We start from the raw sequence: 57,671 nt of genomic DNA on the forward strand, positions 1-57,671 counted from the left end.
GGGCACCTAACATTGCCGAACTGTACAACCCATCCAGCCAAACCTTCCGCACCATCAACGATTATTGTGCTACCAGCTTCAGGAACAGGATCAACCCGGACTATCTGGACAATGTATTGGCCAACTGTGCAGCTCAAGGGATCCCGACCGACTTTGAACCTTCCCAGGACTGGTACGGTTCAACTCGTCCAGGCTTTATTGTAGGTAACCCGGACCTGCAGAACGAAGTTGCAGATGACATCACTCTGGGCTTTGTGTACACCCCATCTTATCTGGAAAACTTCAGCTTGACAGTGGATTACTGGAAGTTTGACATGGAGAACGTGATCAACAGCTTCAGCGGTGCTGAAGTCGTTAAGTACTGCTATCAGTCAAGCAGCACAGATAACGACTTCTGTCCTTTGCTGGAACGTGATCCCGATACCCATGAGATAGTGAACTACTACGAGAAGCCGGTTAACTCAGCATCCAGTATCACTTCAGGTTTTGATATTGAAGCCAATTACCGCCTTGAAACCAGTTTCGGTGATTGGGGCTTCCGCCTATTCAGCACTTATCTGGAAGAGCGTTCATTCAACCCGACCGGATTCGCCGATGATGAAGTTAAATCGGCAGGTGAGCAGGCTCGCCCACGCTGGCGTCATCGATTGACCACAGACTACACCTACAATGACTTCTCGGCCGTATTGACTGCCAACTATCGCAGCGACACTGTGCGGGATAACGAATGGTCACCCAATCAAAACAACTATAACGATATCCCGTCTTATACTACTTTTGATTTGACCAGCCGTTACAACATCACAGATGCCTTGCAGGTTCGCGCCGGGATACTCAACATGTTTGATCGCACCCCACCTCGCCAGCCAGGCGTGTATAACCAAGGTGCTTACTACGACATGCTGGGTCAACGACTCACTGTGGGGGTAAACTATAAGTTCTAATTCTATTGTTACTGAAAAGCCACTTGCATAACAGCAAGTGGCTTTAAGTAATCGGCACCTTCCCTAATTAACTAAAACCCTGTTAGATAGATGTGGATTGGATATCAGGGTTCCCTCTTAAGCCACTTCGCTTATATCCACACGCAAAGTTTGGTTAATGCCGGTTATTCCTGTTTACTCAAGAGCGCTTTCTTTTAAATTGGATCAAAGTCGGTACCTCGAAGTTAACAATAATACATCCGGTATATCCTCTCCAAAGTCCCCCCGATTAAAGATACCTATCCTACCGAAAAATCCCCTCATGGCTTTTCAAACAATAAAGACAGTGCTAACCCGCAAAAAATAACGCATAACACACTGTAAAACAAATAAAAATAATTGCTTACAATTTAAAATGTCAACAAAAAATCGCCAAACAGAAACATAGATATAACGTATGAAAATCCATTTAACAAAAAATACAGACAGATTTTAACCGGTTGCAAAATTTTTAATCAAAAAATTTATGTAGCAAAATTGTGAACGATAAACTCTCTTAAAATCACCCAAAGTCAATCTATTGCTAACACATGTAATAAATTGAATCATTAATTGGTCATTTCCGTATCTGACAAACAAGAAGAAATATGAAAACTATAATTTCTCAAGGAGATAGTCATGACCTCTGTATCTACAACCGCAAAAGCAATTCGCTTCTGTCTTTTAGTTACTGCCGGCTGTGCTGTTTATTCTGGAACCAGCTACGCTAAAGATAAAGATGAACCCATAGAACGTATCGAAGTCACAGGTTCAAAAATTAAACGTATAGGAGAGTTGGCCCCGACCCCTGTTACCGTAATCACTGGTGACGGTCTTATTGATGCCGGTGTTACCAACGTCGCAGATCTTCTGCATAAGATGCCTAATACCCTGGTTGGTCTGTCACCGGAAACCACCAACAACTCTGTTTTTGCCAGCGGTTTAAATAACACTGACCTGAGAGGATTGGGCTCCAATCGAACTCTGATATTAGTGAATGGCCGGCGCTTTGTGGCCGGCTCACCGGGCTCAGGTGCTGTAGATTTGAATAATATTCCAACAGCCATAGTTGAGCGTATCGAAATCACCACAGGCGGGGCATCGGCAGTATATGGTTCTGATGCCATTGCCGGTGTAGTTAACATAGTGACCAAGACCAGTTTTGATGGGCTGGCGCTGGATGCCTCTACCACCAGACCAACACAATCTGGAGGTGAAGAGGAATACGCCTCACTGACCTTCGGCTCTGATATTGGCAAAGCCAATTTCGTAACCAACATAAGTTGGTCGCGACAGGGGCAGATTGCACATATGGACAGGGACTTTTTGCGCGAAGCGCCGATTGTAGTGCGAAATCCCAATGCCAGCGGCCCGAATGATCCCCAAGCAATAATGTGGGGTTATGGTCAACAGGTCCTGGCCGCCTACACCAAGAGCGGAGCGTTCACCACCCGAGCCGGAGAAAAATACACTTTCAGTGATGACGGTAAAATTCGCCCAATGAAGCTGGGGCAACCTCTGCCCAAACTCACTAATGGCCGGATAGATTACCTTGGAGGCGAAGGCTATAGCTTTGCCGAAAACTCCTTTATTAAGACGCCGTTGGACAGGATTAACTTCTTTACTTTCATGAACTATGACATTAATGATGATCATAAATTTACCATGGAAGCCAGCTATGCCAAGTCAGAAGCCTATGGTGAAAGCTCTCCGGCATTCCTCACTATTCCGCTTCATGTAGATAATGCTTTTCTTTCGTCCGAAGCTGCAAGTTTGGTCAAAGCGGCCGAAAGGCGGCCAGGTGACGGTGCCAGAGTTGGTTACTTGGCGTCCGACTTTGGTAACCGAAAATACAGTCAAGAGCGAACCACAGCCCGCTTAGCTTTGGGGCTTGAAGGCGCAATCTCCGATACCTGGTCATACAATGTTTATGCCACTGTTGGCCATGTTCAAGCCGATACCGAGTGGTACGGTGAGATGTTCGAGCAGCGCTTTAAGGATGCTGTCGATGTTATCCGCGATAAAAATGGTGCCTTGGTATGTCGTAGTGAACATGCCAGAGCCAATGGCTGTAAGCCGTTGAATGTGTTTGGTCGCGACCTTTATGATAAAGCCGCTTACAATTGGGTCAGCACAGATGCCATTCGCCGTTCATCAATCGATCAATACGTTGCCGGCGCCTCTGTCAGCGGTGATCTGTTTGAGCTGCCTGCGGGTTTTATCGCTGCCGCATTCAGTTTGGAGTATCGAAAAGAGACTGCCGATACACTGCCAGACCCGGCAATGCGAGAAGGTCTTATATTTAACAACAGCTCTCAACCTCTGTCAGGCGAATTTGATGTGACTGAAGCATCGGCTGAATTGTCCGTTCCATTGCTAAAAGACATTATGTTAGTGCAGGATCTAACTCTTGAAACTGCATTTCGTTATATGGACTACTCTACCTCCGGCTCAGATAACGCCTGGAAAGTGGGATTCAACTGGGCGCTCAATGACGACTTTCGAATTAGAGCCAACCGTTCCAAGTCAGTGCGAGCTCCCAACATAGCCGAATTATTTAACCCTTCCAGCCAAACATTCAGAGGAATAAATGACTATTGCGCGGCCAGTTATCGCAATAGAATTAACCCCACATATTTAAGTAATGTGCTGGCTAACTGTGCAGCCCAAGGGATCCCAACTACCTTTGAACCTTCCCAAGAATGGTATGGTTCAACCCGACCAGGCTTTATCGTTGGTAACCCTGAGTTAAAAAACGAAGTCGCGAATGATTTCACTCTGGGCTTTATATATACGCCATCTTATCTGGAAAACTTCAGCTTGACCGTGGACTACTGGAAGTTTGATATGGAGAATGTGATCAATAATTTCAGCGGTGCCGCAGTCGTTAAGTATTGTTACCAATCCAGTTCAACCAATAATCAATTCTGTCCTTTACTCAGGCGAGATCCCACCACTCATGAAATCGTCAATTATTTCGAGAAACCCTTTAACTCGGCATCCAGTATCACTTCTGGCGTTGATTTTGAGGTCAACTATCGTCTTGAAACCGGTTTTGGTGACTGGGGCTTCCGCCTATTCAGTACTTATCTGGAAGAGCGTTCATTCAACCCGACCGGATTCGCCGATGATGAAGTTAAATCGGCAGGTGAGCAGGCCCGTCCACGCTGGCGTCACCGACTGACCACAGATTACACCTACAATGACTTTTCTGCCGTGCTGACCGCCAATCATCGCAGTAGCACAGTGTTGGATAACGAATGGTCACCCAATCAAAACAACTATAACGACATCCCGTCTTATACCACTTTTGATTTGACCAGCCGTTACAACATCACAGATGCCTTGCAGGTTCGCGCCGGGATACTCAACATGTTTGATCGCACCCCACCTCGCCAGCCAGGCGTGTATAACCAAGGTGCTTACTACGACATGCTGGGTCAACGATTCACCGTGGGGGTAAACTACAAGTTCTAATTCTATTGCTACTGAAAAAGCCACCTGTATCACAACAGGTGGCTTTCAGGTGTGACATACCACTGACGCTTGACTATTTAAGCGAGTATATGGCCCAAGCAGTTCTTCTCTTGCACTGCCGCTCCGTGGTTTAATAACTGCCGCCATCTCGAATCCAGGCCCAAGCATGTGGCCCCGCCACACAGATGGCAAACTCAACATACTTTTTGAATTAACAAGGAATTCCCGTGTCCGTACGTTTTCGGGTCGAACCCCGCCATTGGTTAATCCTCGCCGCTTTGGCCATTGCGGCTTATGCCTGTTATCTATTGGTCGCTCCCTATCTGGGCGCGATTCTACTGGGATTTATCGTTTCCTTACTGTTTTTACCCGTGCACAAGCGCATCGAAGCGAAACTCCCCAATCACCCCAATCTAAGCGCGCTGCTTTCCTGTGTTTTGCTGACGGTAATCATACTTATCCCGCTGCTGTTTATGCTGATTTCCGTGATTGAGCAAGGGGTCAGCTCTGCCACTCAGGCTTATCAATGGCTGACTCATGGTGGCGCCAAAGAGTTGCTGGAGCATCCCTGGGTACAATCGTCGCTGGCGCTAACCAATAAATGGTTGCCGTTCGATAGCATAGATCCGCAGGAAATATTGCAAAAAGCTACCGCAGCGCTTACGGAGCTCAGCACTCGCCTGGTCGGCCTGAGTACAGCATTGCTCGGCAATATCACTGGTTTCTTTGTCAACTTCTCCCTGATGCTGTTCGTACTGTTTTTCTTCCTCAGGGATAACGAACAAATAATTACCAGCCTCAGACACGTTATCCCCCTGTCCCGCAGCCAGGAGGATAAAATTCTCGATGAGGTGGAAAAAGTGGCTAAGTCGGCAGTACTCGGCTCCTTCCTCACCGCCCTGGCCCAAGGTTTTGCCGGAGGTATCGCCATGGCCATAGTCGGCCTGCCCGGATTATTCCTCGGCTGCATGATGGCGTTCGCCTCTTTTATCCCTGTGGTGGGTACCGCACTTATCTGGGTGCCAGCCGCGCTTTATCTGGCCTTGACCGGCGATTGGGGCTGGGGCCTGTTCCTCTGTGCCTGGGGGATATTGGTGGTTGGTTCTATCGATAACTTCCTAAGGCCGATTCTGATGCAAGGCTCTGCCGGCATGAGTACCTTACTGATCTTCTTCTCTTTGCTGGGAGGACTGCAGCTCTTCGGGCTTATCGGCCTGATCTACGGCCCTATCATCTTTGCCGTTACCCTAGTGCTGTTTCATCTCTATGAAGAAGAGTTTCACGACTTTCTGCAGCAGCAGGACAAGGCCTGAGCTCTTCACATAAGTTTTGGCCTAACCCCTCGGCGTCAATTTGCTATAGCGCCATTGACAACGCCCCGCATTGCGGGGCGTTCTTCACTCGATTCTTTAACATCCAAACTTCAAGTCAATCAACTGAATGCCAGGAAGGGTGAGATACACAGTAGGATCCCTGTAGCGATAATCACGTACAGGCCAACGCCCTTGTATTTGTGTAGCGCCGGCACCCGATAAACCAGATAGGCCGGGATCAAACAGCCAACCAAGCCGAATATTGGACTACAGATAGAGGTGAAGCTCAGCACTGGGGCGTTCAACACAATGGCACTCCAGGATAGCAATATGGTAAATACCATGATGCCGTAGCCCACCAGCTTGGTGTTGATCTTCTCCTTGGGCATAACCCGCTGCAATAGGTTCATGGTGATCCCCTGACACGCTTCGCGAAAACCCAAATAGACCCCGAAATAGGCCGTCATCACCGCAAAGATATTCAGTGTCAGACTCAAGAGCTTCAGCGTTTGGCCGGGCATCCCCTGCGCCACTATCGCCAAGGCGGAAATATTTTCCTGCTCGGCTTTTACCGCCTGATCATGCCCCAGCGCCAGCGTAAAGGACACAGCATAAAAGAACACAGTAACAAACAGGATCCCGAAAGCTATGTTCATCGCCCGCATCGCTTTGAAGCGCGCCACCTCGATAGATTTCTCCCTGGCACGGTAAGAGATCACCATGGGACTGAGGCTTTGAATAAACAGGATCGAAGTCAAGGTAAATGGCAGCATTACTACCGCATCGCGGATCCAATCTGTGCTAGTGGGCACAGCGCCGATATTATTGATATCCCACTTGTCGACCATCATCAGCCCAAGCAGTGCGACCACCCCAAGCTTGGTGAGCACCATAAGGGTCGAAATCTTGAACAGCAGGCTTTCGCCGCGGGAAGCCAGTGCAACCAGAAGACAAATAAGCCCCAGACCATAGAAGGGGTTTTCAGACAACAGACTCTTGGTGGCTCCAAAGCTTTGCAGGAAAGATGCACTGTCATTGGTGATCGCCGTCGAGTAGACAAACACCCAGATCACCAACATGACAAAATAGAGGGCACCGAGAAATATGCCCCAGTTTTTCCCCAGATAATCACCAATCACGCTGGGGTAATCCCGACACTCACGGGACTCGGCCAAGGTATTGATAAACAGTCTTTGAAACATATACATGGCCGGATAACCGACAAGGGCAGACAAGAGAAACACCCACAGTCCCATTAAACCCACCTGCACAGGTAAAAAGACGATACCTGCACCTATGGCCATGCCGATCGACATGATGATCCAACCCCAATCAGTACTGTCAAACCGGGTCGCCTCCTTCCATGCCTGCGTATCATTCCGAGTAATGACCGCGCCCCACTCTGGTGCCAAAGTGTCAGTTTTCATATAACGACCCTAAATATTATTGGATACTGCTTGTTATTTTTTGCAAAAAAAGTTGCACCTCTTTATCTGGGCAGCCATTCTTTTTTGCAATTTTGTTGATATCAAAGGATTAAATGAAAAACGCCATCAATTACAAGATGTGGGTCACACTAGCAACAATTGCCGCCTCATTAACGGCAAAATAAATTTGCACAACAGCCTTGGTATGCAAATAATTGCATCGTTAAGCCGAAACGCATTCAAAAATAGTTGCAAGTTGTCTCAAGGGATTATGGGCAATATTGATACAATGACCGCAAGCCAAGCCCTTGCCTATCCCCAACTCAGACTCGCCGGAATCCAGTCATGAAACCACAGTGGCAACAATATATAGCTATCCTCAATCAAGTTGTACGCCCTGCGCTGGGCTGCACTGAGCCTGTTGCCGCAGCCTATGCCGCCGCTGTCGCCACTGAAACGCTGGGTACCAAGCCTTTGAGCCTGGAAGTTCAGGTTTCGGATAACCTCTACAAAAACGCCATGGGCGTATTTGTCCCCGGAACCGGCAAGATAGGCCTGGCCATTGCCGCAGCTGCTGGAGCCCTTGGGGGCGATGCCAATGCCGGTCTTGAAGTGCTGGCAAATATCAACCCGGCGCAAGTAGCCGAAGCCCAGGCGCTTATTGATGCCGGCATGGTCAAGATATCCCGTATTCAAGCAGACGAGTTTATTTATTGCGCGGTAACCGCTGCCAACGACAAACACCAGGTTAAAATCGTTATCAGTGGCAGCCATACCCGAATTACCGAGAAATGGTTCGAAGGCCAGTTGCTGTATCGGACCGAAGCGTCAGCCCAAGGCAGTACTGCTTCGGTATGCAACGGCGTCGATATCAGCATTGCCGCAATCTATGAGTTTGCCACCGGGGTAGATGTTAACCGAATAAGATTTATTCTGGCGGCGTCCGATCTTAACTCCCGCTTGTCCGACGAAGGCATGAATTCGGCCTATGGTCTGGAAGTGGGCCGAACGCTGAAGAAAAATATCGATATCGGCTTGCTGAGTGACGACCTGCTCAATTCGATAGTCATGTACACGGCGGCGGCCTCGGATGCGCGCATGGGGGGCGCTACCCTACCGGCCATGAGCAATTTTGGCAGTGGCAATCAGGGCATAGCCGCCACTGTACCGGTAGTGGTCACCGCCAAGAAGTTCAGCTGCAGTGAAGAGCAGCTGGCCCGGGCACTTATCATGAGCCACCTCGGCGCCATTTACATTAAGTGCCACTACCCGCCACTGTCGGCTTTTTGCGGCAATACGGTGACCAGTGCCGCAGCGGCCATGGCCATGGTGTATCTTGCCGGGGGCAGTTTTGAACAAAGCTGTTACGCCATTCAGAATGTTATCAGCGACAGCACTGGCATGGTCTGTGACGGCGCCAAAGCTTCCTGTGCCATGAAGGTCAGTACCTCGTCCAGCGCGGCTGTACGGGCATTTTTGATGGCGCTCAACCAACATGCCGTATCGACGCAAGGCATAGTCGCCGCCGATGTCGAACAAACAATCAAGAATCTGGGGCAGATGATCTGTGATGGCATGGTGTCGACCGACAATACCATTATCAGTATCATGTCTGCCTAAGCTCCAGTGCCCGGCAATAACCGGGCTTTCACACAAGGATAGCGGTGAAACTTCACAAGTTAACTCCCAAAGACATGGAGATACTCAACGCCATCAAAAATGTGGTCGACGGTATCGCCACCATGTATGGGCAACACACAGAAGTGGTTTTACACAGCCTGGACCGAGACCACCCTTCAATCATCAAAATAGCCAACGGCCATATTACCGGCCGCAGTGTCGGTGCACCTATTACCAATCTGGCATTGGAAAAACTCAAGCGCGGCCAGGATATCTCCGAGACTTATCTGAGCCAAAGCGGTAATGGCAAAACTCTGAAATCCATCACCACGGTTATCCGCAACGAAAAACAGATGGCCATAGGCCTTTTATGTATCAACACAGATATGGATGCACCTTTGATGTCTGTGTTGCGCTCCATGCTGCCGCAACAATCCCCGCTTACAGAGCACAGCGGTACGTCAGAAGTATTCGCCGTCAATATTGAGGAAACGCTGCACAGCACCATAGACAAGGTCAACCAGGAAGTACGCCACTGTGAACAGATCCCGCCATCGAAAAAAAACCGTGAAATCGTGACCCGCCTGTTCGATGCCGGCATTTTTGAACTCAAGGATAGCGCCCAGGTGGCCGCCAAGCGGCTGGATATTTCGGTGCACACCATTTACCGCTACCTGAGGGAGTTAAAAGCCCCTTAGACTACGTCTAGGGAAGCAGAACTTTACTGCTAATGCGGCCAACCTGAAATGGGGTGGTCGATGGCAAGCAGAGTGACATCAGCACATACTTGTGACGCATTGAAGATGGCGTTATTCCGCTGAGGTTTCCCTACTGACGTGATTGTCCATAGCGACCACCGAGGAAGCCAATACTGCGCAAACGATAACCGTGCTTTGCTTCAGAAACATCAGTTAGTACAAAGCATGAGCCGTAAAGGGAATTGCCGGGATAACGCTTGCGTGGAAAACTTCTTCCACGCATTAAAAGTTGACGCGTTGCAAGACGAGCCGCTCATGGCACGTGAGCAAATGAGACAAGCGGTATTTGAGTATATTGAGGTTGATTACAATCGGACCAGACGGCATAGTGCTCTTGGGTATTTGAGCCCAGAAAAATTTGAATTAAAAAATAGTGCTTAGCTAAGTGTCCATTATTACCGGATCAGATCAATCCTGGAATACCCGGTGGCGCGAAAGTAACAATGTGAATTATGGTAATTCCCAAATGGTCTTGGTGGTTCTTACTACCTGAACAAAAACTGTACACACAAAATAATTCCATATTAATACACCTAGGTAACTTACAATGAAATTAAATAAAGCTTTCGTTTTACCAATACTCTCTACTTTAGTGGCTTGCAGCCCTAACTACAATGAAGATGTAATTACTAAAGCCGACATGATAATTAATGCAGAGGCATTAATTATCAAAATCAACCAATATAATATAAAAGAAATCTCTTACCTTTCTGAAGAAACAATTGTTTTAAATGGAGTTGTCATTAATCCTATTACCAAAACTTTTGGGAAAAGTCCGGACGGTGGTTTTATGATGACATATACCCAAAAAGCTGCCGAGAATAAAATTGAAAAATGGAGCCAAGTATTATCCATGACTCAGCCAAATATAACGTTATCACAAGAAAATCTAAATGAGATACTTGTAGACATGGCTGAAATTGGCGTTACTGATGTGTTTAACGACACCAAATATAATACAGTCCGCATTCAATGGGGGAACTCTGTGATGTTAGGAATAAACGGTTTGGTTTTTGGTGAGAGTATGAATATAGAAGCATTCCAAGAACACGCACAATTTGATATTTTCAAAAAAGTATCAGATGGAGTCTACTTCTTTCAGTTATTATAAGAATGATACGAATAGATTTCTGTAGCGGCATAGTGAATTTGGTTACCTAAGGAAGGTGCGAACAAGTCCCATGTGTGCTCTGCGTCGGCTTACGGGCCTGGATGCAAGGCGTGCTTCGCCGCAAATAGGTGGCAGACATAAAAAACACAAGACCGACGTTCAGCGCTGAGTTTAAACAAGAGGCTGCAACCGCAATGGGAGTCAGCAATTCAGTCATGCGAAAGTGAGTAAAACAACTCCAACAGAAACAGCAAGGCGGCTCCCCAAATGGGCGTTGTTGCCTAAATCAGCGGAATCTTTTTGGCACTTCATGATCAGATCTTGCATCACAGGTTTAAGGTCATGGGCAAGTTAAAGTGCAATATCACCAACTGGAAGCAATACAATCAGGCATTAGTCAACCGTGGTTCGGTTACCTTCTGGCTGGACGATGCTGCGATTAACGCTTGGCATTGCACGCAGCATCACGGCGGTCGTGGTCAATACAGAAGGCTGTTACGAAGTAAATTCACAAATCCATAGGCTTTAAATCTAATGCTATAGATCTGCTATAAAAAGGCAAAAGCCCGCATTAGCTGTGCTAAATAACGGGCTTTTGGCTTAGCTAAATTACATTAGTAATCAAGCATTTAATTTGGTCGGTATGAGAGGATTCGAACCTCCGACCCCTGACACCCCATGACAGTGCGCTACCAGGCTGCGCTACATACCGATATTTGTCTTGAGCGGCTGGCGCAGTATGCCGTCTCAACGAGGCAGAACTTTATCAACAGTCGCGAAGCTGTGCAAGCTCCATCTGAGAATTTTTAGTTTAACTGCCTAGTTTGTGGCCTGTTTTTTCTCTATCGTACAGTCTTTAATCCGCAGCGCTTAATGGTTGTACAAACGCCGCCCTTCACGCATCACTTCGATGAGCTCCGGAGCACTCATCTTCTTGTCCAGGCGGTTCTGATAAGCCTTGTCATAGATACGATATTGGCCGTGACGGTCAATCACAGTAATCTCCGATTGCTGATAGATAGCAAACACCCGAGCGTCACCGACATAGACCCATGTGAGGCTGTCGGGCTGCAGCAGGTGGCGGCCGGCACTGTAATCAGTGGCCGGATTGCTACAACCCAGTACTTGGCTCATCAAGGTCGGCACCAAGCCATAGTGGCTGGTGCGGTACTTGGCCTGGGCGTGGCCACCGACGGGCCAATGGATCACCAAAGGCACGCTGACATTGGCCGGTGACAAATCCCGTCTGGCCTCATCGGCGTTACTGGTGAACACCTTGCCATTGACGCCGGTAATGATCACCAGGGTGTTTTCCGGCATAGCAGACAAGAGTTGCTCCAGCTGTTTGTCAATAAAGTTCAGCGATTGCCGATATTGATTGAACAGCACCTTCTGCGCCGGTTTGAGAGCGCTGTCGGGTTTAACCGTCTGCACCCCGAGGAAACCTACCGGCGTGTCATAATCTTCCGGCGATTTGAGATTAAGCAGCGCAAACCAGGGCGCTTGTTGCTGGGCTCGCCACTGCTGGAAACTATCGATATTCTGGATATCAGCCATGGCACTGCCGCCATCGTCTTCGGCAATATGAGCGTCAAAATCGCGGAATATCGCCTGGGGACGAGCCTCGGCATAATTACTTCTGCTGATAAACAGACCAAGATTGTAGCCCTGCTGCTTGAGGCTCTGACTCAGCAAGGGACTGGTGTAATTGAGTTCCACCGCATCCGTATAGCTGCCCTGCAGACCATAAAGCAGGGAAAACATGCCACTGCGGTAGGTATTGCCACCGCTGAGGTGATTCATAAACGCATGGTTTTGTTTGCCGTAGCGGCTGAAAAACGGCATGGTCTGCTCGTCGGCCATATCAGCCCTAAGGCTGTCGATGGCAATAAACAGTACATTGGGATGTTCTTCGGCGCTGCAGGTCAGTGGCGTTCTTGGGTATTTAAAGCTGGTTTCGGTATCCACCTGCAAGCTGCTGGAGCCGTCGATACCGTGATTTTCCATAAAGGTGCGCGCCGTCGCCGGATAAGATAGCGGGTAGGCATCATCAAAACGGGTAATTTCAGTGACATCAGCAGCATCAGCCCAAATATGAATAAGATGGCTGCTGACAAAACAAACCCCGATAAAGGCCACCACCTTGTTGCCATAATTGCGCTTTTGAATTTTCTCAATCCGCTTCCAGATAAAGTTGGCGGCGGTCAACTCCAGTGCCAAGATCCCAAGGGGAGTGACGATATAAGAAGTGCCATGCAGCAGACTGTTGAGGTCGGCCCAAGCCAAATCGACTGCGAAGGGACTCAAATGCATGCCATAGTCGTCATAGACTATGGTGTCATACAGCATGATACACAGACCGAGGGTGGCCACCACAGCCGCGTATCCCCGAAGGATACGCGAGTAAGGCAACAGCAGAGTAACGGGAAACAGCAACACCAGATAGACAATAAACGCCAGGAAGCTTAAATGGCCTATGGTACTGACGCCAAGGTAGCCCCAACCAATCCAGGTTTCAGGGTAGCCGACACTTTCCAGATATCGACTGCCGACTATCATGGCCAAAAAGCCATTGAAGAAGGCAAACCAGTGCCCCCAATTGATAAGGCGTGAAACCCTGTCCTTGCCCAACTGCTTTGTTCGCTCGACCATATGGATCCGCTTTTGTAAGTTGCCTGTGTATCTTACATTGTTTGCTATTATGTGCTTTTTGACTTACAACGCCACTATTTAGCGCATTTCAGTTGTTACAAGTCAACGCAAGGATTGTGTCAATGCCTTGGCAAATTGCTCTGCCACCTGCTGACGGGCTTCCTTGGGCACCTTGGTCGACAACAGATGCGAAGCCGCATTTCCCAATGCCATCAGGCCAAGATCGGTCGGAGCCTGGTGTTTTTCCAGCACGGCCAATAATTCGGCGATCAGGGATTCAACTTGCACATTGGTATATTTTGATTGGATAGCCATAAATAAAAAATGATTCACTCAGATAAGGATTAGCGGCATATAATAGCGGATTTACAACAGAGTATCACTATCGGGGCTTATGAGTATTCACGTCGAACAAGCGATTATTCACGCAATCACCCAAAATGGCGAAGGCCAGCTCAGCTGCCGTCTGCGCCCTCAACCACTGCTGAACAGCCAGGCCGTTGAGACCATGCTTGATGAGCTGCATCAGAGCTATTCCAGTAAAGCGGGAAAAGGCTTTGGCTATTTTGGCGTCCCCGGGGATGATGGCGAGGCCAACCCCGCCTTCAAGGAAGCACTCAAGTCTTATCGCGATGGGCAGCAAGGCTTTGTAGAGTTCTCAGCCACTGCTGGCAAACTGCTGCAGGAAGAACTCTCCAAGTATGACTTCAGCCAGGGGGGCTTTTTGTTACTGGCCTGCTACACCTTTATGGCCAGCGACTACCTGTTTGTAGCACTGCTGAACGCCAAGTCATCAATGACTGTGCTGGATGATATGGAGTTATCACAAAACGACCATCTGGATCTGAATAATATCCAGTTGGCGGCGCGAATCGATCTCACCGAGTGGCAAGCCGACAGTGAGTCGCGCAAATATATCTCCTTTATCCGCGGCAGAGCCGGACGCAAGGTGGCTGACTTCTTCCTCGACTTTATGGGCTGCGTCGAAGGGGTTAATCCCAAGCAGCAGAGCAAGACCCTGATGCAGGCGGTGGAAGACTTTGTCGGTGGCGGTGAACTAACCAAAGAAGAGCGTCAAACCTGCCGCGACCGGGTGTTTGAATACTGTACTTCCCAGGTCGACAGCGGCAGTGAAGTCATGCTTAAGGACTTGGCCGATGAACTGGCTGAATCCGGCATGGATTCCTTCTATGACTTTGCCGTTGGCGGTGATTACGGTTTGGAAGAAGAGTTTCCGGCTGATAAATCCACCTTGAGGCAGTTGAAGAAATTCTCCGGCACCGGCGGCGGCCTGACCCTGAGCTTTGACAGCTCACATCTGGGTGAGCGGGTCATTTACGATCCTGTATCGGATACCATTTTGATCAAAGGCGTGCCCGCCAATCTGAAAGATCAACTGGACCGACGGCTCAAGGGCGAATAAGGCTGTCAAACACATCAAGGCGCTTTCATTGATATCGAAGGCGCCTTGATGCTTTTTCCGGCCGCTATCTTCAACTATTCATCTTTATCGGCTTGCCCTTTTTAGCCACCCGACCATCCCTTTTTATGCAAAACCACCACCACAACTAAGCTTGGCGAGTACCGATTCGAAACAGGTATTGGGTAGCGCTGAAGACAAATATTCAAAAAATATTGTTAAATAAACCATTTAGCTCTAGCATTTGTCATTAACCATTTGTTAACTCCAGACAGGAGTTGGAACTGATTTGACCCACTTACCCTGGTATCGACAACCGCTGTTGCTCAGTCTGATGGCTGGCCTGATAGGCTTTGCCTGTAACAGCTTCCCCATCCCCTTGTTTGCCAATGTGCAGCTGGTATTGGGTAATACCTTCTATGTACTAATCGCCATTTTACTGGGGCCTTGGTATGCCTTGCTCGCCGCCACCATCAGTGTAACTTCCTTGATGTTGCAATGGGACAGTCCGCACGTTTATCTACTCTTCTGTCTCGAGGCATTGGCCCTGGGATTTGCCAGAAAAAAACGCTGGCCGGTATTTTACGCCGGTGTCTGCTTCTGGCTGTTGCTGGGCATGCCACTTATTTATGGTTATCTACACCTTTTCAGCGATTTACCTTCTGAATACATTCCCTTCGTCGTCATCAAGCAGTCGGTCAATGCCATGGTCTATATCACCCTGGGCTGCTTGATTGTGTTGGTAACCCCTGCGCTCAAACGCCTGACCGGCCGTCAGCTACCAGCCAAGCGCAGCGGCTTTGGCGAGCAGCTCTTTTACAGTTTTTTGCTGCTGCTAAACTTGAGCCTGATATTCTCTACCCTGGTATTTAATTATTACTGGGTCAACAAGCAGCAACAGATCCTGGGTAAACACTTACATGAAACCGCCAAAAATATCGGCCTGGTGGTAGAGCATTATCTCGAGCGGCATCAGTCGGTCATTGCTACCGCCGCCGAACTTATTAAACATAGTTCTCCCAGCCCGGATGAGTTGCAGCGGATGCTGTCACGGCTGCACAAACTCAACCCCGGCTTTTTAACCATGCTGATTGCCAACTCTGAAGGCAGCATAGTGCAAGCAAGCCCTGTCAGTGGGCTAAAGGAGCTTAAGGGGGGCGATAAGAAGATCAATGACAGAGACTATTTTCAGCAGGCATTTTTCAATGAGCGCCTGTTCACTTCCGCCGTATTTCTCGGCCGGGGCTTTGGCTCAGATGCCATAGTCGCCATCAGCAGCCCACTGTACCTGGCCACAGGCCCACAAGTTATCGGTATAGTAGAAGGTTCGCTAAATCTCAATCGTTTCAGCGAATTGGATAATGACTTTCTGGAACAGACCAATCAGTCGATGTTCATTGTCGATGAAAATATGCGTCTTATTTACGCCTCCAAGGCGTTGGCCTTACCCAAACTCGAGCAACTCAACTACCGCCAGAGTGGTAAACATTATCGCTCTTTATTGCCCATGCTTAACCTAAAAGCACTGGATAACGACAGTCCGGAATATGTTTACAGCCAGTATCGCCTGCAAAACAACTGGCAAATTTTTATACTCGATCCCTACGCCCCACTGCTGCACGAAGTGGAGCGCCAGTTTATTTTCACCTTCGCATTGTTGTTGCTGTTCCTATTACTGTCGCTATTGGTTGCCAGAGTGGTTGGGCAACGGCTGACCAAACCGCTGGAATTGATTTCAGAGCAACTCAACAAGGGCAAGCGCCTTACTGAGGATAAGTTACTCAATGACCAAAACGTGCCCGTGGAAGTAACTCACCTCTACACTGAACTCAAGGAGAACCAACGCCAACTGATGGCCCACCAGCTGGATCTGGAAGAAAAAGTCATTATTCGAACTCTGGAGCTGGAGCAAGCCAACCGCAAACTCAAACAGTTGGCTCAAACCGATCCGCTCACAGGGCTTGCCAACAGGCGCCACGCCGAAGCGAGTTTCGCCACTTTACAGGGTCTATGCCAACGCAATAACGAAGCCATGGCCGTGGTGTTGATGGATCTGGACTTCTTCAAGCGGATCAATGATGAATTTGGTCATTTGGGCGGTGATGAAACCTTGAAACGAGTCGCCGATTTGCTTAAGACAAAGTTCAAGCGCGACTCGGATCTTATCAGCCGCTACGGCGGTGAAGAACTATTGCTACTGCTACCCATGTGCAACCCTTTCAAGATAGAGCCGTATCTGAATGAAATACGTCAGGCCATTACCGATCTTGAAATCATCAACCCCGAAGATCAACGCCGGATCAGCGTCACTGCGAGTATCGGTGCCCTGATTGCCAATGCCTCCTACAGTCCGTCTCTGGAGGTTTGGTTAAAAAAAGCCGATGCTAACCTATACCAAGCCAAAAGCGAGGGACGTAACCGGGTCATCTGTACTTTGTCGGCTCAGGATCTTGATTGAAAAAGGTTTCAATCCGCTGCATCTGATAATCAAAGAAAGGGTTCCAGCGCTGGCGCAGCATATCGGCGGCGGGAATGCTGATGACACCGCGCTCGCCACGGGATGCGGCGGCGCCAATTTGAATGCGGTCCATGCTTGTGGCCATTTGATTACCATATAGACTGTCATTGGCAGAAAACGGCAAGGCTACATGAGACAAGGAATAAACTGACACGGGCCATTTAAAGTTGAGTTTTTCCACTCCGGAATGAGTACCAAACTCCCGAGCCTGCACCAGATGACTGAAGCCCACCTGATTCTCAATCAATGTTCCCCGGAAAGTCAGATTGGTTCGCGCCAGTATGCCGCTGATCTCCGCCAGAGGATCCACAGGTGTCATACTGAGGTTCACCTGATTACGATTGATATCATAGATCACCAGTTCATTGGCTCCCTTGGGCAGTTGCAGGAACAGGTTCTCCAGCACAGCTCTCGTCGATACCGAATCATCCACCAGCGACTGGAACGCCAAAATCGGCGGCAACTGGCGTTTTTTCTCTTCAGGTAAAGCCAGTAAACGCTGGCTATTGTGCTGCGCCAGACGATAAACCACATCACCGGCATTTACGGCGAAAGAGCTGTATTTAAAGGGATCATATTCGGGTGAAATAGTATTCCAGCTGAGTTTCTCCAGCCCCAAAATATAACCCAGCTGCGACTGCCACTGCGCGCCGACCGCCATAGGAGCCAAACCTATGGCCGGCGACAGCATGACCACCTTTTCATAATCAGTAGGCCTGCCTTTATGAAGGTTTTCCAACTCATGGTTGAGCGCCAGACTGGCGCCGGTGGAATAACCTATCACATAGAGAGGTTTGCCATTGAGCACCTGGCTCATATGGCGACTGGCCAACTTAACGGCCGCGGCCAGATCCTGCCATTCCAAGCGCACCAGGCCGGATGGCAGAGTGCCGTGTCCCGGTAACCTCAGCGCCAACACATGAGCGCGCCCCTTGAACTGCTGGGCAAACTGATGCATGGCGTAGGGTGAATCTGACATACCATGAAACAGCAAGAGCCCGAACTGCGCATCGGCATTGGCCCATTCGAAACTTTGATTCCAGGGAAAAACCCAGCGCTTGGGATCTGCTATGCTGCCGCTGTGATAGCGATTTATCGGTGAGTTTATGCCACCGGAAAGTTTACCAAGCTCCTGATCAAGCTCGGCAAACAGTTGCTGCTCCAACTTGAGATAATCGTTAAAGTCTTCGACGCCCTTGTGACGATCAAACTCATGACTCAGAAAGTGAGTATGCCAGGGACTCAAATCAACACGATCATTGAGTAACCAGATCCCGGTCACAGTCAGCGCCAGCCCTATACCGAAACAAGCATAAAAAAGCGCAATAGTAAGCTGTTTCCCCGAGCTGATAAGCAGAGTTTTCATTGACCTTTACCTCGAACTGCCCCAAAGTGGCGGCGCTGAAACGGCATTTCACTGAGATCTATTGGCATAAAAGTCTAACAGAGAGCAAACGTGCACGCACACTCAACGCCTTCATTTCCTTCGCGTATTGGTAACGACCTGGCCAAAGCGCGGGTTTACTTACCCAACTCGCCAACACTGCCGCTTGACTGGCACTGGCAGCAGAACGATGCCGCCGCGGCCTTGATAGCCGCCAACTCCAACCACTGGCGCAAAATCCTGGTGATCTGCGCCAAGATATTTGCCCCGGATGACGACTGGCGTAGTTTTCTGCAGCAGAGGCTCTTTTGCCAGGTCGCACTGGAGATAGGCGCGACAGAGTTGGTAACCGATAGCGGCATAGCACTTATCGCCGGCAATCAAGCCGCCCGCCAACTCAATATCGCCGGCGATGCCGGGCAGAGTCTTAACGGTGCGCCCGGAATACAAAGGCTGGATCAGTGGCGCTGGAAAGTCCCCTATCTGGATTACCGCCAGTTTCCCAACGCCAGTATTCTGCTGCTGCGTCAGGCGCTACGCCAGCCATAAAAAACGCCGCGATCAACGCGGCGTTTTACGATTCAAGTTGAGCAGTTAATCGTAAATGGTCGGGATAGGCCTGCGCTTATGCTGCGTCGCCTTGTAAATGGCTATAATCCTGCTTTCCACCTCGGCGGAAACCGGCTTCCCCTCAAGGAAGTCGTCTATCTGATCGTAACTCAACCCCAGGGCAGCCTCGTCTTCAAGACCCGGGTTGTCACACTCAAGATCCGCCGTTGGCGCTTTGTATACCAAGGTTTCCGAGGCGCCGAGGAAGGCGGCCAATTGCCGTACCTGACGCTTATTCAGGCCAAAAAGCGGCGCCAAATCGCAGGCTCCATCGCCCCACTTGGTATAGAAACCGGTAACATTTTCGGCGCTGTGATCTGTTCCAACCACCAGGCCACCCAGCAGCCCCGCCACTTCGTATTGGGCCGCCATCCGCATTCTGGCCTTGACATTACCCTTCACAAAATCAACCTTTTTGGCATCCGGTAGCGCCAGCTCGGCGCGGTCAAAGCCACTGAGTACATGCTGATGAATGCCGCTCACCCCCTCATGAATATTCACAGTCACCAGTTTGCTGGGGCGGATAAATGCCAGCGCCTGCTGCGCCTCATGTTCATCACGCTGCTCAAGATAAGGTAAACGCATGGCCACAAAACGGTATTCAGCCTCGGCTTTGCCTTGATTGAGCGAATCTACCGCCAACTGACATAAGCGCCCGGCCAGGGAAGAATCGACCCCGCCACTGATCCCCAGTACCAGCGTCTGGCTGCGAGCCTCCTGCAGTTTGGCCTTAAGAAATGCTACCCGTCTTTCCACCTCATATTCAGGTTCAATAGCACTCAGTACTTTCATTTCTCTTAAGATCTGTCCTTTCACTGTGGGCTCCAATCTGTTATCGGTGTTTATAGGTCTGACTTTGATACCGGCCGTGCAATAATTTACTAGGCGGCCTGGATAACCGACCGCTAAGATAACATAAATTCTTACCCAGGATAGCAAGATGCACGAGGAGAAAATCCATTACTGGCGCGCCCCATCCCATCCCGAACTGGAGATCAGTCGGGCCAGTTTTCAACATTTTCACTTCGAGCCCCATGTTCATCTGGACTTTCATATCGGCGTGGTCAGTCACGGCGGCCAGAACTTTCATTATCGTGGCCAAACCTGGCACCTGAGACCCCATTGGCTGTCGACCCTGGATCCCGACAGCAGCCATGATGGCCAGAGCAGCGAACAGCAGGGCTATTGTGCTCTGGTAATGTCCCTGCCCCATGACTGGCTGCAGCAACTGGCGCGGGATCTCGGCCTGGGATATTTCAGTTTTGCCGCGCCTTTGTTGTATCATCCGGCGCTGTATCGGGAATTTTGCCAGCTGCACCATTTGCTGACCCAACCCATAGCCGCCAATGATCTCCTGGTTTCCGAAACCGCGGTTATCGCCTTTTTGGAAAAGCTGCTGCGCCAGCACGGTCGCCAGCTCAATACCGAGAGACAGCCTCACGCCTTGAGTCAGAGTCAACTCGATAGGTTAAGAGAAGCCTTTCATGCCGATCCCGCTGCGCCATTTCGGTTGCCGCAGCTTGCCAAGGAGCTGGATCTCAGCCAATACCAACTGCTTAGGCAGTTTCGACAGAGAACCGGCATGACGCCACATGCCTACCTAAAGCGGATCCGCCTGGAATATGCCAAGAAAGCTCTGCTCAGGGGAGATAGTGTGATTTCGGTGGCGCAGCAAGTCGGCTTCTTCGATCAGAGCCATCTGAACAAGGCCTTCAAACGTGCCTTCCTGCTTTCTCCGCAGGCATTTCAGCGGCGCATGCTGTGAACGCCATACGCCTCTCTGATGGCTGAGCATTTTCCCCCTATACCCAAATACTTTCAGCCTCGGCTGGCACTATCAGGATAACCTTGACTATGACAGATCTGCATCTTTTGCTGACCCTGGGCACCATTCACCTACTGGCATTGGCGAGCCCGGGACCCGACTTTGCATTGATCCTGAAAATCGCCAGCCGCGAGCAGCGCAACACCGCACTGGCGGCCGCTGTCGGCATCTCTCTGGCGATATTGATGCACACTGTCCTGAGCCTCACGGGGGTCAGCCTGGCCATTCAAAGCTCGCATACCCTGTTTGTGCTGGTGCAACTCTTTGGCGCCCTTTATCTGGGTTGGATGGGATTGGGAGCTTTTGGTGCCCAGGCCTGGCTTAAACGCGCCTTGAAGGCAAGGCCACTCGCTGAAGCGCAAACCAATGAATTACCAACCAGCCGGGAAGCAATCAATGATGCACAAGTCATGCAGTCCGAGGAGTTAAACAACAGGGTAGACAATAACCTTGGCAAAAGCACCCGCGATAACACTATGTCGGCTACTGCCGGGCTGCTGCTTGGGTTATCGACCAACCTGTTCAACCCCAAGGCGTTGGTGTTTTTTCTAACGCTGTTTTCCACCCTTATCACCCCAGAAGTCAGCAATCAGACCAAGCTGTTGGCCGCTATATTACTGCCGCTGCTCTCGGTTATCTGGTTTGCCATGCTGGCCATGCTGCTGTCTTACGCCCGGGTACAGCAACGCCTGCTACGCTTTGGTCACTATATAGATTACCTTTGCGGCGCTATCTTCCTAGCTGTCTCGGTTGCCATACTGCTGCGGCTATTAACGGCTTAACCCCATAAAATTAAACAATAAGCTGCATATGAAACCCTAAGCCAGACGGGCTATAACCTTTAACTACAGGGATAAACTGTGAAGCAGCAAATAGAATACACCTTAAATTCAGACTAGAATGACCTCAATTCAATTGATTCAAGGTATCTCTATGTGGTGGCGTGTTGTTTTACTCTGTCTTGCTTATTGGCTACTGGGCGCTCATTTCCTCAGATACTCGCACACCATCGCCGCCGCAATCTGCCTGCTGGCACCGGCATTGCTGTTTGTGAAAAGCGCTGTTGGTATTCGCGTTCTGCAAATCGGTCTCTTGATCGGCGCCGTGCTGGTATGGGCCAAGAGTGGCTTTGAATATGTCGCCATGCGCCAGGCCATGGATGCCCCTTGGCTCAGGCTGGCATTTATTATGGGCGGGGTCACCCTGTTTACTCTGCTGAGCGCCTGGAGCGGTAATAAACTGGCCAGAAATCGTAACCGGGGCTCCTAGTCGTCACACCCGCCAACATTTCCATCTTGGGCCAATGACTCGACAATCCACATCAGAGGTCAGCGTAGGTTAAGTAATAGGGCTATACACTCGAGCCAGTGTATAGCCCTATTTTTTAGCGAGTTAGCTCTTAGGTTTAGCTCTTGTATGACTGATACCTTTGCTTTAGCCTCGGCTTGAGCTGCTCCTGGGAACTGCGTACACTGTTCTGATTTCAGTTAAAGGCGTAAAGAATATGAGAATTTTGGTTGTTGAAGACGATCCCTTACTCTCCCACCACCTCAAGGTACAACTGGGAGAATTGGGGAATCAGGTTCAGGTGGCGGGAACCGCCAAAGAGGGATTTTTCCAGGCAACCAACTACCCCATTGACGTCGCCATTGTGGACTTGGGCTTGCCGGATCAAGACGGCATTGCACTTATCCAACGCCTGCGGGATGAAGATGTCAAAGCCCCTATTCTGATCCTGACCGCCCGGGTCAACTGGCAAGACAAAGTTGAAGGACTCAACGCCGGTGCCGACGACTACTTGGTCAAACCCTTTCAAAAAGAGGAACTGGTGGCCCGCCTCGATGCCTTGGTCCGCCGCAGTGCCGGCTTCGTCAAGCCGGTGATCAACAGCGGCGACCTGTCGTTGGATCTCGCCGCCAAGCAGGTCACCATGAATGGTGAGCCGATGGAGATCACCGCCTTCGAATATCAAATTCTCGAATATCTGATGCGCCACAACCATGAAGTGGTCGCCAAGCAACGTTTACTGGACGTTATTTATGGCGACAAAGAAGGCGATCCCAACACCATTGAGGTGATGGTGAGCCGACTGCGCAAGAAGTTGACCCGTGACGGCATCGAAAATCCAATAGTGACTATCAGAGGCCAGGGGTACAAATTCAACCTGCCATGCAATTGAGAATAAAACCCAAGAAACGCCTGCTGACGCGGATGTTTCTCACTTCGTTGTCTATCATAGCCGTGGTCGGTTTTGGCTTGGCCTGGATGGTCAACATATTGCATGCGCAAAACAGCTACAACGAAGAGACGGCGCAGCTAATCGCCGAAATCCCTCAGGTGGCTGCCGAGCTCAGGGAGCATGACCTGATCCCGGATACCAGCTCCTGGCTTGAGGAGAACAACAAACAGGAGCGCTATGTTATCGCCTCCTGTGACGAGAAGTTCAAACAGGTATGGACCTCTTCGCTGGCAGTGGACAGAGGTCTGTTTGATACCTGTGAACGTTTCAATGAAATCCGCAACGAAGCGCCCCCCTACTACCTGAACATGGCCGACAATCGTGCCTATTTTGCCTATCTGCTGTCGGTCGATATCGCCGGTATTCACTACAACCTGTTGGTGCTCAAGGATGCGGCCAAGCTGGAACAGGAATACAGCCAATTTGCCAAACGCACCTATATTCGTCTGGCGCTGGTGTTGGCACTGGCACTGGTACTGCTGATCAGCGCCGCTTATTGGGGCATGCGGCCACTGGTACAGATGCGAAATGAGTTGAGATCCATCATCAACGGCAAGTCCAAGTCACTCTCCGGCGGTTATCCGGTGGAGCTGGAAGGCGTCACCCAGGCGCTCAACCAACTGCTGCAGCAATCCAGTGCTCAGCAACAGCGCTATCAAAATGCCATGAATGACTTGGCCCACAGTCTCAAAACCCGTCTCGCCGCTGTACATGCCATCACGGATGATGCCAGCCTGGATAAACAGGCCAGCAGCGAAAAAATCATGGAACAGGTGAGCCAGATGGATCAGCTGGTGAAATATCAACTCAAGCGAGCCATGCTGGGACGCAAGGGCCTCAAGCAGGAACAGACTCCGATTGCCCCTCTGGTGGATCAATTGGCACAGATGTTGTTCAAGGTATACCGAGACAAACAGGTGAAGTTCAGCGCCAAAATAGAGGACGAACTGCAGTTTCCCGGTAATCAAGGCGACTTGATGGAGCTGTTCGGCAACCTGATGGAAAATGCGTTCCGCCTATGTATTTCAACCGTTCGGGTCAGTGCCGGTTATCAAGGCAACATACTACAGATACAGGTGGAAGATGACGGCCCTGGTGTTGATGAGAGCCTTAAACAGAAGATCATCCAGCGCGGTGTGCGCGCCGATACCCAGTCACCGGGACAGGGAATTGGCCTTGCAGTGTGTAATGAAATCGTCAGCAGTTACGGCGGCACCCTCAGCATTGAGGATTCAGCACTGGAAGGCGCCTGCTTCCGTATTCAGATTCCCATGCAATAAGCCTCAGCGCCGGGTTGGTCCATAAAGCTGCTCGGCGCGATTAAACATGATCCAGGAAGTGGCAATATACTTGTCACCACTCTTTGGACGGTTGCCCCTGTGACTATGGGTAAATCCCGCCGGCGCTATCACCATAGTGCCCTTCTTCGGCGCAATTTTGCGCTGCTGATAGAAGAATTCCGTCTCCCCGCCTTCGGCCACATCATTGAGATAGAACATATAAAGCACCACTCTGTGCAAGGCGTCGTTGTGACCGGCCTGGGGAAACTGCTCAGAATGCCAATGGGGATAACCGCCGACATCGCGCTGATACCTTTGCAAATTGATGGTACCACTACGATAAAGGTATTGTACCAGCGCCTCAGCTCTGGGGGCTCCCAGGCGAGCATAGTTATCCGGTGTCAGGGTTACTGCATTGCCGGACTCATCAGCCACCTGCACGGCCACGGCTCCCATCAGCGCCATGGCATACTTATCAAAGTATCGTCCGGCATGCTTTAGGGTGTGGCCCAGCAGCTCATTACGCAGTGGCTGCAACTCTGGGTACTGATCCAATGTCAGATCGCGGCTGATTTTCTTTTCCTTGTCGACACCATGGCCTGTGCGGCCCTCGGTAACACCGGGATGAGCTTCAAAGGCGGCAATCAGACGATCGCATAACTCATCAGGGATAGCGTTGGGATATACTTCGATAAAGTCCATAAAAATCTCGATTTGCTTATATTTTTTATCCAAACATGCTTACATGTGAGCTAACTAATTGTAAAGCGTACTCTTTGCGATAAAATGATTCGATTGCTTAAAAAAGATGATTTGAATGAACAAGAGCTGTAGAGTCAGTGTCCAACAACTGCAGGTGGGTAACTTCGTCCGTCTTCCTCTGGCATGGAAAGATCATCCTTTTCTTTTCAGTAGCTTCCGTATCAAACAGCAGGCGCAAATCGAGCTAATCCGTAAGCTGGGCATAGACAGTGTGTTTGTGGTACCGGACCGCAGTGATACTCCGCCGCTGCCTGCCAATCAACAAGCTGCCCCAGTGGAAAATCCACAGGAAGTCACCTCTCTGCAACAACAGATGGAAAGCGACAAGCAACAAAGGATCGAAATTCTCAAGAAAATGCGTCGCGAACTGCATAAGACAGAGGAGCATTTCGACCGTTCACTGGCAAGGATGCGCAATCTGGTCAACAAACTGCGCAGCCGCCCTCTGAATGCGGTTACCGAAGCACAGGACTTGGTGCGGGACATTGCCGAGCAACTTTTATCCTCCGACAACCTGATCCTGCATCTAATGGCCGATTCGGATAAAAACGAAGGCATCTATTTTCACTCACTCAACGTTGCCATTCTCACCATGTTGGTGGCCAAAGAGTTGCAATGGCCCAGAGAAGATATTGAGGCCGTGGGCCTGGGTTCGCTATTCCACGACATAGGTAAACTCAAACTGCCAAGCCAGATACTGCGCAAGCAGGCTCCCTTGACTAAACCCGAGCAAAACCTGCTGAACCAGCACCCGCTGATGGGCGCAGAGTTCATCAAGCTGGCAGCCGAATTTCCAGAAAATGCCAGGGACGTTATCACCAATCACCATGAACTACTCGATGGCAGTGGTTTCCCAAGAGGCTTGAAAGCCGATGAACTGAGTCAAGCTTCCCAGTTGGTGGCCGTGGTGAACCAATATGACTCTCTTTGCCATCCAGGAGTGCAATCCAAGGCCAAGACGCCTTATGCTGCTCTGGGCTATCTGTATAAATACTCCAAGGGAAAACTGAATCAGGAATATGTCGGCAAAATGATTAAGATCCTCGGGGTCTATCCTCCCGGCAGCGTGGTCGAACTTTCTTCCGGCCAATATGGGCTGGTAATGTCGGTCAACCTGGATAAGCTGCTGCTGCCGCGAATTCTGGTATATGACGCTCTGGTGCCCAAAGATCAGGCGCCGATTATCGACTTGGAAGCCGAAGGCCTTGCTATCGTGCGCTGCCTGCCACCGGCGGCCCTGCCGGAGAAAATCTTCAAGTATCTCAATCCCAGAGAGCGGGTCAGCTATTACTTCGGCAGCGAAAGCAAAGGCTGAGCCCTCGGCTTATATAACCAAAGTCATTATCGCCATCATAGTTAGACTGAACTAATCTTGTTGTTGCAACCTGGATTTGGGTAGCCTGAAACCAGGCTCACCCCTCACAGGCGGAGGCCGGCAATGACAGAACTACCGGATTTTGACACCTTGATGTGGCTGGCTCAAAACCAGCCGGAAGAATTGGACAAGCTACAGGAGCGTTTGAGTAATGAGTTGATTAATGGTTCCGACTCCAACCAGGACCAGCTCAGAACCATTAAACACCACCTGCAGCAGAGACTGGCACGCTGCAATAACCCGTATCACAGATGCCTGGTCAGCATCCGTATTATGCGCCACAAGTTCGCCGCGTTGGCGAGCGTGTTGGAAGCTCCGGACCAATACAGAGATCACAAGGCTCAGGTTATACCATTAAGGCGCAAGCCCCTGTAACCAAGGTACTAAAGTCCTTAACCAGATTTACAGCCAACCTTTGCGGCGGAAAAACAGGTAAGTGCCTGCCGCACTGGCCAACATCATCACCACCGCCATAGGGTAACCAAAGTACCACTCAAGCTCAGGCATCTCTTTGAAGTTCATCCCGTAACTACTGGCAATCAGGGTTGGCGGCAGAAAGACCACGGCCGCAACCGAGAAGATTTTAATGATCTTGTTTTGCTGCAAGCCACTGAAACCCATGGCAGCATCCAATAAGAAGTTGAGTTTGTCGAAGATAAACTGACTATGGGGCATCAGGGATTCGATGTCCGACAACATCTCGCGAATTTCCTTGAGTTCGTCTTCAGCCAGTTCCTTACGGTAATACTTCTGTATGTAACGCAGCGATCTCTGGGTATCGAGCAGACTCAAACGTATCTTGCCGTTGGAGTCTTCCTGCAAGGTGATCAGTTTAAACACATCATCAAGTTCATTACTCTCGAACACCTGCTCGCCGACGTTTTCCAGCACAGTGTAAACATCTTCAATCAAGTCAGAGAGGTATTCTACCTTGAGGTTAAAGAGCTCGATAAACAGTGCCTGAGGCGTGGCCACCATGATACGCCCAAGGCGCAAATAGTTGCGCAATAGGCGAATAAGACCAACATCCTCTTCGCGTATGGTGACCAAAAACCGGCTACGCAGGTTGAATGAAACGTTAACCCCGCGTACATCCTGACCAACCCGCTGCGGAAACAGAGAGTTGATATGCAGGCCGTCCTTGTTTTGATAGAAACGCGCCGAGGCCTCAATCTCATTGATATCTTCCTCGTCGGGCACCTCTTCCACCGAATAACGGCTCAACCAATCCCGCTCATCGTCATCCGGCTTGTAAAGATCCAGCCACAGAGTCTGTTCCGGAAGACCGTCTTCTATGGTCAGCTCAATAATTTTAAGCTGCTGATCCTGATAGGTGTATGCAGTAATCATGGGTCCTCCTGAAGATAACAATGCCGTAGAAAGAAATGCCCGGCAAAAAATGTGCCTAGTTTACCTGATAAGCCATCAATGAAAAGCGTTCAGTGGCGTCAGGGGACACTTTTCTCGGCTATCATCAAACGCTCCTCGGTGGAGAGACGGATCCTGAGTCCGTCCACGGTAACCAGTTCATTGGCCGAGATATCTTTCTTACGCACCTGATAGACTTCCCGTCGTTCTTCCTTGGGTGAAACCAAGGTCACGGAGACCACCTGATAACCATCAAACCATTGCCAGGCAAAAAAGCCACAGGCCAGTATCAAGGTAATACCCACGGCTCCAGGAACCAAAAAGCGTTTGAACAAAGGCAAAGGTTCAGCGACCTCTTTCTTTCTTACCTCAGGGCTTGACCTTCGTTTGAGCATGGCCCATGCCAGCGCCAACACCAGGGCTGTCAGCAGGATTTTGGTCAACAAGCTCAACTCCTCATTCTTAGCCAAAAATCTATCAAAGCATCAAATTGTTAATTATAAAGGAAAAGTGCATCCTTGACAGTTAGCTGCATCATAAAGCTGCCTGCCAAATCTTAAAGTATTTGAATTAACACTATATGACCTAACTTACATATCGTCTCGACACCATTCACCGCCAGCTTCAGCAGCCATAAAGCACTAAAGCCTGGCGCCAGCGCATGCAAAGCAACACTGGATTATATTGCAAACGGCAGTGAGCAACTCGCAGAAAGGCTTACTTTGATGGGTTTGAGATCAATCTATGTTCAAAAACGGGGCTAAGATGTACTAGCTAAGACGGCAACAAGACTCTCCCACCGACCGCCCTTTCAGTAGCAGTAGCCCCATTTATGGCTTGAATCGATAACCAACGGCTTTTAGGCAAGCACCACTGATACAAAAGCCGTTACGATCTCTCGGTATCTGTCTTATGCATCGACATTAAATAACATCAATAATATTGAAGATTGGCAACGCATATCAGTCATTTTCTTTAAGGCTGACATCTACCAGGTAGTGGCCCTGCAACCAGTTTCGCCCAATCAACAGTTTGTGGGTCATCTTGCTTCTGTCTTTAAGGTTAACCTTGACCGGATATTCCCTTCCCGGCTCACCAATATTGAGTTCCACCATATAACGGATTTCACTGCCCTGAGCATTACGAATCAACGAGGTATTGGTAATCATGGCATGCAGACGCTGCTTTTCACCCTTTTCATTTTCTGTCGTAAAACTCAGCTGCTTGCCGATATTCTTTTCCATATCCTCGTCACCATTCTCCACTTTCAGATCTGTGGCATGCAACGAGTTTTCTACCGCGCCGGTATCAATACGGGTTTGAAAAATCAGCCCGGATTCCCGCACACTGATAGGAGCAACTGGTCCTATAATGCGTTTCTCGGCCACATCCACCAGAAAGTCATCAGCCAGCCAATTGCGGCCGATAAGCAGTTTATAATCCATGTGACTGCGGTCTCTGAGATTAACCTTGACCTTACGCTTGTGTTGGCCGAACGCGATATTCAGCTCCACCATGTAACGCGTCTCCCGCCCTTGAGAGTTGCTGACGGTAGATGTCTTGACAATTTTTGCCTTGAGCTGCTTTTTCTCGCCACTTTCATTCTCAGTGGTGAAGCTGAGCATTTTACCCACGTTATCCTGCATCTTTTTGGCGCTGCCGCCTATCACCTTGAGACCGACCGCATGCATAGAAGTATTGGCCGCCCCGGTATCAATTCGGGCCTCAAAACTGAGTCCGGCTTCGGCGACAGTCATAATTTCAGTCTGACCTATAACTGTTTTTTCCTGGGCAAACACGGATGTCGAAAGCAACATAAAACAAAGACCAAGTTTTTTAAGCATGGGACTATTCCATTCATTTCAACTAACGAGATGAAAATCCGGCAGAAATACCGGAACTTAAAGATAAGACAGATGTTAACGCTTCAGGTTCCCGAGAGCCAGGCTCGAGCCTTAGTCAATTCCGTCCTGGGAAACACGAATACCGGGCAAGGGATCATCAGCGCCAAGGTTTGCGCCATCCCTTCAATCACAGAGCTGTCAGTAATAACAGCTATACGGGAAAAGTCTTGCAAATGAAACAGCCCAAGACAGGCATCATCCCATACGGCCTGCAAAGAGATACCCTCGAAGTCGGCGCCGTATTCATACCAGAGTTTAATGAGCACATGTTCCCTAAGTTTGGACTCAACCGCCGGTAGCAAGACAGCATCATAATCTTCACTACTGACAATACCGCTGGCACGAACCGCCACAGTATTGTCATCAAACCCGGAAAGCAGTGTCAGCATCCTGAGCCTCCAGTTTATGCATTATTAAACCTGGAGTTTGGCAATTTCCTGATCGAACAGATTCTTGATCAAACCGGCAAACTCACTGATAAATAAGGTTTGTTTTGCCGTGGCCTTATGGTTGGCCACCTTGGCCAAGATCTCTTCCAGATCATACACTATGGCATCGATTTCACGGATGACTGTGTTGCGTTGGACGAAAGATAGTTGTGGGTTTTGGCCACAGACCATAATAATCTGTGCCGACAGCTGCTCTTCGAACTCCTCCATAACGCTGCTGTCGCTCAAAGATCCCCCCTCAGGGGTCTCAAACAAGCCAAGGTGTTCAGTCAGGAATTGAATGAGGTGCATATAGCCGTCTTTGTCTGTAACCATCTTTCTTCCCGCGTGCAACGTCTCAGGCCAACCCATAAGGGGCACACTCTCCGGTCTAATTGCCTATTAAGCCGTGACCGGAAAGTCACATTATGAAACAAATTCCACCTTGAGTCTTGCCTCAAATCAAGCTGTCGTTCGTTACTTGTTTAATCTTAGAACAAATGAAACAGGAACAGCCTTGCTGATGCTGGATAGACCGGCAATTTCACGTAATTTTTCAACCCCATCGGTCAGACCAAACTCTTCGGCATTCACTATGACGGCTTTCTGTGAAGTGACCAAAAGGCTCGACGGCCCAAGCCTGGCCACAACCAGTTCAAAACGTTTGTTCTGGGTCTTACCATGCAGTGACAATACGCCATCTATCTCAGTACTCAACAACTCACCTGGCTTGAGCTTATCCACCAACTCAGCGGGTACTTGAGCCGTCAGCGTAAGGGTCGGGAAATTGGCCACTTCAAACAACATGGTTTGCATCCGTTTATCCCGTATCTCTATGCCGGTATTGACCCCGCTTAGCGGAATTTCCAGCTTGAATTCGCCATTATCAGCAAGCGTGCCACTCAACTGGTTAAACTCATGTACCTCGGCAATGTCACCTTTTTTAACCGATATAAAACTGACCTTGGAATCGGCATTATCCAACTGCCAGTCAGCCGCCAGCGCCAGATTACTGAAGGCGCCGAGCGCCAATAAAGGGATCCATTTCTGCATATTCTTTTCCTTGTAGGGCATAAAGTGAACTGAGCCTGGATTTAAGATGTTTAAAAACAGACACTTCGCCAGAGAAAGGGCAATTAAGCCCATCTGTGATCTGCATCGGCTTACCGGCCTGAATGCAAGGCGTGGCTTGCAGCAGATAGCCTTACTCCTTTGCAAGAACAACACAGCAGATAGGCCGATAAGCCACGCCCTTCGGGGCTCTTACGGCAATAGTGCCACGAGAACTTACTCGCACCTTCCCTAGATTACTCATTACTAAAGCATATTGTTCAATTCAATAAAACAGGTTCGCTATTTTTTAACCGAAATGACTGTCGTTTCATCCTGAAGTAGCCTGTACGCGGCTTTCACCCAGACGCACTTCTGCAAGCCATTCCAGCCCCGAATATCGATACATGCTCCCGCTTACCCTATCCTTCAAATCTGTTTACTTATCCTTCGAATAAAGTGACTCCGTTCCTGCCTACACTTGCGGAAAACTGCGAAATTCACCCGAATAAATTGATTGTTTCAATGCAAGCCAGGCCTCAAAGCGCTATGATCTCCGGCAATGCAAACCCAAGCCGTTTAACCGGCCCCAAATTGAAACTGAAAACCTCGATGACAGCGAACCTCCTTTGCCCCTGCAACTCCAAGCTCCCTTATAGTGAATGTTGTCAGCCGCTTCACACCAAACAACACAGCGCCGCCAATCCAGAGCAATTGATGCGCTCCCGCTATGCCGCCTTTGTTAAAGCAGAATTTGATTATCTTATCGATACCCATCACCGGGATTATCGCCAGGGACTGAGCGCACAAACCCTGGCCCAAATGCCAAAGACCCAGTGGTTGGGCCTGCAAATTGTCGCGCGGGAGCCTTTGACAGCAGGACAAACCAAGGCCAGAGTCACTTTCAAGGCCTGGTATCTGGCCGATGGCCAGTTGGACGCTATTTTTGAAGAATCTGAATTTATATTTGAGGGCGGCCGCTGGTTTTACACCGAGGGCAAGCAGTTTGCGGTCAGCTATCCCAGGCGCAACGACACTTGCATTTGCAATAGCGGCAACAAGTTCAAACACTGCTGCCTGAAACGAATTTAACTTAGGCTGGATTTAACTTAGGCCGGATTTAAGTGTGGAACCTAAAAAACTTAAACTAGCTGATCAATGCAGCAATGCAGGTTGACTCTGTTGCAGAAAAGCATTGAATTCGGCCTCTCTGAGCGCCGGGCTGTACAGGAACCCCTGGGCCTGATGACACATGCATGAAGTAAGGAAGCTTTCCTGTTCAGCGGTTTCAACCCCTTCAGCTGTCAGGGAAATATTCAACGCCTTGGCCATGGCGATAATCGCACTGACGATTTCGCGGCTCTCGCGGCTAATGCTGAGATCAGAGATAAAGGATCTGTCGATCTTGAGCTTACTGATGGGAAACTGTTTCAAATAGCGCATTGAACTGTAACCCGTACCGAAATCATCAATGGCAAGCCCTACCCCCAAGTCAGCCAGTTCCTGGCATAAATTGGTGGCATAACGTATATCCTCCATCAATTCGGTTTCGGTGATCTCCAAAATAAGAGTGCCGGGTTTCAAGCGGTAACGGTTGAGCAACTGCCAAACCTGTTCATAAAGATTACTACCGAAAAACTGCCGCGCCGACACGTTCACATGCATGGCAATATTGATATTGTGGTGCTGCCACAAATTAAGCTGGCGACAGGCAGCCTCCAGTACCCAGGTGCCTATGGCATTGATGAGCCCCGACTGTTCGGCAATATCGATAAAGGCGCCGGGATAAAGTACTCCCCGCTTGGGATGATGCCAGCGGATCAGCGCTTCCGCGCCTATGTAACTGCAGCTTTGCAGATCTTTAAGCGGTTGATAATAAAGTTCAAACTGCCTACCCCGAATGGCAGCGTGCAGATCTCTTTCTATCTGGGCATCATCCTTGAACGCCTTGAGCAGTGCACTGTTGAAAAACTGAATGGCCGTGCCCTGCTTCTTTTTGGCGTATTGCAGCGCAATATCGGCGCAAGTCAGCGGCGCGACCAACTCGGCGACTTCGGCAATGTCTACCGCAGCCAGTGCCGGCTTGGGATCCACTTGCTCACGGCCGATATTGATAGGATTTCGCAGTTGTTGATAGAGGCGATGACAGCAGGCATCAATATCGAGATCGCCGCTATCATCAAGCAACAATGCAAATTCATCGCTGCCTACTCTGGCAATACTGCAGTCGGGATAAAGAGAAGCAAAATGTTTCAGACGACGGGCGACTTCAATCAACAGGGCGTCGCCCTGTTCATGTCCATAGGTATCATTGAAGCGTTTAAAACCAATCAAATCGATCAGCAGCAACTGCCCGCTAAAGGTTCTATCGAGTAAACGATTAAAATGGGTACGGTTGTATAGCCCGGTCAGGCTGCAACGCCAGGCCAAGCGCTCAAGTTCGGCCTGATAGTTATGCTGCTCGGTACAATCTTCGCAGGATACCAACACATAGTGATTACCACGCTGGGTAATAAATTGACTGGCATGGTATCTGAGCCAGTATTCCTGGCCAGACTCCCGATTAAGCATCACTTCGCCCGTCGCTACTTCGCCACGCAACACCTTGGCCAGGGTCATTTCAGCCTGTTTGGGTTGCTGCTTGAAGAAGGACAACTGCTTTAGACTGGCACCCAGCATTTTCTCTTTTGGGATGCCGGTGATCTGTTCATGGGCGCTGTTGATGTATTCAATCGCTTCTGTGTGCAAATTGATCAGCATACTGACCTGGGCCGATTGTTCAGCGGCCGACTGAAACAGCGTCAGCAACTCGTCTTTGCGGTAGGCGTCATGGGTCGCCAGAGTCAGCGCAAGCTGGTCAGCCACTTGCGATGCCAAATGGATTTCCAAATCACTCCAGTGATGCCCGGTAGAGGTTCGCTCCAGGCTCAAAACCCCTTCAATATGACCATTGATCCTGATAGCAACATCCAGAGAACTGGCAATACCGTTGACGCTAAAATAGATTTCGGCAAGTTCGCTCATGCGCCAATCAACCACCGCATCATTGGCGTCAATATGGCGTTTTTGCTTGAGTTGGTCGATATAAGATGGGATTTGATTGAGGTGTAATGGACGCGGCGTTTTAAGAGGCTTTCCCGAGCCAAAGCGGGCAACTTCAAACTGTACATGCTGATCCCTGGACCAGGACCAGACACTGGCATGTTGCACATCGAGATATTGACACAGGAGTTCTGTAGCCAGTTCAGCCGTCTTGGCGAAGTCGCCCTGTTGCTTGGCAACCGAGTTGGTCAACAACTCCAGCAATCGCTGATAACTACGTCGCTTCACACATATCCTCAGGTTCCCTTTCGGGCTCAAAGAAACCCGCGCCGAATGCGCGGGCCTGCCATCATATCTCTGCGCGAGATTACACTTTTACATAATACCCAGCAAGACAACTCATACTTTGTTACATTTACCTTGTTATGTCTTGCTTTGTGGCTTTGGTTTACGAACAGAACACTACTGACCATTTGGCTAAAAGCGCAGCTTATGCCAAAGCGTTTTCCAACTGAAAAATCATTTTCTCGGCACTGCAGGAAAAAGTCAGCGCCAGGGTCACAGTCTGCTCTGAGTTGCTGAGTTCTACCTTGACATCGGCGAAGCGGTCTGTGGCCAATTGCTTGAGAGCCTCGGCATCAACCATTGCCGACTCACCTTGAAAAGTCAACGAAAGCAAGGTGTCTCCTTCTTCGACCACTGTTCCTATATCCACATAGCTGCCACATTCGGCACAAGTGTCCTGCACATTGGCGGCCTGAGCCTGTTCAATACTCTTCATCTCTTATCTCCGATAGTGAGAGTCACGCAACAGTATAAACCATGGACGCCCCCTGGACTGAGGCAAGCCTCACGCCGTTTGATATAGACCGGCCAGTTTACGTTGTTCCGATAGTTGATCAACAAACTCCATCAATGCCACCTTGGGTTGGTTCAAGACACCTTCCGTGCGCAGCCTTGTGTGCCAATCACAATTATTCAGCGCTTCCTGCATCCCGCTGTCTCTCTTCCCTCGAATAACCACAGGTTCAGGCATCAAGGCCTGGGCCAACTGAAAGCTACGTTCACCGTCACTGAGAAAATGATAACTGTTATCTACCGGCAAAGGCTCCTGACTCAAGTCTCCGAGCAAAGCTTGAGGCGCAGGCAAGTCAAATTGCTGCCGCAGGACAGTGTCTAGTTCAATATCATCGTGCAGGTGAAACTGAGGCCAATCGCGCACATCTTGAGACAGCAATGCCAAAAGCAGGGCAAACTCACCCCGGCGATGGGACTCAACAGCCAGATTCAACCGTTCGCCCAATTGCAGCTCATTGATTAAGGAAACATCAGTACGCATAAAAAAACACCAACAAAACAACTCGTTGTTAGTTAATCGACCAAATGACCACGAACTTTAGCCCTTTTTTTAAAATCGGGCTTTACATGAAAAAGGTTTCTGACTACTATGGCGGCCGCAATTGAGGAGGGGTTCCCGAGTGGCCAAAGGGATCAGACTGTAAATCTGACGGCTCCGCCTTCGAAGGTTCGAATCCTTCTCCCTCCACCATTTGCCTACAATTTAAAAAGACACGAAAGTGAAATCGTGGAGGGGTTCCCGAGTGGCCAAAGGGATCAGACTGTAAATCTGACGGCTCCGCCTTCGAAGGTTCGAATCCTTCTCCCTCCACCATCTTTCACTCCAATGTCTGGCTCCAAAAATATGTGGAGGGGTTCCCGAGTGGCCAAAGGGATCAGACTGTAAATCTGACGGCTCCGCCTTCGAAGGTTCGAATCCTTCTCCCTCCACCATTTCTTTTTTATCCTTTAATAAAACTCCCAAACGTTTTATCTGCGCCTAAACTATCCAATTCCACAATAATCAATAGCCTAGCCTGTGTCTGTGCCTCAATGCACCTGAGTTTTCGCTATCCATTGTCATTACCATTGGTTATGATTAAGACCATCCTGTTATAAGAAAGAACAACAACAATGGCCGATCTCTGGGTAAACGAAGCAATTGCCAAAATCGAAGCCGATTTTCAGCGCAGCGCCGACACACATTTGATTAAACTGGAATTGCCGGCGGTAGCCGGAGTGGATATCTATCTTAAAGACGAAAGCACCCATCCAACCGGAAGCCTCAAACACCGTTTGGCAAGATCACTGTTTCTGTACGCCCTGTGTAACGGCTGGATCAAACAGGATACTCCTGTCATTGAATCCTCATCCGGCAGTACAGCTGTCTCCGAGGCCTACTTTGCCCGCCTGCTGGGACTACCCTTTATTGCGGTTATGCCGGCGTCCACCGCCCGCAAGAAGATACAGCAGATAGAGTTTTATGGCGGCCGTTGTCACTTTGTCAATCACTCCAGCGAAATCTACGCTGAGTCTGAGCGGCTGGCGCGGGAGCTGAATGGCCATTATATGGATCAGTTCACCTATGCCGAGCGGGCCACCGACTGGCGCGGCAACAATAATATTGCCAATGCCATTTTCGATCAGATGCAGCGCGAGCCCTTCCCTATTCCCGAGTGGATTGTGATGAGCCCGGGTACCGGTGGCACTTCGGCCACCATTGGCCGTTATATCCGCTATCAACAGCTTTGCACCAAGCTGTGTGTGGTCGACCCGGATAACTCAGTGTTCTATGACTATTTTCAACATAGAGATGCGACCATCACCTGCGAGCAAGGCAGCAAGATTGAAGGTATAGGCCGGCCCAGAGTTGAGCCCTCCTTTATCCCGGGGGTGGTCGACTCCATGTTGAAGATCCCCGATACCGCCTCTGTGGCGACAATCCATTGGCTGGAACAGATCATCGGCCGCAAGACTGGGGCCTCGACCGGCACCAACCTCTATGGCGCCCTGATGCTGGCGGCCGAAATGAAACGCGACAACCGCCAGGGCTCAATAGTGACCCTGATCTGCGATCCCGGTGAGCGCTATCTGGACACTTATTACAACCCCGAGTGGATAGCCGCCAACATAGGGGATATCAGCCAGTATCAAAACAAACTGAAGCTGTTTGAAACCACGGGTGAACTCTGCTGCTAAGAACGCGCTTCAGATAACAAAAAGCCGCATCAATGCGGCTTTTTGTCGATTACCACTACGGATTACTCGATATCCAGATACTTGTGAGTCTGGATAGACAAACGCCAGTTGCGTTCGATACAGACTTTCATCGCCAGCGCCGTCGCCCGGCTCTTCTGACTGATGGGCTGCAGGCAGATAGCCTTGTCTTTGAGATCCAACCCCAGCAGCAGTTGATCCAGTTCCTCAATATGAGCCTCGGTCGCCACCGGATGCTTAATCTCATTTGCCCGCTCCAGCGCCTGACGCAGTACCGGCATCCCCCCCTTCATACCGACCTTGGGCGAGACTGTGACCCAGGTATCTGCGCTGCAATTCACCTCAAAGGTGCCACTGGTTTCAATTTGAGTGCGAAAGCCTGCGGCATTAAATGCTTCTGTCATTTCAGTGAGCGGATAGAGACAAGGCTCACCACCTGTGATCACTATATGCTTAGCATTGAATCCCTGCTGTTTGAACGCCTCCAGTAAAGACTTGGCATCATGCTCTGCCCAGCGACCGATACTGCCATCGGTGCGGATCACATCGGCAGGTTTCACCTGATTATGCTCAAGCTTGTCCCAGGTCTGGCGGGTATCACACCAAGGACACCCCACAGGGCACCCCTGCAAACGCACAAAAATGGCCGGAACGCCGGTAAACACACCTTCTCCCTGCAGGGTTTCAAAGACTTCGTTGACGGGGTAGTACATCGGGGTTCCTCATATTTGCCGGGGCGGCATTTATAGAGGAATTTGGCCCCAAGCGCAAGGATGAGCGAATTTTCCGTTTTTTACCCCGCCGGCGCTGACAGCCGGCCAAATTAGGGTAAACTGTGACAATTGAGTCATCCCTTTGAATAGACGCTTATGTCTTCATCCAATCAATCGCTTATGTCATCAGAATCAAACGCACCGCAAACCCAAACCGCAGAGCCGCCCCGGAGCACTAAGCCAGCTATTTCCAAGGCGATAGTCGTTTTCAGCGGCGGTCAGGACTCCACCACCTGCCTTATTCAGGCCTTGGCCCAGTATGATGAAGTACATGCCATCACCTTCGACTATGGCCAGCGCCACAGCCAGGAGATTGAAGTTGCCAAACAACTGGCGCAAAAACTCGGCGCCGCCAGTCACAAGGTGCTGGATGTTACTCTGCTCAATGAGTTGGCCATCTCGGCCCTCACCCGCGACAATATCCCGGTATCAAACGACTTGATGGACAATGGTCTGCCCAATACTTTTGTTCCCGGACGCAATATTCTGTTTCTGACCCTGGCGGGGATCTACGCCTATCAAATAGGCGCCGATGCCGTTATCACAGGTGTCTGCGAGACCGACTTCTCCGGCTACCCGGACTGCCGTAATGACTTTATCAAGGCGATGGAGTCTGCGCTGGTACAAGGCATGGACAGACAGCTGCGTTTGGTTACGCCACTCATGTGGCTCAACAAGGCCGAAACCTGGGCACTGGCAGATAAATACCAGCAACTGCCACTGGTAAGGGATGAAACCCTTACCTGCTATAACGGCATTCTTGGCAAAGGCTGTGGCACCTGCCCCGCCTGTTTACTGCGCCAAAAAGGGCTGGATGAGTATCTGGCAACACCGGACAGCATCCAGGCAATACTGGCGGCCAAGACAGCGTGAAGCCGAGCTCCGCTTATTTTTCAGGTGTTGTGTTAACAGCCCTGGCGCTGCTGCTGTATTCTCTGCCGCTCACTGAGCTGTTGGCATTTCGCCGCAGCGCCATAGAACAAGGTGAGCTGTGGCGGCTTGTCAGCGGCAATCTGCTGCATACCAACTTCTGGCATCTGCTGATGAACCTCGCCGGGTTTTGGGTGATCCTTTATCTGCATAAGGAACACTATAACGCCCTGGGCGTATTGATATTGACCCTGGCACTGTGTCTGTTTGAAGGCTTAGGGCTTTATCTTTGCTACCCTGAGCTTATGGGGTATGTGGGCCTAAGTGGCATACTGCACGGCCTGTTTGCCTTCGGCGCCTTGGCCGATATTCGCAGCGGCCGAAACTCGGGTTACCTGCTGCTTGCTGGCGTTATTGCCAAAGTCGGCTGGGAGCAATGGCAAGGCGCGGCCGCTGAAGTCAGCGCCCTGATTGGTGCCAGAGTCGCGGTTGAAGCGCATCTTGTTGGCCTGATTGGCGGTATCGCACTGTTTGGCTTATGGCGACTGAGTGCTTATAAAACGCCGAAACTTTGATGCCAAGCCCAAGCATTTAAATAGGGGTTTTAAATTAGGCTTTTAAATCAAGCGTTCAAATCAGGCTTTTTAAAGCCGTTGATAGATAAACAGCACAAAGAACCCGGCTTTTGCCGGGTTCTTTGTCAATGGGTCAATTTTAGGGATTTAGGCCTTGATAAGCTCCTCTCTGAGCCTTGCCACTTCATCACGCAGCGCAGCGGCCTGCTCAAACTCCAGATCCCTGGCATGCTGGTGCATCTGTTTTTCCAGCCTGTCGATTTCATGTGCCAGATTGGCAGCGTCCACCTGATAAGCCGACTTGCGCTCTGCCACCTTGCGGGCACCCGGCTGCGGCGCTGCCGATGAAGGGGAATCTCCCACATCCATAACATCTGTGATCTTCTTCACCAAGCCCTTGGGCACTATGCCATTGGCCAGGTTGAAGGCGTGCTGTTTCTCGCGGCGACGATTGGTTTCATCCATGGCCTTGGCCATTGAAGGGGTCACCTTATCGGCGTAAAGGATCACCTTGCCATTAATGTTACGGGCGGCGCGGCCTATGGTCTGGATAAGTGAGCGCTCGGAGCGCAGGAAACCCTCTTTATCGGCATCGAGAATACACACCAGAGACACTTCCGGCATGTCCAGCCCTTCCCTGAGCAAGTTGATGCCGACCAACACGTCGAAGACCCCCTTACGTAAATCGCGAATGATCTCCACCCGCTCCACGGTATCCACATCCGAGTGCAAGTAACGCACCTTAACCCCGTGTTCATCGAGATATTCGGTAAGATCTTCCGCCATCCGCTTGGTCAGCGTGGTCACCAGCACACGTTCATTGACGGCAATGCGTTTATTGGCCTCGGAGAGCAGATCATCCACCTGAATCGCCACCGGCCGCACTTCCAGCTCGGGATCCAACAAACCTGTAGGCCTGACCACTTGCTCGGCCACATCGCCGCCGCTGCGTTCAAGTTCATAACTGCCCGGTGTGGCCGACACATAAATCGTCTGCGGCATCAAGGACTCGAACTCTTCAAACTTGAGCGGTCTGTTATCCAGTGCCGATGGCAGGCGAAAACCGTACTCCACCAGGGTGGTTTTTCTCGAACGGTCGCCCTTGTACATGGCACCTATCTGCGGCACTGTTACATGGGACTCGTCGATGATCAGCAGACCATCCGGCGGCAGATAATCCAGCAAAGTCGGCGGCCCTTCTCCCGGTGCACGCCCGGAGAGATAACGGGAGTAGTTTTCGATACCGGAGCAATAACCCAGCTCTGTCATCATCTCCACATCGTACTGCACCCGCTCACTGATCCTTTGTGCCTCAATCAGCTTGTTGGCGTCCAGTAACTGCTGGCGCCGTTCTCTGAGCTCGGCCTTTATCTGCTCTGTGGCCGCCAATATTTTTTCTCTCGGGGTCACGTAGTGAGTCTTGGGGTAAACTGTGGCCCGGGCAATGCGTTTACGCACCTGACCGGTCAAAGGGTCGAATAGCGACAGCTGCTCTATCTCATCATCGAACAACTCGATCCGAATAGCATCCCGGTCCGATTCGGCCGGGAAGATATCTATTACCTCACCGCGCACCCTGAAGGTACCGCGCTGCAGTTCAATATCGTTGCGGCTGTATTGCAACTCGCTGAGCCGCTGCAGTATATCCCGCTGGCCCATGATGTCGCCCTGGCGCAGGTGCAGCAGCATCTTCATGTAAGAGTCGGGGTCGCCAAGACCATAGATGGCTGAGACCGAGGCCACCAACACCACATCACGCCGCTCCAGCAAGGCCTTGGTGGCAGAGAGTCGCATCTGCTCGATATGAGCGTTGACCGAAGCGTCCTTTTCAATAAAGGTGTTGGTCGAAGGCACATAGGCTTCCGGTTGGTAGTAGTCATAGTAAGAAACAAAGTATTCCACCGCATTATGGGGGAAAAACTCTTTCATCTCGCCGTAGAGTTGCGCCGCCAAAGTCTTGTTGGGGGCCATAATGATGGTTGGCCGCCCCTGATTGGCAATCACATTGGCAATAGTGAAAGTTTTTCCTGAACCGGTTACCCCCAGCAAAGTCTGATTAGCGAGCCCGGATTCCAGTCCATCAATCAATTTGGCAATGGCGGTGGGCTGATCTCCTGCAGGGGAATACTGAGACTCCAAGCGAAACGGCGTAGCTGACACTTTAATGCTCCTTCGGTTAAGCCGTTTATTTTACCCATTGAGCCAGATAAGGCCAAGCCAAAAGCCACAAGACTCCTGCCAACATGATGTCAGTAGCAGCTTGTGCTGAAACTCAGCAACAAGACGACAGATGTGGCGGTCGAAGGCGGGAATTCCACCCAAATAAGTCAAACAGGTAGATTTAATGCACAAGGATCGGCAGATACTTCCTTACAGCTTTGTTACAAAAAACACCAAGCAAACCAAAGCAGCTTGACTTTCACATCTAATTGTTTTGATTGAATTTATTTTTTAACCATTCAAACTGACCAATTTAAGTTCAATGCAGATGCCACAAGGGTTTGCAGCCCATAAAGTCGGGAAGCTCACAGGTTTATCCACAGATTTAGTGGATAAGTCAGTCTAACCCTGTAACCATGAGGGATTGCGGCAAGCAGTGTAAGCCAATGCATGTTGCTGGATCTTTTGTAATAAAAGAACATATGAAAGTGTGGCACTCACCTTGAAAGATAAGATGCACCAAAATGAACTCAAAGCAGCTGAATTGCACCTTTATTGCGCTGCTTTCATGACGAGTTAGACTCCAGGTAAATTGATCAAAAACCTCCTGCTTGTCAGATTTCAGCCCTGTGGACAGGCAAAAGCCGCCGAAACTCACGCACCTTGGCCTTCCAATGAAACCCGCTTTGATTGAAATGACACGGAATATCTGTGTTTAGCCGTTATTTTTTAAGCAAAAAATCTCCACAAAGCAGTTTTATCCATCACTATGAGCATTAGATAAGCAATTAACAGCTTAATGACACTTTTTTTGGGGCTGCGAGTTGACTCTACCCACAGAGCGATTTACTATGCGCTCCGTTCTCAGCGAGACAAGCAATAAATAACGATTCCCCTGTAGTTCAGTCGGTAGAACGGCGGACTGTTAATCCGTATGTCACTGGTTCGAATCCAGTCAGGGGAGCCAATTTACGCAAGTCACCTGAAAACAATAGGTTAATCTTAGCTAAATAAATTATTCCCCTGTAGTTCAGTCGGTAGAACGGCGGACTGTTAATCCGTATGTCACTGGTTCGAATCCAGTCAGGGGAGCCAATTTAATTAGTTGAAATCTGTTCCCCTGTAGTTCAGTCGGTAGAACGGCGGACTGTTAATCCGTATGTCACTGGTTCGAATCCAGTCAGGGGAGCCACTTCAAGATTAACCTGAGCGAAATCTGTTCCCCTGTAGTTCAGTCGGTAGAACGGCGGACTGTTAATCCGTATGTCACTGGTTCGAATCCAGTCAGGGGAGCCACTTCGATTTTGCCCCTGAAAATTTCAATTCCCCTGTAGTTCAGTCGGTAGAACGGCGGACTGTTAATCCGTATGTCACTGGTTCGAATCCAGTCAGGGGAGCCACCTTATCTTATCTCTTCCTGCGTTTTGTATTTATAACAAATACGTATACAATTCTGACATCCCTTTAACCTGGTCTGAATTCTGGAAAAGATGGGCATTTCGCGCTTTTTTCAACTGTTACTGTTATTGAGCTTTCTGGCAACCGGCTTGGTCTTGTTGCAACAGGAACGACAGGTGTTGCAGCAGCAAGCTGATGTCCTGTTACAGCGATTACAACAAGCGCAGGAGCAAGCCCAGGGCGCAGATGATGCCGCTATCTTTTACCGGCAATTACAAGACAAAGTGTCATTGCAGTTTTTTCAATATACTGATGACGTCGATGGTCAGAATAATCTCACTCGAGGACATTTCCTGCCGGAGATGAACTGGCAATATTATCTACTGCCATTGCAACTCGAATCCCAATACCGCTTCGCTTCCGGGCGAGTGTTACTTAAGCCCGACCTCAGCCCTCTTCGAGAACAAGGGATCCATACCCTCTGGCTTGACGGATTGCGCTTATTACCCCTTTATTTGGTATTGGCGTTAATCTTTGCCTTGATGATGAAACGCCACAATAGTGTCCTTAAATATGCAGTCGAATATCTGACAAAAATGTCTCAAGGTGAATTCAATGCGCTGGCGCAGAGCCGCTTTCGGGGTGAACTCAAGCCATTGGGGCAAGCATTGGAACAAAGTCGGCAGCTGATAAAGCAGCGGTTTGAGAAACTTGAGTCAGAAAACCTATCGCTGAAAAAACTCGCCTACGAAGATCCGATAACCGGCTTTGGCACCCGCCAACACTTCACCGAAAAACTGCAACAGTTATCACTTTCCGGCAAATCGCAGATTGGGGTGCTAATCCTGGTAAAAGCCACCGAGCTTGACCATATCAATCAACTGCGCGGCCGTCAGGGCGGCGATGACTATCTTGCCCGCGTCGCGGTTTGTATTCGCCGGGCACTCCAGGGTTACAACAACAGCGAAAGCTTTCGCATTGCCAGTACTGACTTTGCCATCTTTGTCCCCTCAATTGTGCTGAAAGACGCGCAAACCTTTGCCACCCAGCTCAAGCGTGAGCTGGAAGAATACCAAGCAGAACTGCAAACCGACTCCATCGCCCATAGCGGCATAGTGGCCTACGCCAGCGACAAAGATCCCATGAGCACTCTTGCCATGGCCGATACCGCCGCCAATGTGGCGCAAACCTTGGGCCCGAATGCAGTGCAATTCCAGGATAAAAATTTGCTGAATGAAACACTCGGCGATAACCGCTGGAAACTGGCCATTGAAGACTTGCTGAAGCGCCGGGCACTCAAATTCTACCAACAGCCCATTCAACCCTGTCGCAGCGAGGTAGATGGCTACCGTGAGCTGTTGGCACGCTTTAACAACGGTGAAGGCAAGTTTCTACCGACAGCCACAGTGATTGCCATGGCCGAACGTCACGGCATGAGCCAAGAGCTGGATAAACTGGTGCTACTCAGCGCCTTGAAACTACTGCAGAGCCTGCCAAACCTCAGCGGTAATATCGGCGTCAATCTGAGCCCGGGCTCAGCCTCCAAAGAAAGCTTTATTGCCTGGGCCAAAGATCTGCTCTCCAAACATCCGAGATTAGCCTCAAGACTGGTGTTCGAAATCAACGAAGCAGGCATGCAAGGTAACCTGGCCGCCAGTCACAAGTTTGTTCGCGCCATGCATAGCGTCGGTTGCCGGGTATCGGTAGAGCGTTTCGGCATGAGTTTTACCTCATTCAAATTCTTCCGTGAGGTGCGCCCCGACTATATCAAACTGGATCCCAGCTATACCCAGGCAATAGATGAAGATACCAATAACCAGTTCTTTGTCCGCATGCTGGTCGATGTGGCCCGCCGCAGTGGTGTCAAGGTGATAGCCTGCGGCATAGAGCGCCAGGAAGAGAAAATGGTCGTCGAAAAACTGTTGGTTGATGGTATGCAAGGCTTCTACATTGCCAGGCCCCAACAGCTGGACCTCGCCGAAATGAACAGAAATTAATGCCGTTTATGACTCATTAAGGGCGCAAAGAAGGTAAACCCTGCTTTCTATATGTTGTTTATGACCACTGAAACACTGATAATAACCGCCAAGAAGTCACAACACCTGTAATGAGATGAGTGAGTATCTCCTGTTGTTGATTGGCACTGTGCTGGTCAACAATTTTGTATTAGTGAAATTCCTTGGGCTGTGCCCGTTTATGGGGGTATCCAGCAAGCTGGAATCAGCCATAGGCATGTCCATGGCAACTACCTTTGTCATGACATTGGCCGCCATTCTCAGCTACCTGGTTAACCGGTATCTGCTGCTGCCCTTCGAGCTCGGTTACCTGCGTACCATGAGCTTTATTCTGGTAATCGCGGTAGTGGTACAGTTCACCGAAATGGTGGTGCAGAAAACCAGTGCGACTCTGCATAGGGCGCTGGGTATCTATCTGCCACTTATTACCACCAACTGTGCCGTGTTGGGCGTAGCCTTACTGAATATCAATGAAAACCACGATTTTATGCAGAGTGCTGTCTATGGATTCGGCGCTGCCGCCGGCTTTTCATTGGTGCTTATCCTGTTTTCGGCAATGCGCGAACGTTTGGCGGCGGCTGATGTGCCCGCACCTTTCAAAGGCAGCGCCATCGCCATGATCACCGCCGGCCTGATGTCGCTGGCCTTCATGGGCTTTACCGGTTTAGTCAAATAGAGTTATGTCTTCCATGCTAATTGCAGTCATTTTATTGTCTCTGCTGGCGCTGGTATTCGGCGTTTTACTCGGCTTCGCCGCCGAGAAGTTTAAAGTTCAGGGCAATCCGATAGTGGATCAGGTCGAAGCCCTGTTGCCACAAACCCAATGTGGTCAATGCGGCTACCCTGGTTGCCGCCCCTACGCCGAGGCCATAGCCAACGGCGAGAAGATCAATCGCTGCCCGCCGGGTGGTACCGCCACTATGGAGAAACTGGCCGATCTTATGGGGGTCGATCCCGAGCCTCTCGATGCCAGTGTTGAAACCCAGGTCAAAAAGGTCGCCTATATTCGCGAAGATGAGTGTATCGGCTGTACCAAGTGCATTCAGGCCTGTCCGGTAGATGCCATCATAGGCACGGGCAAGCTGATGCACACAGTCCTGACCAGCAACTGCACCGGCTGCGATCTCTGTGTTGAACCCTGCCCTGTGGATTGTATCGATATGATCCCGGTGAAACAGGATCTGAAAACCTGGGACTGGCAGCTTAACGCAATTCCAGTGAAGTTGGTGGAAGAGGATAAGCCGTGCTGACATTACTCGAACAGTTGGATAAAGGAACTCAGTGGCGCCTGACCGGCGGAATTCATCCGCCGCAGATGAAAGACCTCTCCAACGGCAGTCCTATTGGGCGTCTACCACTTGCCAGCGAATTCTTATTGCCTGTGCCCCAGGTTGGTGACAGCGCCGTGCTCGAAGTCAAAGTGGGCGACAGAGTGCTCAAGGGCCAGGCGCTGACCCGCGGACTGAGCGCCATGTATCTGGCGGTGCATGCCCCCACCTCAGGCATCATTCGCGCCATAGAGCAAAGACCGAGCAACCACCCTTCTGCCCTGCCGGTCTTGACCTGTGTGCTGGAAGCCGACGGCCAGGATCAAGCCATAGATTTTGAGCAGCAAGAGGTCTCAGCACTGAGCCGCGAGCAGATCCTCAGCCGCATTCGCCAAGCCGGGATAGCCGGATTGGGCGGTGCCATGTTTCCGGCTCACATCAAACTCAACCCCGCCAGTGAAATTGAACTGCTGTTGATCAACGGCGTGGAATGCGAGCCTTATATCAGTGCCGATGACAGATTGATGCGCGAACACGCCAGCGAAATTCTGGACGGCATTGAAATTGTTCACGGGCTGCTAAATCCCAAACGGGTGATTATCGCCATTGAGGATAACAAGCCCGAAGCCGTTCAGGCGATGCAGCAGGCGCTGGATAGCTGCCATCTGCCTAAGGGCAGCATCAGGATCACTGTGATCCCGACCAAATACCCTTCCGGCGGCGAAAAGCAGCTGATCCAGATCATTACCGGACAAGAAGTGCCTTCCGGCGCCATTCCGGCGCAACTGGGAATAGTAGTGCACAACGTAGGCACCGCCTTCGCCATTCGCGAAGCCGTTTGCCAGGGCAAGCCTCTCATAGAGCGGGTTGTCACTGTGACCGGCGGCAATATTCCCAAGCCGGGTAATTACTGGGTGCCACTGGGCACGCCCATAGCCCATATACTGGAGCAAAGCGGTTTTACCGCCAGCGGTCAGGATACCGTCATCATAGGCGGCCCCATGATGGGCTACACCCTGCCCCTTATCAAAGTACCGCTGCTCAAGGGCAGTAACTGTGTCTTGGTGCCATCGGCCAGCGAAATCAGCCCTCCGGCCGAGGAAAAGGCCTGCATTCGCTGCGGAGAATGTGCTCAGGTATGCCCGGCGTCGCTATTGCCCCAGCAACTCTATTGGCACAGTAAAGCCGAAGAATACGACAAGGCCAGCGCCTACAACCTCAGAGACTGTATCGAGTGCGGTTGTTGCAGCTATGTTTGCCCATCGGATATTCCTCTGGTGGAGTATTATCGCATTGCCAAGGCGGCCATTAAGCGTAATCACGAAGAGAAACAGCTGGCCGAGCAGGCCAAGCAGAGATTCGATGCCAGGCTCAAACGGCTGGAGGCCGAGAAACAGGCGCGGGAAGCCAAGGCCAAAGCCGCAGCCGATAAGCGCCGCGCCGCCATGGGCAGTGGTGAGAAAGATGCCGTAGCCGAGGCTATGGCCAGAATCAAGGCGAAAAAAGCCGCCGAAGCCTCTGTGGCGACCGCTGCTAAACCGGTAGAAAAAGCGGCCGAAACCGCCGAACCGGCAGTTATCCAGCCAAAGGAAGACAAGAGAAAGAGCGACGTCGCCGCAGCGATTGCCAGGGCCAAGGCCAAAAAGGCCGCAGCACAAGGCACTGCAGCTGCCAAAGAAGTTGCTGATGTGACGACAGATAATGAAGCTGAAGGCACAACACCTGGCTCGGACAAAAAAGCTCAAGTAGCAGCGGCTATCGCCCGTGCCAAGGCGAAAAAGGCCGCTGCAGCCTCAGGCCAGGCAGATACTGACTCTCGCGAAGCTCAAGCTACTGCCACCGAAACAAGTCAAACCGCAGGCGACGACAGTAAACAGGCCCGTATCGCGGCAGCGGTTGCCAAAGCCAAGGCCAAAAAAGCTGCGGCGGCATCTGAATCAACTGCGACCGATAATAATGTGGGAGCAGCGCAAGGCGCCGAAGTAAACCAAGTCGCAAGCCAAGCGACAAAACAAACCGCAAGCGATGACAGCAAACAGGCCCGTATCGCGGCAGCGGTTGCCAAGGCCAAAGCCAAAAAAGCTGCGGCGGCATCTGAATCAACTGCGACCGATAATAATGACGTAGGATCAGCGCAAGGCGCCGAAGTAAACCAAGTCGCAAGTCAAGCGACAAAACAAACCGCAGGCGACGACAGTAAACAGGCCCGTATCGCGGCAGCGGTTGCCAAAGCCAAGGCCAAAAAAGCTGCGGCGGCATCTGAATCAACTGCGACCGATAATAATGACGTGGGATCAGCGCAAGGCGCCGAAGTAAACCAAGTCGCAAGTCAAGCTACAAGTCAAACCGCAAGCGATGACAGCAAACAGGCCCGTATCGCGGCAGCGGTTGCCAAAGCCAAAGCCAAGGCCAAAAAAGCTGCGGCGGCATCTGAATCAACTGCGACCGATAATAATGGCGTGGGTTCAGCGCAAGGCGCCGAAGTAAACCAAGTCGCAAGCCAAGCGACAAAACAAACCGCAGACGACGACAGCAAACAGGCGCGTATTGCCAGGGCTGTAGCCAAAGCCAAACAAAAGGCCAAAGAGAAGGCGCTCAGCGCACAGGAGAAAGATTGATATGGCGTTTAAAATAGCCTCCTCCCCCCATGTCAGCCGGCCGCTGCAAACCAGCACTGTGATGCAAAGGGTGCTGCTCTGCGCCCTGCCCGGCTTGGTAGTCCAGTGTGTATTTTTTGGCTGGGGCAGCCTTATTCAGTTACTGCTGGCGGTGATGGTCGCTTTGATTTCAGAGGCCGCCATCCTCAAGTTGCGCAAACGCAAGGTACTTTCGACGCTGTCGGATAACAGCGCGGCTCTAACAGCGGTTCTTATCGGTATTGCCATACCGCCGCTCGCCCCTTGGTGGATGGTGGTGATAGGCACAAGTTTTGCCATCATCATGGTAAAACAGCTGTATGGCGGTTTGGGGAACAACCTGTTCAACCCGGCCATGGCCGCCTATGTGCTGCTGTTGGTAGCCTTCCCGGTACAGATGACCAGTTGGGTTGCTCCGGCGACGGTTGCCCAGCACTCTCCGGATTTTCTCACCAGCTTGCAGGTGATTTTCGGCGCCAGCCAAGGCAGCGTTGCCGAATACTTCCAGCTCGGTATCGATGGTGTCACCATGGCGACACCGCTTGATACGCTGAAGACGGATCTCTCTATGGGAATGACCACCACCGAGAGCCTGCAAAAACCGATTTTTGCCGGCACTATCAACAGTGGCTGGTTCTGGGTCAACCTGGCCTACCTGTGCGGCGGCCTGGCGCTGTTGAAGATGAAGCTTATCCGCTGGCATATCAGTGTTGGTGTATTGGCATCGCTGTTTATCTGTAGCGGCTTTGCCTATGCGCTTGGGCCAGATACCCATGTCAGCCCGCTTATTCACCTGTTCAGTGGCGCCACCATGCTGGCGGCTTTCTTTATTGCCACAGATCCTGTAACCGCGCCCGCCAGTAACCGGGGCCGATTGATCTTCGGCGCCCTTATCGGCCTGGTGGTTTACCTTATCCGAAGCTTTGGCGGGTACCCTGACGCCTTTGCTTTTGCGGTGCTGCTGGCCAACCTGTGCGCCCCTTTGATCGACTACTATGTCAAACCCCGAGCCTATGGCCATCGTGCCGGACATTGATAGCAAGAGAGATAGACAGTGCAAAAATCCATGTTGAAAAATGGCCTGCTTTTAGGCCTGTTTGCCCTGATATGCACCGCTGTGGTGGCGGTTGTCAATGACAGTACCCGGGATGCGATTATGGCTCAGCAAAAGTTGGAGCTCAAACGCACCCTGGAGCAGATCATCCCTAATGAACTGCACGACAATCCGCTCGAGGAAAGCTGCATTCTATTGCAGGACAGAGACGCCCTGGGCACGACTCAGCCCATGCCGGCCTATATCGCTACCCAAAATGCCCAGCCAGTCGCCATTGCCATCGAAACCATAGCCCCAGATGGCTACAATGGTGAAATACGCTTGATCATAGGTATCAAGACTGACGGCACTGTGCTTGGGGTTCGCACCCTGTCGCATCAGGAAACCCCTGGGCTGGGTGACAAGATTGAGCGCAAAAAATCTGATTGGGTGGACAGCTTTATCGGCAGAAAGCTTCAGGGCAGTGATGACAAGGCCTGGCATGTGAAAAAAGACGGTGGTGAAATCGATCAGTTTACCGGGGCGACCATTACCCCCAGGGCCTACGTCAAGTCGATAAGAAATACCCTGGCCTTCTTTGAAGCCAATAAGCAGGCCCTCTTTTCGCAATCACAGACATGTGAGGCAAGCCAATGAGTTTATATCGTGATATCGCCTGGCAAGGCTTGTGGAAAAATAACCCCGGACTGGTGCAGATGTTGGGACTCTGCCCCCTGTTGGCGGTGACCTCTACCTTTACCAACGCCCTGGGGCTCGGACTCGCTACCGCAGTAGTGTTAATTGGTTCCAACACCACAGTATCCCTGGTGCGCAACTTTGTCCCCAAAGAGATCCGCATCCCCATCTTTGTGATGATCATTGCCGCACTGGTAACCGCAGTGCAGTTGCTAATCAATGCCTACGCCTACGGCCTCTACCTGTCTCTCGGTATTTTCCTGCCGCTTATCGTAACAAACTGCGTCATCATAGGCCGCGCCGAAGCCTTTGCCTCGCGTAATTCACCTATGGATGCCGCCTTTGACGGCTTGATGATGGGTATTGGCTTTACCTTGGTATTGATGGTGCTCGGTGGCGGCAGGGAAATACTGGGGCAAGGCACCCTATTTGACGGCGCCGATCTGCTTCTTGGGCCTTGGGCTGCGAGCCTGCGTATTGAAGTTTGGCAAGTCGATACCCCCTTCCTGCTGGCGATGTTGCCGCCCGGTGCCTTTTTGGGTATGGGGCTGCTGATTGCCCTGAAAAACGCAATCGACAAGAAACTCGCCGATCGTCAACCCAGAGAGCAAACTGCGCCAGTGGAACGCGCCAGGATCACCAAAGTCAACTGAGGTCATTGAGTGAACAAAGACAAGAGACGGGCGATACTCGAACGCCTGCGGGACAACAATCCTCATCCCCAGACAGAGCTGAATTATTCCAGCCCTTTTGAATTACTGGTGGCGGTAACGCTTTCGGCGCAGGCAACCGACGTCAGTGTCAACAAGGCCACTGACAAGCTGTTTCCGGTGGCCAATACCCCACAGGCTATCGCAGACCTTGGGGTTGATGGGCTGAAGGAGTATATCAAGACCATAGGGCTCTATAACAATAAGGCCATCAATGTGGTGGCACTGTCCAAGATCCTTGTCGAGCAGTACAACGGCGAAGTCCCTGAAAACCGCGAGGCGTTGGAGTCTCTGCCCGGGGTCGGCCGTAAGACGGCCAATGTGGTGCTCAACACCGCCTTTGGTTGGCCAACCATAGCGGTCGACACTCATATTTTCCGGGTCAGCAATCGCACCCGCTTTGCGCCGGGGAAAAATGTTCAGGAAGTAGAAGATAAACTGCTCAAAGTGGTGCCGGCCGAGTTCAAGGTTGACGTCCACCACTGGCTTATTCTTCACGGGCGCTATACCTGCATTGCCAGAAAGCCCCGCTGCGGCAGTTGTCTGATTGAAGATCTGTGTGAATTCAAAGAAAAAATCTATCCGGATGACTGATCCGGAAACGACAATGCCGCCCGAAGGCGGCATTGTCTTACGTATTCTTGCTCAACGCCAATCAGAACATCTGTACAATCATAGCGGCGAAAACGATTGCAATTACCAAGGTAGATCCAATAGCCATTTTCAATTCTGTAGTCATGCTTGTCTCCTGCATCCAGCTAAGATAGGGTTGACACCATTATTAATGAAGCAGACACAAATACCATGTTTATTTCATGGATTTGTGAACTGGCTATCAAGTTCGCAGCGGTCAGAGCCAATCCATTTGGGAGAGATTCTCAGTTCGCTGAATATTGCTTGATTATCCACGCTACGGAAACTCATTCAGTTTCCGCTATAGAACCAAAAGAGGTAGTAATGTCACAAGTTCTGCATACCATGCTTAGAGTGGGAAACCTTGAACGCAGCATCCATTTCTATACTGAAATCATGGGGATGAAGCTATTGCGTCAATCGGAAAATCCTGAATATAAATACACTCTGGCCTTTGTCGGATACGGCGAAGAATCAAGCGGTCAGGCCGTCATCGAACTGACCTACAACTGGGGTACAGAGCAATATGATATGGGTAATGCCTTTGGTCATATCGCCATAGGTGAAGAAGATATCTATGCTCGCTGTGAAGCCATCAGCGCAGCCGGTGGCAAAGTTATCCGTGCACCAGGCCCAGTGGCCGGTGGCAGTACTGAAATCGCTTTTGTGGAAGATCCTGACGGTTACAAAATCGAGCTCATTCAAATGAGTTCGGCTGAAAACGGCTTGGGCTAACAACGCAAATGTAAAGAAGCCATCGGCAAAGCCGGTGGCTTTTGACCTACTTCCTAAGACGGCATTGAGCTAGCTGCGCCCAACCAGGGTTATAGCCTGCTTGCAGCTGATATTTCTGGGCAGTTCTCATACAAACCGCTTTATTGTTGCCCCCTTTCATAAAATCAGCTAATGGGTGGCAGTATTTAACATAAGCGCGACGGTAAAGCCGAGAAAAACGCTCACCTCCATAGCAGGTGAATTCAGTGTGACAAAAGAAAAGGCCGGAACATCTCCGGCCTCTTGCACTGATGCGCTTATAAAGCGCTGAGATTAATCTCAGGCTTCATCCTGCTTGTACTTGGCAGCAGTTTCCTTGATCAAGGTCTGTAGCTCCCCTTTTTGGTACATCTCGGTCAGGATATCGCAACCGCCGATCAGCTCACCTTCTACCCATAGCTGAGGAAAAGTCGGCCAATTGGCATACTTGGGCAATTCAGCACGGATATCAGGATGCTGCAGAATATCAACAAACGCGAACTGCTCGCCGATATTGATCATGATCTGAGCCACCTGAGAGGAAAAACCGCAGCTGGGTAATTTGGGCGAACCTTTCATGTAAAGGATGATGGGGTTTTCAGCAATTTGCTGCTTAATTTTTTCAACAGTTTCCATTTACGTTCCTGAGTACGACACTATATTTGATTCGCTATTGTACGCGAGAGAAACGCAGAACAAAATCACACTATTTGTAAGGTTATTTAGTCATTTGATTTTTCAATGATGTCAATCTGCTCAATCACTCAAACAATGATTCACTTCACAAATTTTATCGGTACAATAGGTGGCAGTGAGCAAGTCTGAAAATGATAAACCAAGTCCATGGAGAGATACTAATGGCTTTCGAATTACCCGCATTACCATATGCCAAGAACGCACTGGAACCCCACATTTCTCAGGAAACCATCGAATACCACTACGGTAAGCACCACAACACTTACGTGGTTAAGCTGAACGGTCTGATCGAAGGCACTGAATTCGCAGACAAATCTTTGGAAGAGATAGTAAAAACCTCCAGCGGCGGTATTTTCAACAACGCAGCTCAGGTTTGGAACCACACTTTTTACTGGAATTGTCTGGCGCCTAACGGCGGCGGCGAAGCCACTGGTGCTGTAGCCGAAGCCATCAATGCTGCTTTCGGTTCTTTTGAAGCCTTCAAGACTCAGTTCACCGAGTCCGCGGTCAACAACTTTGGTAGCGGCTGGACCTGGCTGGTGAAAAAGGCGGATGGCACTGTCGCTATCGTTAACACCAGCAACGCAGCTACTCCGCTGACTGATGCTTCAGTAACCCCACTGCTGACCGTTGACGTTTGGGAACACGCTTACTACATCGACTACCGTAACGTTCGCCCTGACTACATGGCGCACTTCTGGCAGTTGCTTAACTGGGATTTTGTTAACCAAAACTTCGCCGGTTAATTCTCATCAAACTGAGTCACTGAAAAGGAGCCTGATGGCTCCTTTTTTATGGTTCACAAACACTTCCTCACCGACAAATCCAACCATCGTAAGCTCATAACGCTCCTTCACGCCACAAGTGCAACTATTGCTTTTGCAACTATTTGCCTTTGTTTTTATTTATGTTTTTTTGACATGCAACACAAATTAGTGTCTAAGATTAATGGTAGGTGACTGCCAAAGACAGTTCCCTTCCCAGACATATTTGGCGTTTCAGGGGGTTTAACATGGGCATATTTGAGCACTACCAACAGCGCTATGAGAAGAAACTCGATGAAGAATACACATTACAGGAGTTTCTCGAAATCTGTAAGCAAGATCGCAGCGCCTACGCTTCGGCAGCAGAAAGACTGCTAATCGCCATCGGTGAGCCGGAAGTGATCGACACTTCCAAAAATCAGGTTCTGAGCCGGATATTTTCCAACCGCTTAATCTCTCGCTATCCAGCGTTTAAAGACTTCTACGGCATGGAAGATGCCATAGAGCAGATAGTCTCTTACCTTAAACACTCGGCCCAAGGGCTGGAAGAATCCAAGCAGATCCTTTACCTGCTGGGACCTGTCGGTGGCGGTAAATCTTCGCTGGCAGAGAAGCTCAAGGCCTTGATGCAACAAGTGCCCATCTATATTCTCAGCGCCGATGGAGTCAGAAGTCCGGTTAACGACCACCCTTTCTGCCTGTTTGATGCCGAGGAAGATGGCAAGTTGTTGCAGGAAGAGTACCAGATCCCGACCCGTTATCTGCGCAGCATAATGTCGCCCTGGGCGGTCAAGCGCTTGCATGACTTTGGCGGCGATATCTCTCGCTTCCGAGTCGTCAAAGTGTTTCCTTCGGTGCTGGATCAAATTGCCATCGCCAAAACTGAGCCAGGAGATGACAACAACCAGGACATCTCTTCTCTGGTGGGCAAGGTCGACATTCGCCAACTGGAGCACTTTGCCCAGAATGATGCCGATGCTTACTCCTATTCAGGAGCATTGTGCCGTGCCAACCAAGGCTTGATGGAGTTTGTGGAGATGTTCAAGGCACCGATCAAGGTGCTGCACCCACTGCTGACCGCCACTCAGGAAGGAAACTATAACGGTACCGAAGGTTTATCGGCCCTGCCCTTTAACGGCATTATTCTGGCTCACTCCAACGAGTCTGAATGGAGCAGCTTTAAAAATAATAAAAACAATGAAGCCTTCCTCGACCGTGTTTATATCGTTAAGGTGCCCTACTGCCTGCGGGTGTCGGAAGAGATGCAGATTTACCGCAAGCTTATCGCCAATTCAGAACTGACCAAGGCGCCCTGTGCCCCAGGCACACTGGAGACCTTGGCTCAATTCAGCGTGCTCTCAAGGATCAAGACCCCGGAGAACTCCTCCGTCTACTCCAAGATGCGGGTCTATGACGGTGAAAGCCTTAAGGATACCGACCCCAAGGCCAAGTCTTACCAGGAATATCGTGACTATGCCGGGGTCGATGAGGGTATGCACGGACTATCGACCCGCTTCGCGTTCAAGATCCTCTCCAAGGTCTTTAACTTCGACCATTCTGAAATTGCCGCCAACCCAGTGCACCTCTTCTATGTGCTGGAGCGGCAGATAGAGCAAGAGCAGTTCCCTTCCGATACCGCAGAAAGGTATATGGAGTTTCTGAAGGGCTATCTGATCCCTAAATATGTTGAGTTTATCGGCAAGGAGATCCAGACCGCTTATCTGGAATCTTACTCGGAATATGGTCAGAACATCTTCGACCGTTATGTCACCTATGCCGACTTCTGGATCCAGGATCAGGAGTACAGAGATCCGGAAACCGGCCAACTGTTTGACCGGGCCGCACTCAACGCCGAATTGGAGAAAATAGAAAAGCCGGCCGGGATAAGTAATCCCAAAGACTTCCGCAATGAGATAGTCAACTTTGTGCTCAGGGCCAGGGCCAATAACGATGGCAACAACCCGCAATGGACCAGCTATGAGAAACTCAGAACCGTGATAGAGAAAAAGATGTTCTCAAATACGGAAGATCTCCTGCCAGTCATATCTTTCAACGCCAAGACCTCCACAGACGATCAGCGCAAACATGATGATTTCGTCAATCGTATGATGGAGAAAGGCTACACCAAGAAACAGGTGCGCCTGTTGTCCGAGTGGTACTTACGGGTACGTAAGTCTTCATAGCTGTGCCCTTTCGGGGCCTTCGGGCCCCGGTATTTGCTTTGGGAGGTGCGTATGGCGAACTTTATCGACAGGCGGTTGAATGCCAAAGGAAAGAGCACGGTTAACCGTCAGCGGTTTATTAACCGCTATAAACAACAAATTAAAAAAGCGGTCAGTGATGCCGTCACTCACCGCAGCGTCACAGATGTCGACAAGGGAGAAAAGATCAGTATCCCCACCAAGGACATCAGCGAGCCCGTGTTCCATCAAGGCCCTGGCGGCGTGCGTGAGCGAGTGCATCCGGGCAACGACCAATTTACCCGCGGCGACAAGATAGACAGGCCTCAGGGGGGCGGCGGTGGTGGCAGCGGCAAGGGCGATGCCTCGAACTCAGGCGAGGGTCAGGATGACTTTGTATTTCAAATCTCCAAAGATGAATACCTCGAGCTCTTGTTTGAAGATCTTGAGTTGCCCAACCTGCAAAAAAACCGCCTGAACAAACTGGTGGAATATCAAACTTACCGAGCCGGTTACACCAATGATGGTGTGCCCTCCAATATCAATATCGTCCGTTCTTTGAGATCGTCTCTGGCGCGGCGCACCGCCATGTCTGCAGAAAAGAAGCGGCGACTGCTGGAGCTGGAAAACGAACTGGCAGAGCTGGAAAACACCCCGGGAGCCAGTGCCGAGCGGATTTTGCAACTCAAAGAGGAGATTGAGGAGCTTAAACAGCGCATCGCCAAGGTCCCCTTTATTGACACTTTCGATCTGCGCTACAACAACTTTGCCAAACGGGAAGTGCCCACCAGTCAAGCGGTGATGTTCTGTCTTATGGATGTCTCCGGCTCCATGGATCAGGCCACCAAGGATATGGCCAAACGCTTTTATATATTGTTGTACCTGTTTCTAACCCGCACTTACAAGAATCTAGAGGTCGTCTATATCCGTCAT

The 57,671-nt window shown here is 50.4% G+C and carries 50 protein-coding genes, 9 tRNA genes and 2 pseudogenes (2 of these 61 cut by a window edge); 42 read left to right on the forward strand and 19 right to left on the reverse strand.

Translation table 11 applies throughout. The features are described 5' to 3' along the window. The 3 genes from SIL79_RS17835 to SIL79_RS17845 all read left to right on the forward strand — a co-directional run. Positions 1-944, forward strand: the 3' end of a protein-coding gene (locus tag SIL79_RS17835) for a TonB-dependent receptor domain-containing protein (protein WP_071476187.1). 1,891 nt of this gene lie to the left of the window's left edge; the window shows 944 of its 2,835 coding nt (coding positions 1,892-2,835); its start codon lies off the left edge, out of view; its stop codon occupies positions 942-944. A gap of 657 nt (positions 945-1,601) precedes the next feature. Beyond that, positions 1,602-4,439 carry a TonB-dependent receptor domain-containing protein gene (locus SIL79_RS17840; RefSeq protein WP_162206538.1) on the forward strand — a complete coding sequence of 946 codons (2,838 nt, stop codon included), beginning with the start codon at positions 1,602-1,604 and terminating at the stop codon, positions 4,437-4,439. 227 nt (positions 4,440-4,666) lie between these two features. Next, positions 4,667-5,752 (forward strand): AI-2E family transporter, encoded by a 1,086-nt coding sequence (locus tag SIL79_RS17845; protein ID WP_039036131.1) that lies wholly within the window; start codon positions 4,667-4,669, stop codon positions 5,750-5,752. Positions 5,753-5,871: 119 nt separating this feature from the next. Here SIL79_RS17845 and SIL79_RS17850 read toward each other — a convergent pair whose 3' ends face one another. Further along, positions 5,872-7,179, reverse strand: a complete 1,308-nt coding sequence (locus tag SIL79_RS17850) for an amino acid permease (RefSeq protein ID WP_233962337.1) — start codon at positions 7,177-7,179, stop codon at positions 5,872-5,874. A gap of 345 nt (positions 7,180-7,524) precedes the next feature. On the opposite strand from SIL79_RS17850, the gene SIL79_RS17855 reads away from it, so the two are divergent. From SIL79_RS17855 to SIL79_RS17875, 5 genes and pseudogenes are all read left to right on the forward strand, one after another. After that, a complete protein-coding gene (locus SIL79_RS17855) occupies positions 7,525-8,799 on the forward strand; it encodes an L-cysteine desulfidase family protein (RefSeq protein WP_162206537.1) in 1,275 nt (424 codons plus the stop codon). A 44-nt stretch (positions 8,800-8,843) separates the two neighbouring features. After that, the gene (locus SIL79_RS17860) at positions 8,844-9,497 is read left to right on the forward strand and encodes a helix-turn-helix transcriptional regulator (protein ID WP_162206536.1); all 654 of its coding nucleotides are present in this window, start codon (positions 8,844-8,846) and stop codon (positions 9,495-9,497) included. A gap of 48 nt (positions 9,498-9,545) precedes the next feature. Further along, positions 9,546-9,938, forward strand: a pseudogene (locus SIL79_RS17865) (IS3 family transposase); the annotation flags it as partial. A gap of 166 nt (positions 9,939-10,104) precedes the next feature. Further along, entirely contained in the window at positions 10,105-10,668 is a 564-nt protein-coding gene (locus SIL79_RS17870; protein ID WP_144361298.1) for a hypothetical protein, read from the forward strand. Between the two features lie 342 nt (positions 10,669-11,010). Beyond that, a pseudogene (locus SIL79_RS17875) lies at positions 11,011-11,151 on the forward strand (IS5/IS1182 family transposase); the annotation flags it as partial. 152 nt (positions 11,152-11,303) lie between these two features. Here SIL79_RS17875 and SIL79_RS17880 read toward each other — a convergent pair. The 3 genes from SIL79_RS17880 to SIL79_RS17890 form a co-directional block, all read right to left on the reverse strand. Further along, positions 11,304-11,380 (reverse strand) — tRNA-Pro (locus SIL79_RS17880). A gap of 158 nt (positions 11,381-11,538) precedes the next feature. Next, positions 11,539-13,320: a DUF3413 domain-containing protein gene (locus tag SIL79_RS17885; RefSeq protein ID WP_144361297.1), complete on the reverse strand. Its 1,782-nt coding sequence runs from the start codon at positions 13,318-13,320 to the stop codon at positions 11,539-11,541. Between the two features lie 102 nt (positions 13,321-13,422). Next, positions 13,423-13,635, reverse strand: a complete 213-nt coding sequence (locus tag SIL79_RS17890; protein WP_039034006.1) for a YejL family protein — start codon at positions 13,633-13,635, stop codon at positions 13,423-13,425. A 79-nt stretch (positions 13,636-13,714) separates the two neighbouring features. Between SIL79_RS17890 and yejK the strand changes: the two genes are divergently transcribed. Together yejK and SIL79_RS17900 are read left to right on the forward strand one after the other, a co-directional pair. Continuing rightward, positions 13,715-14,743, forward strand: coding sequence for a nucleoid-associated protein YejK (gene yejK, locus SIL79_RS17895; RefSeq protein WP_039034005.1), 1,029 nt, complete (start codon positions 13,715-13,717; stop codon positions 14,741-14,743). 286 nt (positions 14,744-15,029) lie between these two features. Next, on the forward strand, positions 15,030-17,198 hold the full coding sequence (locus tag SIL79_RS17900) for a diguanylate cyclase (protein ID WP_319619850.1): 2,169 nt from the start codon (positions 15,030-15,032) through the stop codon (positions 17,196-17,198). Here the strand turns inward: SIL79_RS17900 and SIL79_RS17905 are convergent. Beyond that, positions 17,164-18,624: an alpha/beta hydrolase gene (locus SIL79_RS17905; protein ID WP_039034003.1), complete on the reverse strand. Its 1,461-nt coding sequence runs from the start codon at positions 18,622-18,624 to the stop codon at positions 17,164-17,166. The genes SIL79_RS17900 and SIL79_RS17905 overlap by 35 nt on opposite strands. Positions 18,625-18,714: 90 nt before the next feature. Here SIL79_RS17905 and SIL79_RS17910 point away from each other — a divergent pair, with 90 nt between their 5' ends. Then, the gene (locus SIL79_RS17910) at positions 18,715-19,191 is read left to right on the forward strand and encodes a DUF6942 family protein (protein WP_319619851.1); all 477 of its coding nucleotides are present in this window, start codon (positions 18,715-18,717) and stop codon (positions 19,189-19,191) included. A 45-nt stretch (positions 19,192-19,236) separates the two neighbouring features. Here SIL79_RS17910 and nadE read toward each other — a convergent pair whose 3' ends face one another. Then, positions 19,237-20,067, reverse strand: a complete 831-nt coding sequence (gene nadE / locus SIL79_RS17915; RefSeq protein ID WP_039034002.1) for an ammonia-dependent NAD(+) synthetase — start codon at positions 20,065-20,067, stop codon at positions 19,237-19,239. A 124-nt stretch (positions 20,068-20,191) separates the two neighbouring features. On the opposite strand from nadE, the gene SIL79_RS17920 reads away from it, so the two are divergent. The 5 genes from SIL79_RS17920 to SIL79_RS17940 all read left to right on the forward strand — a co-directional run bounded on the left by SIL79_RS17920 (position 20,192) and on the right by SIL79_RS17940 (position 24,595). Beyond that, complete coding sequence (locus SIL79_RS17920) at positions 20,192-21,016, forward strand: AraC family transcriptional regulator (RefSeq protein ID WP_319619852.1); 825 nt, start codon at positions 20,192-20,194, stop codon at positions 21,014-21,016. Between the two features lie 89 nt (positions 21,017-21,105). Then, positions 21,106-21,858 (forward strand): LysE family translocator, encoded by a 753-nt coding sequence (locus SIL79_RS17925; RefSeq protein ID WP_319619853.1) that lies wholly within the window; start codon positions 21,106-21,108, stop codon positions 21,856-21,858. Between the two features lie 151 nt (positions 21,859-22,009). Continuing rightward, positions 22,010-22,345, forward strand: a complete 336-nt coding sequence (locus SIL79_RS17930; RefSeq protein WP_071476195.1) for a hypothetical protein — start codon at positions 22,010-22,012, stop codon at positions 22,343-22,345. 235 nt (positions 22,346-22,580) lie between these two features. Then, positions 22,581-23,255: a response regulator gene (locus SIL79_RS17935; protein ID WP_025011466.1), complete on the forward strand. Its 675-nt coding sequence runs from the start codon at positions 22,581-22,583 to the stop codon at positions 23,253-23,255. Continuing rightward, positions 23,246-24,595, forward strand: coding sequence for an ATP-binding protein (locus SIL79_RS17940; protein WP_039033998.1), 1,350 nt, complete (start codon positions 23,246-23,248; stop codon positions 24,593-24,595). The genes SIL79_RS17935 and SIL79_RS17940 overlap by 10 nt, the downstream gene beginning before the upstream one ends. Positions 24,596-24,598: 3 nt before the next feature. Here SIL79_RS17940 and SIL79_RS17945 read toward each other — a convergent pair whose 3' ends face one another. Then, entirely contained in the window at positions 24,599-25,297 is a 699-nt protein-coding gene (locus SIL79_RS17945) for a 2OG-Fe(II) oxygenase (protein ID WP_039034019.1), read from the reverse strand. 115 nt (positions 25,298-25,412) lie between these two features. Here SIL79_RS17945 and SIL79_RS17950 point away from each other — a divergent pair, with 115 nt between their 5' ends. Continuing rightward, on the forward strand, positions 25,413-26,672 hold the full coding sequence (locus SIL79_RS17950) for an HD-GYP domain-containing protein (RefSeq protein ID WP_144361290.1): 1,260 nt from the start codon (positions 25,413-25,415) through the stop codon (positions 26,670-26,672). Between the two features lie 123 nt (positions 26,673-26,795). After that, on the forward strand, positions 26,796-27,107 hold the full coding sequence (locus tag SIL79_RS17955) for a DUF3135 domain-containing protein (RefSeq protein ID WP_039033996.1): 312 nt from the start codon (positions 26,796-26,798) through the stop codon (positions 27,105-27,107). Between the two features lie 27 nt (positions 27,108-27,134). Here the strand turns inward: SIL79_RS17955 and corA are convergent, their stop codons facing one another. The 6 genes from corA to SIL79_RS17985 form a co-directional block, all read right to left on the reverse strand. Next, positions 27,135-28,082 (reverse strand): magnesium/cobalt transporter CorA, encoded by a 948-nt coding sequence (gene corA, locus SIL79_RS17960; protein WP_039033995.1) that lies wholly within the window; start codon positions 28,080-28,082, stop codon positions 27,135-27,137. 98 nt (positions 28,083-28,180) lie between these two features. Next, the gene (locus SIL79_RS17965; RefSeq protein ID WP_039033994.1) at positions 28,181-28,546 is read right to left on the reverse strand and encodes a hypothetical protein; all 366 of its coding nucleotides are present in this window, start codon (positions 28,544-28,546) and stop codon (positions 28,181-28,183) included. Between the two features lie 516 nt (positions 28,547-29,062). Next, the gene (locus tag SIL79_RS17970; protein ID WP_039033993.1) at positions 29,063-29,944 is read right to left on the reverse strand and encodes a putative ATP-dependent zinc protease; all 882 of its coding nucleotides are present in this window, start codon (positions 29,942-29,944) and stop codon (positions 29,063-29,065) included. A gap of 83 nt (positions 29,945-30,027) precedes the next feature. After that, positions 30,028-30,393: a SpoIIAA family protein gene (locus tag SIL79_RS17975; RefSeq protein ID WP_039033992.1), complete on the reverse strand. Its 366-nt coding sequence runs from the start codon at positions 30,391-30,393 to the stop codon at positions 30,028-30,030. Positions 30,394-30,417: 24 nt separating this feature from the next. Further along, positions 30,418-30,768, reverse strand: coding sequence for a DUF3802 family protein (locus SIL79_RS17980; protein ID WP_039033991.1), 351 nt, complete (start codon positions 30,766-30,768; stop codon positions 30,418-30,420). Between the two features lie 141 nt (positions 30,769-30,909). Next, positions 30,910-31,485: a YceI family protein gene (locus tag SIL79_RS17985; protein WP_039033990.1), complete on the reverse strand. Its 576-nt coding sequence runs from the start codon at positions 31,483-31,485 to the stop codon at positions 30,910-30,912. Between the two features lie 609 nt (positions 31,486-32,094). Here SIL79_RS17985 and SIL79_RS17990 point away from each other — a divergent pair. Then, the gene (locus SIL79_RS17990; RefSeq protein WP_162206532.1) at positions 32,095-32,574 is read left to right on the forward strand and encodes a YchJ family protein; all 480 of its coding nucleotides are present in this window, start codon (positions 32,095-32,097) and stop codon (positions 32,572-32,574) included. Between the two features lie 63 nt (positions 32,575-32,637). On the opposite strand, the gene SIL79_RS17995 is transcribed toward SIL79_RS17990, so the two are convergent. The 3 genes from SIL79_RS17995 to SIL79_RS18005 all read right to left on the reverse strand — a co-directional run bounded on the left by SIL79_RS17995 (position 32,638) and on the right by SIL79_RS18005 (position 35,863). After that, complete coding sequence (locus SIL79_RS17995) at positions 32,638-34,812, reverse strand: putative bifunctional diguanylate cyclase/phosphodiesterase (protein WP_039033989.1); 2,175 nt, start codon at positions 34,810-34,812, stop codon at positions 32,638-32,640. A gap of 202 nt (positions 34,813-35,014) precedes the next feature. Then, the gene (locus SIL79_RS18000; RefSeq protein WP_039033988.1) at positions 35,015-35,305 is read right to left on the reverse strand and encodes a DUF406 family protein; all 291 of its coding nucleotides are present in this window, start codon (positions 35,303-35,305) and stop codon (positions 35,015-35,017) included. 69 nt (positions 35,306-35,374) lie between these two features. Further along, positions 35,375-35,863: a VC2046/SO_2500 family protein gene (locus SIL79_RS18005; RefSeq protein ID WP_162206531.1), complete on the reverse strand. Its 489-nt coding sequence runs from the start codon at positions 35,861-35,863 to the stop codon at positions 35,375-35,377. Between the two features lie 125 nt (positions 35,864-35,988). Between SIL79_RS18005 and SIL79_RS18010 the strand changes: the two genes are divergently transcribed. The 4 genes from SIL79_RS18010 (at position 35,989) to SIL79_RS18025 (ending at position 37,560) form a co-directional block, all read left to right on the forward strand. Beyond that, a tRNA-Tyr gene (locus SIL79_RS18010) sits at positions 35,989-36,073 on the forward strand. Positions 36,074-36,111: 38 nt separating this feature from the next. After that, positions 36,112-36,196 (forward strand) — tRNA-Tyr (locus SIL79_RS18015). Between the two features lie 34 nt (positions 36,197-36,230). Next, positions 36,231-36,315: transfer RNA gene (locus SIL79_RS18020), tRNA-Tyr, on the forward strand. A 180-nt stretch (positions 36,316-36,495) separates the two neighbouring features. Next, a complete protein-coding gene (locus SIL79_RS18025; protein WP_071476208.1) occupies positions 36,496-37,560 on the forward strand; it encodes a PLP-dependent cysteine synthase family protein in 1,065 nt (354 codons plus the stop codon). Between the two features lie 62 nt (positions 37,561-37,622). On the opposite strand, the gene queE is transcribed toward SIL79_RS18025, so the two are convergent. Next, complete coding sequence (queE, locus tag SIL79_RS18030) at positions 37,623-38,291, reverse strand: 7-carboxy-7-deazaguanine synthase QueE (RefSeq protein WP_162207330.1); 669 nt, start codon at positions 38,289-38,291, stop codon at positions 37,623-37,625. 180 nt (positions 38,292-38,471) lie between these two features. Here queE and queC point away from each other — a divergent pair, with 180 nt between their 5' ends. Together queC and rrtA are read left to right on the forward strand one after the other, a co-directional pair. After that, positions 38,472-39,224 (forward strand): 7-cyano-7-deazaguanine synthase QueC, encoded by a 753-nt coding sequence (queC, locus tag SIL79_RS18035; RefSeq protein ID WP_044734572.1) that lies wholly within the window; start codon positions 38,472-38,474, stop codon positions 39,222-39,224. Positions 39,225-39,253: 29 nt separating this feature from the next. Next, complete coding sequence (gene rrtA, locus SIL79_RS18040; protein ID WP_233962335.1) at positions 39,254-39,796, forward strand: rhombosortase; 543 nt, start codon at positions 39,254-39,256, stop codon at positions 39,794-39,796. Between the two features lie 147 nt (positions 39,797-39,943). On the opposite strand, the gene uvrB is transcribed toward rrtA, so the two are convergent. Continuing rightward, entirely contained in the window at positions 39,944-41,956 is a 2,013-nt protein-coding gene (uvrB, locus tag SIL79_RS18045) for an excinuclease ABC subunit UvrB (protein ID WP_071476211.1), read from the reverse strand. A gap of 891 nt (positions 41,957-42,847) precedes the next feature. Here uvrB and SIL79_RS18050 point away from each other — a divergent pair. The 14 genes from SIL79_RS18050 to gloA all read left to right on the forward strand — a co-directional run bounded on the left by SIL79_RS18050 (position 42,848) and on the right by gloA (position 53,080). After that, positions 42,848-42,923, forward strand: a tRNA-Asn gene (locus SIL79_RS18050). A 52-nt stretch (positions 42,924-42,975) separates the two neighbouring features. After that, positions 42,976-43,051: transfer RNA gene (locus SIL79_RS18055), tRNA-Asn, on the forward strand. A gap of 21 nt (positions 43,052-43,072) precedes the next feature. After that, positions 43,073-43,148 (forward strand) — tRNA-Asn (locus SIL79_RS18060). 28 nt (positions 43,149-43,176) lie between these two features. After that, positions 43,177-43,252: transfer RNA gene (locus tag SIL79_RS18065), tRNA-Asn, on the forward strand. 28 nt (positions 43,253-43,280) lie between these two features. Next, a tRNA-Asn gene (locus SIL79_RS18070) sits at positions 43,281-43,356 on the forward strand. Positions 43,357-43,446: 90 nt separating this feature from the next. Next, positions 43,447-45,351 (forward strand): EAL domain-containing protein, encoded by a 1,905-nt coding sequence (locus SIL79_RS18075; RefSeq protein WP_162206971.1) that lies wholly within the window; start codon positions 43,447-43,449, stop codon positions 45,349-45,351. A 115-nt stretch (positions 45,352-45,466) separates the two neighbouring features. Further along, positions 45,467-46,045 (forward strand): electron transport complex subunit RsxA, encoded by a 579-nt coding sequence (gene rsxA / locus SIL79_RS18080; protein ID WP_039033981.1) that lies wholly within the window; start codon positions 45,467-45,469, stop codon positions 46,043-46,045. Between the two features lie 4 nt (positions 46,046-46,049). Beyond that, entirely contained in the window at positions 46,050-46,619 is a 570-nt protein-coding gene (gene rsxB, locus SIL79_RS18085; RefSeq protein ID WP_039033980.1) for an electron transport complex subunit RsxB, read from the forward strand. Continuing rightward, a complete protein-coding gene (gene rsxC / locus SIL79_RS18090; protein ID WP_162206972.1) occupies positions 46,613-49,255 on the forward strand; it encodes an electron transport complex subunit RsxC in 2,643 nt (880 codons plus the stop codon). Before rsxB ends, rsxC begins: the two co-directional genes overlap by 7 nt. A gap of 1 nt (position 49,256) precedes the next feature. Next, entirely contained in the window at positions 49,257-50,309 is a 1,053-nt protein-coding gene (gene rsxD, locus SIL79_RS18095; protein ID WP_162206973.1) for an electron transport complex subunit RsxD, read from the forward strand. An 18-nt stretch (positions 50,310-50,327) separates the two neighbouring features. Beyond that, positions 50,328-50,963 (forward strand): electron transport complex subunit RsxG, encoded by a 636-nt coding sequence (gene rsxG / locus SIL79_RS18100; RefSeq protein ID WP_189484294.1) that lies wholly within the window; start codon positions 50,328-50,330, stop codon positions 50,961-50,963. Beyond that, entirely contained in the window at positions 50,960-51,655 is a 696-nt protein-coding gene (locus tag SIL79_RS18105; RefSeq protein ID WP_039033976.1) for an electron transport complex subunit E, read from the forward strand. The genes rsxG and SIL79_RS18105 overlap by 4 nt, the downstream gene beginning before the upstream one ends. 9 nt (positions 51,656-51,664) lie before the next feature. Next, positions 51,665-52,306 (forward strand): endonuclease III, encoded by a 642-nt coding sequence (gene nth, locus SIL79_RS18110; protein WP_039033975.1) that lies wholly within the window; start codon positions 51,665-51,667, stop codon positions 52,304-52,306. 363 nt (positions 52,307-52,669) lie between these two features. Beyond that, positions 52,670-53,080 carry a lactoylglutathione lyase gene (gene gloA, locus SIL79_RS18115; protein WP_039033974.1) on the forward strand — a complete coding sequence of 137 codons (411 nt, stop codon included), beginning with the start codon at positions 52,670-52,672 and terminating at the stop codon, positions 53,078-53,080. 318 nt (positions 53,081-53,398) lie between these two features. Here the strand turns inward: gloA and SIL79_RS18120 are convergent, their stop codons facing one another. After that, entirely contained in the window at positions 53,399-53,734 is a 336-nt protein-coding gene (locus SIL79_RS18120) for a Grx4 family monothiol glutaredoxin (protein WP_039033973.1), read from the reverse strand. 221 nt (positions 53,735-53,955) lie between these two features. Between SIL79_RS18120 and sodB the strand changes: the two genes are divergently transcribed. The 3 genes from sodB to SIL79_RS18135 form a co-directional block, all read left to right on the forward strand. Further along, positions 53,956-54,540, forward strand: a complete 585-nt coding sequence (sodB, locus tag SIL79_RS18125; protein WP_162206974.1) for a superoxide dismutase [Fe] — start codon at positions 53,956-53,958, stop codon at positions 54,538-54,540. Positions 54,541-54,806: 266 nt separating this feature from the next. Further along, the gene (locus SIL79_RS18130; protein WP_100142661.1) at positions 54,807-56,741 is read left to right on the forward strand and encodes a PrkA family serine protein kinase; all 1,935 of its coding nucleotides are present in this window, start codon (positions 54,807-54,809) and stop codon (positions 56,739-56,741) included. Between the two features lie 51 nt (positions 56,742-56,792). Further along, positions 56,793-57,671, forward strand: partial view of a YeaH/YhbH family protein gene (locus SIL79_RS18135; RefSeq protein WP_162206975.1) — the 5' portion only. Its footprint extends 390 nt past the window's final position; the window shows 879 of its 1,269 coding nt (coding positions 1-879); its start codon is at positions 56,793-56,795; its stop codon lies off the right edge, out of view.

The sequence above is a fragment of the Shewanella indica genome (genome assembly GCF_033842865.1).
GTDB classification, from domain to species: Bacteria; Pseudomonadota; Gammaproteobacteria; order Enterobacterales; family Shewanellaceae; genus Shewanella; species Shewanella indica.

Coding starts and splice junctions, on each gene's coding strand:
- SIL79_RS18025 (WP_071476208.1), top strand. CDS start 36,496: ATGGCCGATCTCTGGGTAAACGAAGCAATTGCCAAAATCGAAGCCGAT.
- gloA (WP_039033974.1), top strand. CDS start 52,670: ATGTCACAAGTTCTGCATACCATGCTTAGAGTGGGAAACCTTGAACGC.
- SIL79_RS17985 (WP_039033990.1), bottom strand. CDS start 31,485: ATGCAGAAATGGATCCCTTTATTGGCGCTCGGCGCCTTCAGTAATCTG.
- SIL79_RS17945 (WP_039034019.1), bottom strand. CDS start 25,297: ATGGACTTTATCGAAGTATATCCCAACGCTATCCCTGATGAGTTATGC.
- SIL79_RS17940 (WP_039033998.1), top strand. CDS start 23,246: ATGCAATTGAGAATAAAACCCAAGAAACGCCTGCTGACGCGGATGTTT.
- SIL79_RS18000 (WP_039033988.1), bottom strand. CDS start 35,305: ATGAAGAGTATTGAACAGGCTCAGGCCGCCAATGTGCAGGACACTTGT.
- rsxB (WP_039033980.1), top strand. CDS start 46,050: ATGTCTTCCATGCTAATTGCAGTCATTTTATTGTCTCTGCTGGCGCTG.
- SIL79_RS17920 (WP_319619852.1), top strand. CDS start 20,192: ATGCACGAGGAGAAAATCCATTACTGGCGCGCCCCATCCCATCCCGAA.
- SIL79_RS17950 (WP_144361290.1), top strand. CDS start 25,413: ATGAACAAGAGCTGTAGAGTCAGTGTCCAACAACTGCAGGTGGGTAAC.
- SIL79_RS17925 (WP_319619853.1), top strand. CDS start 21,106: ATGACAGATCTGCATCTTTTGCTGACCCTGGGCACCATTCACCTACTG.
- SIL79_RS17930 (WP_071476195.1), top strand. CDS start 22,010: ATGTGGTGGCGTGTTGTTTTACTCTGTCTTGCTTATTGGCTACTGGGC.
- SIL79_RS18075 (WP_162206971.1), top strand. CDS start 43,447: ATGGGCATTTCGCGCTTTTTTCAACTGTTACTGTTATTGAGCTTTCTG.
- SIL79_RS18130 (WP_100142661.1), top strand. CDS start 54,807: ATGGGCATATTTGAGCACTACCAACAGCGCTATGAGAAGAAACTCGAT.
- rsxD (WP_162206973.1), top strand. CDS start 49,257: ATGGCGTTTAAAATAGCCTCCTCCCCCCATGTCAGCCGGCCGCTGCAA.
- SIL79_RS17970 (WP_039033993.1), bottom strand. CDS start 29,944: ATGCTTAAAAAACTTGGTCTTTGTTTTATGTTGCTTTCGACATCCGTG.
- SIL79_RS17855 (WP_162206537.1), top strand. CDS start 7,525: ATGAAACCACAGTGGCAACAATATATAGCTATCCTCAATCAAGTTGTA.
- SIL79_RS17980 (WP_039033991.1), bottom strand. CDS start 30,768: ATGGTTACAGACAAAGACGGCTATATGCACCTCATTCAATTCCTGACT.
- SIL79_RS17870 (WP_144361298.1), top strand. CDS start 10,105: ATGAAATTAAATAAAGCTTTCGTTTTACCAATACTCTCTACTTTAGTG.
- yejK (WP_039034005.1), top strand. CDS start 13,715: ATGAGTATTCACGTCGAACAAGCGATTATTCACGCAATCACCCAAAAT.
- rsxA (WP_039033981.1), top strand. CDS start 45,467: ATGAGTGAGTATCTCCTGTTGTTGATTGGCACTGTGCTGGTCAACAAT.
- SIL79_RS18005 (WP_162206531.1), bottom strand. CDS start 35,863: ATGCGTACTGATGTTTCCTTAATCAATGAGCTGCAATTGGGCGAACGG.
- corA (WP_039033995.1), bottom strand. CDS start 28,082: ATGATTACTGCATACACCTATCAGGATCAGCAGCTTAAAATTATTGAG.
- queE (WP_162207330.1), bottom strand. CDS start 38,291: ATGTACTACCCCGTCAACGAAGTCTTTGAAACCCTGCAGGGAGAAGGT.
- SIL79_RS18105 (WP_039033976.1), top strand. CDS start 50,960: ATGAGTTTATATCGTGATATCGCCTGGCAAGGCTTGTGGAAAAATAAC.
- SIL79_RS17905 (WP_039034003.1), bottom strand. CDS start 18,624: ATGAAAACTCTGCTTATCAGCTCGGGGAAACAGCTTACTATTGCGCTT.
- SIL79_RS17935 (WP_025011466.1), top strand. CDS start 22,581: ATGAGAATTTTGGTTGTTGAAGACGATCCCTTACTCTCCCACCACCTC.
- SIL79_RS17990 (WP_162206532.1), top strand. CDS start 32,095: ATGACAGCGAACCTCCTTTGCCCCTGCAACTCCAAGCTCCCTTATAGT.
- SIL79_RS17850 (WP_233962337.1), bottom strand. CDS start 7,179: ATGAAAACTGACACTTTGGCACCAGAGTGGGGCGCGGTCATTACTCGG.
- SIL79_RS17955 (WP_039033996.1), top strand. CDS start 26,796: ATGACAGAACTACCGGATTTTGACACCTTGATGTGGCTGGCTCAAAAC.
- SIL79_RS18120 (WP_039033973.1), bottom strand. CDS start 53,734: ATGGAAACTGTTGAAAAAATTAAGCAGCAAATTGCTGAAAACCCCATC.
- SIL79_RS17890 (WP_039034006.1), bottom strand. CDS start 13,635: ATGGCTATCCAATCAAAATATACCAATGTGCAAGTTGAATCCCTGATC.
- SIL79_RS17975 (WP_039033992.1), bottom strand. CDS start 30,393: ATGCTGACACTGCTTTCCGGGTTTGATGACAATACTGTGGCGGTTCGT.
- SIL79_RS17885 (WP_144361297.1), bottom strand. CDS start 13,320: ATGGTCGAGCGAACAAAGCAGTTGGGCAAGGACAGGGTTTCACGCCTT.
- SIL79_RS17840 (WP_162206538.1), top strand. CDS start 1,602: ATGACCTCTGTATCTACAACCGCAAAAGCAATTCGCTTCTGTCTTTTA.
- sodB (WP_162206974.1), top strand. CDS start 53,956: ATGGCTTTCGAATTACCCGCATTACCATATGCCAAGAACGCACTGGAA.
- queC (WP_044734572.1), top strand. CDS start 38,472: ATGTCATCAGAATCAAACGCACCGCAAACCCAAACCGCAGAGCCGCCC.